The 55,291-nt window shown below is 69.3% G+C and carries 53 protein-coding genes and 1 tRNA gene (1 of these 54 cut by a window edge); 25 read left to right on the top strand and 29 right to left on the bottom strand.

Annotation, left to right across the window (positions count from 1 at the left end; genetic code table 11):
* A protein-coding gene (locus ACK5NO_RS02295) for an ABC transporter ATP-binding protein (protein ID WP_416811051.1) crosses the window boundary here: on the top strand, positions 1 to 492 show its 3' end. It extends 609 nt beyond the left edge of the window; only the last 492 of its 1,101 coding nucleotides appear in the window; its start codon lies off the left edge, out of view; it ends in the stop codon at positions 490 to 492.
* Positions 489 to 1,133 (top strand): HAD family hydrolase, encoded by a 645-nt coding sequence (locus ACK5NO_RS02290; protein ID WP_416811050.1) that lies wholly within the window; start codon positions 489 to 491, stop codon positions 1,131 to 1,133. The genes ACK5NO_RS02295 and ACK5NO_RS02290 overlap by 4 nt, the downstream gene beginning before the upstream one ends.
* Before the next feature lie 156 nt (positions 1,134 to 1,289).
* Here the strand turns inward: ACK5NO_RS02290 and ACK5NO_RS02285 are convergent, their stop codons facing one another.
* Positions 1,290 to 1,724: an OsmC family protein gene (locus tag ACK5NO_RS02285; RefSeq protein WP_416811049.1), complete on the bottom strand. Its 435-nt coding sequence runs from the start codon at positions 1,722 to 1,724 to the stop codon at positions 1,290 to 1,292.
* 163 nt (positions 1,725 to 1,887) lie between these two features.
* Between ACK5NO_RS02285 and metE the strand changes: the two genes are divergently transcribed.
* Positions 1,888 to 4,215 (top strand): 5-methyltetrahydropteroyltriglutamate--homocysteine S-methyltransferase, encoded by a 2,328-nt coding sequence (gene metE, locus ACK5NO_RS02280; protein WP_416811048.1) that lies wholly within the window; start codon positions 1,888 to 1,890, stop codon positions 4,213 to 4,215.
* Between the two features lie 253 nt (positions 4,216 to 4,468).
* Positions 4,469 to 5,959 carry a family 43 glycosylhydrolase gene (locus tag ACK5NO_RS02275; RefSeq protein ID WP_416811047.1) on the top strand — a complete coding sequence of 497 codons (1,491 nt, stop codon included), beginning with the start codon at positions 4,469 to 4,471 and terminating at the stop codon, positions 5,957 to 5,959.
* A gap of 68 nt (positions 5,960 to 6,027) precedes the next feature.
* Here ACK5NO_RS02275 and ACK5NO_RS02270 read toward each other — a convergent pair whose 3' ends face one another.
* The 4 genes from ACK5NO_RS02270 to ACK5NO_RS02255 form a co-directional block, all read right to left on the bottom strand.
* Positions 6,028 to 6,444 carry a prepilin-type N-terminal cleavage/methylation domain-containing protein gene (locus tag ACK5NO_RS02270; RefSeq protein ID WP_416811046.1) on the bottom strand — a complete coding sequence of 139 codons (417 nt, stop codon included), beginning with the start codon at positions 6,442 to 6,444 and terminating at the stop codon, positions 6,028 to 6,030.
* Between the two features lie 152 nt (positions 6,445 to 6,596).
* Complete coding sequence (locus ACK5NO_RS02265) at positions 6,597 to 7,094, bottom strand: GNAT family N-acetyltransferase (RefSeq protein WP_416811045.1); 498 nt, start codon at positions 7,092 to 7,094, stop codon at positions 6,597 to 6,599.
* A 49-nt stretch (positions 7,095 to 7,143) separates the two neighbouring features.
* Complete coding sequence (locus ACK5NO_RS02260) at positions 7,144 to 7,560, bottom strand: DUF6174 domain-containing protein (protein ID WP_416811044.1); 417 nt, start codon at positions 7,558 to 7,560, stop codon at positions 7,144 to 7,146.
* A 141-nt stretch (positions 7,561 to 7,701) separates the two neighbouring features.
* Entirely contained in the window at positions 7,702 to 8,595 is an 894-nt protein-coding gene (locus tag ACK5NO_RS02255; RefSeq protein WP_416811043.1) for a phosphotransferase, read from the bottom strand.
* 164 nt (positions 8,596 to 8,759) lie between these two features.
* Here ACK5NO_RS02255 and ACK5NO_RS02250 point away from each other — a divergent pair, with 164 nt between their 5' ends.
* Positions 8,760 to 9,185 carry a polynucleotide kinase gene (locus ACK5NO_RS02250; protein WP_416811042.1) on the top strand — a complete coding sequence of 142 codons (426 nt, stop codon included), beginning with the start codon at positions 8,760 to 8,762 and terminating at the stop codon, positions 9,183 to 9,185.
* Positions 9,186 to 9,210: 25 nt separating this feature from the next.
* Here the strand turns inward: ACK5NO_RS02250 and ACK5NO_RS02245 are convergent, their stop codons facing one another.
* A complete protein-coding gene (locus ACK5NO_RS02245; protein WP_416811041.1) occupies positions 9,211 to 9,777 on the bottom strand; it encodes a GNAT family N-acetyltransferase in 567 nt (188 codons plus the stop codon).
* Positions 9,778 to 10,680 carry a phosphotransferase gene (locus ACK5NO_RS02240; protein WP_416811208.1) on the bottom strand — a complete coding sequence of 301 codons (903 nt, stop codon included), beginning with the start codon at positions 10,678 to 10,680 and terminating at the stop codon, positions 9,778 to 9,780.
* A gap of 138 nt (positions 10,681 to 10,818) precedes the next feature.
* Here ACK5NO_RS02240 and ACK5NO_RS02235 point away from each other — a divergent pair, with 138 nt between their 5' ends.
* Positions 10,819 to 10,998 (top strand): hypothetical protein, encoded by a 180-nt coding sequence (locus ACK5NO_RS02235; RefSeq protein WP_416811040.1) that lies wholly within the window; start codon positions 10,819 to 10,821, stop codon positions 10,996 to 10,998.
* Positions 10,999 to 11,047: 49 nt separating this feature from the next.
* Positions 11,048 to 11,176 (top strand): hypothetical protein, encoded by a 129-nt coding sequence (locus tag ACK5NO_RS02230; protein ID WP_416811039.1) that lies wholly within the window; start codon positions 11,048 to 11,050, stop codon positions 11,174 to 11,176.
* Positions 11,177 to 11,225: 49 nt separating this feature from the next.
* On the opposite strand, the gene ACK5NO_RS02225 is transcribed toward ACK5NO_RS02230, so the two are convergent.
* Positions 11,226 to 11,663 (bottom strand): MerR family transcriptional regulator, encoded by a 438-nt coding sequence (locus ACK5NO_RS02225; RefSeq protein ID WP_416811038.1) that lies wholly within the window; start codon positions 11,661 to 11,663, stop codon positions 11,226 to 11,228.
* 134 nt (positions 11,664 to 11,797) lie between these two features.
* Between ACK5NO_RS02225 and ACK5NO_RS02220 the strand changes: the two genes are divergently transcribed.
* A complete protein-coding gene (locus tag ACK5NO_RS02220; protein ID WP_416811037.1) occupies positions 11,798 to 12,865 on the top strand; it encodes an aldo/keto reductase in 1,068 nt (355 codons plus the stop codon).
* Positions 12,866 to 12,897: 32 nt separating this feature from the next.
* Here the strand turns inward: ACK5NO_RS02220 and ACK5NO_RS02215 are convergent, their stop codons facing one another.
* The 4 genes from ACK5NO_RS02215 to ACK5NO_RS02200 all read right to left on the bottom strand — a co-directional run bounded on the left by ACK5NO_RS02215 (position 12,898) and on the right by ACK5NO_RS02200 (position 16,881).
* The gene (locus tag ACK5NO_RS02215) at positions 12,898 to 14,145 is read right to left on the bottom strand and encodes a Dyp-type peroxidase (protein ID WP_416811036.1); all 1,248 of its coding nucleotides are present in this window, start codon (positions 14,143 to 14,145) and stop codon (positions 12,898 to 12,900) included.
* A 5-nt stretch (positions 14,146 to 14,150) separates the two neighbouring features.
* On the bottom strand, positions 14,151 to 14,702 hold the full coding sequence (locus ACK5NO_RS02210; RefSeq protein ID WP_416811035.1) for a copper chaperone PCu(A)C: 552 nt from the start codon (positions 14,700 to 14,702) through the stop codon (positions 14,151 to 14,153).
* A 104-nt stretch (positions 14,703 to 14,806) separates the two neighbouring features.
* On the bottom strand, positions 14,807 to 15,406 hold the full coding sequence (locus ACK5NO_RS02205; RefSeq protein ID WP_416811034.1) for a hypothetical protein: 600 nt from the start codon (positions 15,404 to 15,406) through the stop codon (positions 14,807 to 14,809).
* A gap of 284 nt (positions 15,407 to 15,690) precedes the next feature.
* Positions 15,691 to 16,881 carry a MalY/PatB family protein gene (locus ACK5NO_RS02200; protein ID WP_416811033.1) on the bottom strand — a complete coding sequence of 397 codons (1,191 nt, stop codon included), beginning with the start codon at positions 16,879 to 16,881 and terminating at the stop codon, positions 15,691 to 15,693.
* A gap of 107 nt (positions 16,882 to 16,988) precedes the next feature.
* Between ACK5NO_RS02200 and ACK5NO_RS02195 the strand changes: the two genes are divergently transcribed.
* Entirely contained in the window at positions 16,989 to 18,062 is a 1,074-nt protein-coding gene (locus ACK5NO_RS02195) for a hypothetical protein (protein WP_416811032.1), read from the top strand.
* Between the two features lie 10 nt (positions 18,063 to 18,072).
* On the opposite strand, the gene ACK5NO_RS02190 is transcribed toward ACK5NO_RS02195, so the two are convergent.
* Both ACK5NO_RS02190 and ACK5NO_RS02185 read right to left on the bottom strand, forming a co-directional pair.
* The gene (locus ACK5NO_RS02190) at positions 18,073 to 18,915 is read right to left on the bottom strand and encodes an ATP-grasp domain-containing protein (RefSeq protein WP_416811031.1); all 843 of its coding nucleotides are present in this window, start codon (positions 18,913 to 18,915) and stop codon (positions 18,073 to 18,075) included.
* Positions 18,912 to 19,706 carry a phosphotransferase gene (locus ACK5NO_RS02185; RefSeq protein WP_416811030.1) on the bottom strand — a complete coding sequence of 265 codons (795 nt, stop codon included), beginning with the start codon at positions 19,704 to 19,706 and terminating at the stop codon, positions 18,912 to 18,914. The genes ACK5NO_RS02190 and ACK5NO_RS02185 overlap by 4 nt, the downstream gene beginning before the upstream one ends.
* 407 nt (positions 19,707 to 20,113) lie before the next feature.
* On the opposite strand from ACK5NO_RS02185, the gene ACK5NO_RS02180 reads away from it, so the two are divergent.
* The 3 genes from ACK5NO_RS02180 to manD all read left to right on the top strand — a co-directional run bounded on the left by ACK5NO_RS02180 (position 20,114) and on the right by manD (position 23,329).
* A complete protein-coding gene (locus ACK5NO_RS02180; protein ID WP_416811029.1) occupies positions 20,114 to 20,656 on the top strand; it encodes an RNA polymerase sigma factor in 543 nt (180 codons plus the stop codon).
* A complete protein-coding gene (locus tag ACK5NO_RS02175; RefSeq protein WP_416811028.1) occupies positions 20,656 to 21,984 on the top strand; it encodes a hypothetical protein in 1,329 nt (442 codons plus the stop codon). Before ACK5NO_RS02180 ends, ACK5NO_RS02175 begins: the two co-directional genes overlap by 1 nt.
* A gap of 109 nt (positions 21,985 to 22,093) precedes the next feature.
* Positions 22,094 to 23,329, top strand: coding sequence for a D-mannonate dehydratase ManD (gene manD / locus ACK5NO_RS02170; protein ID WP_416811027.1), 1,236 nt, complete (start codon positions 22,094 to 22,096; stop codon positions 23,327 to 23,329).
* Between the two features lie 66 nt (positions 23,330 to 23,395).
* Here the strand turns inward: manD and ACK5NO_RS02165 are convergent, their stop codons facing one another.
* The 4 genes from ACK5NO_RS02165 to ACK5NO_RS02150 are packed head-to-tail and all read right to left on the bottom strand — an operon-like array spanning position 23,396 to position 27,037.
* Positions 23,396 to 24,673, bottom strand: coding sequence for an MFS transporter (locus tag ACK5NO_RS02165; protein WP_416811026.1), 1,278 nt, complete (start codon positions 24,671 to 24,673; stop codon positions 23,396 to 23,398).
* Positions 24,674 to 24,699: 26 nt separating this feature from the next.
* Positions 24,700 to 25,557 carry an LppM family (lipo)protein gene (locus ACK5NO_RS02160; RefSeq protein WP_416811025.1) on the bottom strand — a complete coding sequence of 286 codons (858 nt, stop codon included), beginning with the start codon at positions 25,555 to 25,557 and terminating at the stop codon, positions 24,700 to 24,702.
* Entirely contained in the window at positions 25,557 to 26,381 is an 825-nt protein-coding gene (locus ACK5NO_RS02155) for an LppM family (lipo)protein (RefSeq protein ID WP_416811024.1), read from the bottom strand. Before ACK5NO_RS02155 ends, ACK5NO_RS02160 begins: the two co-directional genes overlap by 1 nt.
* Positions 26,382 to 26,386: 5 nt before the next feature.
* On the bottom strand, positions 26,387 to 27,037 hold the full coding sequence (locus tag ACK5NO_RS02150; protein WP_416811023.1) for a TetR/AcrR family transcriptional regulator: 651 nt from the start codon (positions 27,035 to 27,037) through the stop codon (positions 26,387 to 26,389).
* Positions 27,038 to 27,123: 86 nt separating this feature from the next.
* Here ACK5NO_RS02150 and ACK5NO_RS02145 point away from each other — a divergent pair, with 86 nt between their 5' ends.
* Positions 27,124 to 28,968 (top strand): cytochrome c oxidase assembly protein, encoded by a 1,845-nt coding sequence (locus ACK5NO_RS02145; RefSeq protein WP_416811022.1) that lies wholly within the window; start codon positions 27,124 to 27,126, stop codon positions 28,966 to 28,968.
* Between the two features lie 780 nt (positions 28,969 to 29,748).
* Entirely contained in the window at positions 29,749 to 30,576 is an 828-nt protein-coding gene (locus tag ACK5NO_RS02140) for a DUF4190 domain-containing protein (protein WP_416811021.1), read from the top strand.
* Between the two features lie 35 nt (positions 30,577 to 30,611).
* Here the strand turns inward: ACK5NO_RS02140 and ACK5NO_RS02135 are convergent, their stop codons facing one another.
* The 4 genes from ACK5NO_RS02135 to ACK5NO_RS02120 all read right to left on the bottom strand — a co-directional run bounded on the left by ACK5NO_RS02135 (position 30,612) and on the right by ACK5NO_RS02120 (position 35,881).
* Entirely contained in the window at positions 30,612 to 31,994 is a 1,383-nt protein-coding gene (locus tag ACK5NO_RS02135) for a UTP--glucose-1-phosphate uridylyltransferase (RefSeq protein WP_416811020.1), read from the bottom strand.
* Positions 31,995 to 32,354: 360 nt separating this feature from the next.
* Positions 32,355 to 32,425: transfer RNA gene (locus ACK5NO_RS02130), tRNA-Gly, on the bottom strand.
* Between the two features lie 32 nt (positions 32,426 to 32,457).
* On the bottom strand, positions 32,458 to 34,959 hold the full coding sequence (locus ACK5NO_RS02125) for an alkaline phosphatase family protein (RefSeq protein WP_416811019.1): 2,502 nt from the start codon (positions 34,957 to 34,959) through the stop codon (positions 32,458 to 32,460).
* A gap of 13 nt (positions 34,960 to 34,972) precedes the next feature.
* Positions 34,973 to 35,881, bottom strand: coding sequence for an aldose 1-epimerase (locus tag ACK5NO_RS02120; protein WP_416811018.1), 909 nt, complete (start codon positions 35,879 to 35,881; stop codon positions 34,973 to 34,975).
* Positions 35,882 to 36,019: 138 nt separating this feature from the next.
* Between ACK5NO_RS02120 and ACK5NO_RS02115 the strand changes: the two genes are divergently transcribed.
* The 3 genes from ACK5NO_RS02115 to ACK5NO_RS02105 all read left to right on the top strand — a co-directional run bounded on the left by ACK5NO_RS02115 (position 36,020) and on the right by ACK5NO_RS02105 (position 40,734).
* Positions 36,020 to 38,905: a hypothetical protein gene (locus tag ACK5NO_RS02115; RefSeq protein WP_416811017.1), complete on the top strand. Its 2,886-nt coding sequence runs from the start codon at positions 36,020 to 36,022 to the stop codon at positions 38,903 to 38,905.
* The gene (locus ACK5NO_RS02110; RefSeq protein WP_416811016.1) at positions 38,902 to 40,263 is read left to right on the top strand and encodes an SWIM zinc finger family protein; all 1,362 of its coding nucleotides are present in this window, start codon (positions 38,902 to 38,904) and stop codon (positions 40,261 to 40,263) included. The genes ACK5NO_RS02115 and ACK5NO_RS02110 overlap by 4 nt, the downstream gene beginning before the upstream one ends.
* A 156-nt stretch (positions 40,264 to 40,419) precedes the next feature.
* Positions 40,420 to 40,734, top strand: a complete 315-nt coding sequence (locus ACK5NO_RS02105; protein WP_416811015.1) for a DUF6458 family protein — start codon at positions 40,420 to 40,422, stop codon at positions 40,732 to 40,734.
* Between the two features lie 102 nt (positions 40,735 to 40,836).
* On the opposite strand, the gene ACK5NO_RS02100 is transcribed toward ACK5NO_RS02105, so the two are convergent.
* A complete protein-coding gene (locus tag ACK5NO_RS02100; RefSeq protein WP_416811014.1) occupies positions 40,837 to 42,165 on the bottom strand; it encodes an MFS transporter in 1,329 nt (442 codons plus the stop codon).
* Positions 42,166 to 42,367: 202 nt separating this feature from the next.
* Here ACK5NO_RS02100 and ACK5NO_RS02095 point away from each other — a divergent pair, with 202 nt between their 5' ends.
* Together ACK5NO_RS02095 and ACK5NO_RS02090 are read left to right on the top strand one after the other, a co-directional pair.
* On the top strand, positions 42,368 to 44,395 hold the full coding sequence (locus ACK5NO_RS02095) for a GMC family oxidoreductase (protein WP_416811013.1): 2,028 nt from the start codon (positions 42,368 to 42,370) through the stop codon (positions 44,393 to 44,395).
* Between the two features lie 62 nt (positions 44,396 to 44,457).
* Positions 44,458 to 45,144 carry a DsbA family oxidoreductase gene (locus ACK5NO_RS02090; protein ID WP_416811012.1) on the top strand — a complete coding sequence of 229 codons (687 nt, stop codon included), beginning with the start codon at positions 44,458 to 44,460 and terminating at the stop codon, positions 45,142 to 45,144.
* Positions 45,145 to 45,153: 9 nt separating this feature from the next.
* Here the strand turns inward: ACK5NO_RS02090 and ACK5NO_RS02085 are convergent, their stop codons facing one another.
* The 3 genes from ACK5NO_RS02085 to ACK5NO_RS02075 are packed head-to-tail and all read right to left on the bottom strand — an operon-like array spanning position 45,154 to position 49,028.
* Entirely contained in the window at positions 45,154 to 47,058 is a 1,905-nt protein-coding gene (locus tag ACK5NO_RS02085) for a cation:proton antiporter (protein WP_416811011.1), read from the bottom strand.
* 9 nt (positions 47,059 to 47,067) lie between these two features.
* Complete coding sequence (locus tag ACK5NO_RS02080; protein ID WP_416811010.1) at positions 47,068 to 47,736, bottom strand: response regulator transcription factor; 669 nt, start codon at positions 47,734 to 47,736, stop codon at positions 47,068 to 47,070.
* Entirely contained in the window at positions 47,727 to 49,028 is a 1,302-nt protein-coding gene (locus tag ACK5NO_RS02075; RefSeq protein ID WP_416811009.1) for a sensor histidine kinase, read from the bottom strand. Before ACK5NO_RS02075 ends, ACK5NO_RS02080 begins: the two co-directional genes overlap by 10 nt.
* Positions 49,029 to 49,138: 110 nt before the next feature.
* Between ACK5NO_RS02075 and ACK5NO_RS02070 the strand changes: the two genes are divergently transcribed.
* The 6 genes from ACK5NO_RS02070 (at position 49,139) to ACK5NO_RS02045 (ending at position 54,048) form a co-directional block, all read left to right on the top strand.
* The gene (locus tag ACK5NO_RS02070; protein WP_416811008.1) at positions 49,139 to 49,639 is read left to right on the top strand and encodes an SRPBCC family protein; all 501 of its coding nucleotides are present in this window, start codon (positions 49,139 to 49,141) and stop codon (positions 49,637 to 49,639) included.
* 51 nt (positions 49,640 to 49,690) lie between these two features.
* Positions 49,691 to 50,035 (top strand): ArsR/SmtB family transcription factor, encoded by a 345-nt coding sequence (locus tag ACK5NO_RS02065; protein WP_416811007.1) that lies wholly within the window; start codon positions 49,691 to 49,693, stop codon positions 50,033 to 50,035.
* Positions 50,036 to 50,059: 24 nt separating this feature from the next.
* Positions 50,060 to 51,037 (top strand): SRPBCC family protein, encoded by a 978-nt coding sequence (locus tag ACK5NO_RS02060; RefSeq protein WP_416811006.1) that lies wholly within the window; start codon positions 50,060 to 50,062, stop codon positions 51,035 to 51,037.
* 47 nt (positions 51,038 to 51,084) lie between these two features.
* Positions 51,085 to 51,303 carry a DUF4287 domain-containing protein gene (locus ACK5NO_RS02055; RefSeq protein ID WP_416811207.1) on the top strand — a complete coding sequence of 73 codons (219 nt, stop codon included), beginning with the start codon at positions 51,085 to 51,087 and terminating at the stop codon, positions 51,301 to 51,303.
* 243 nt (positions 51,304 to 51,546) lie between these two features.
* A complete protein-coding gene (locus tag ACK5NO_RS02050) occupies positions 51,547 to 53,136 on the top strand; it encodes an ABC-F family ATP-binding cassette domain-containing protein (RefSeq protein ID WP_416811005.1) in 1,590 nt (529 codons plus the stop codon).
* A gap of 69 nt (positions 53,137 to 53,205) precedes the next feature.
* Positions 53,206 to 54,048 (top strand): MerR family transcriptional regulator, encoded by an 843-nt coding sequence (locus ACK5NO_RS02045; RefSeq protein WP_416811004.1) that lies wholly within the window; start codon positions 53,206 to 53,208, stop codon positions 54,046 to 54,048.
* Positions 54,049 to 54,082: 34 nt separating this feature from the next.
* On the opposite strand, the gene ACK5NO_RS02040 is transcribed toward ACK5NO_RS02045, so the two are convergent.
* Genes ACK5NO_RS02040 through ACK5NO_RS02030 form a run of 3 tightly spaced genes read right to left on the bottom strand, consistent with a single transcriptional unit; the run spans position 54,083 to position 55,262 of the window.
* A complete protein-coding gene (locus ACK5NO_RS02040) occupies positions 54,083 to 54,412 on the bottom strand; it encodes a DMT family transporter (protein WP_416811003.1) in 330 nt (109 codons plus the stop codon).
* Complete coding sequence (locus ACK5NO_RS02035) at positions 54,409 to 54,756, bottom strand: DMT family transporter (RefSeq protein WP_416811002.1); 348 nt, start codon at positions 54,754 to 54,756, stop codon at positions 54,409 to 54,411. The genes ACK5NO_RS02040 and ACK5NO_RS02035 overlap by 4 nt, the downstream gene beginning before the upstream one ends.
* Complete coding sequence (locus ACK5NO_RS02030) at positions 54,753 to 55,262, bottom strand: TetR/AcrR family transcriptional regulator (RefSeq protein ID WP_416811001.1); 510 nt, start codon at positions 55,260 to 55,262, stop codon at positions 54,753 to 54,755. Before ACK5NO_RS02030 ends, ACK5NO_RS02035 begins: the two co-directional genes overlap by 4 nt.
* Between the last annotated feature and the right edge of the window lie 29 nt (positions 55,263 to 55,291).

The following is a 55,291-nucleotide window of genomic DNA, read 5'->3' as shown; positions in this document are numbered from 1 at the left end:
CGCATCGCGGTCATCAACCACGGCCGTATCGAGCAAGTCGGCACGCCCGACGAGCTCTACGCCGCGCCTCAGACCTTGTTCGTGGCGTCGTTCATCGGCGCCCCTCCCATGAACCTCCTCCCGGCCGATGCGCGAGGCGAGTCCTCGTTCTTCGCTGCCGTTGAGGGGGCGGGGCCTGGGGTGACCTACGGGGTGCGGGCCGAGGACCTCGCGCTCGTGTCCGATGGCTCCGTGGGGGCGTGGACCTTGCACGGCGTCGTGGGACTGATCGAGCCCGCCGGTCGCGACCGCGTGGTGCAAATGACCACCGACCACGGCGACACCGTGGCCTTCCGGTGCGAGGTGCGCGGCACCCCCGCGGCGGGCGAGCGCGTGGCGGTGCGCGCCCGCCCCGAGGACGTGCACGTGTACGACTCCGCCACGGGTCTGCGCCAAGGGAACGCGGTGACGGCCCCGATGGTGGCACGCCGGGGCGCAGGGGTGGGCGTATGACGGCCTCCTCGGGTCCAGTGGTGGTGCTCGTCGACTGGAATGGCACCGTGGTGCTCGACACCGTGCGTGCGCGCGAATCCCTCAACGGGGTACTGCGCGCTCGGGGGCTCGTTTCGCTTGACGCTCAGGGCTTCTCGCGGGAGTTCCACCTGCCCATGGCGGACATGTTCGTGCGGCTCGGGGTCGCCGACCCGCTCGTCGCCGAGGCGGAGTGGAACGCACGCATGGCGGCCTCTCCTGCTGCGTTGCGGCCCGGCATGGGGGCCGTGCACGAACTGGCCTCGAGCGGTGGTGCGCGGTTGGGAGTGATCTCTGCCGCATCGGCCGGTGCCGTGGGGGCGGACATTGCCGCCCACGGGCTGGCGGCCGTGTGGGACACCGTCGATACCTCGGTGAGCGACAAACTCGCGGTGCTGCGGGAGCGGCGGGGCGACGAACCGCTCGCGCTCTACGTGGGGGATACCTGTTACGACATGCGGTGCGCGGTCGAGGCGAGCTACATACCCGTTGCCGTCAGCGGCGGGTACACGGCGGTCGACCTGCTGCGTGATGCAGGCGCGGCGCACGTCATCGACTCGTTCGATGAGTTGGTGGGGCTGCTCGCCGCCCTCGCGCCCGCGGCAACCGCGCTGCCGAGCTAGGCGGCTCTGCCCTCGAACTGCGAACCGCTGTGCGGCGGGCGCGCGGCGTGTCGAGCGCCCGCCGGCTCCGCGAGCGGTGTGTCGCTCGCGACAGTGGTGCGCAGTTCGAGGGGTGGGGGTCGGGCAGGAACCGGCGTGCCGGCCCCGATCCTCGCCTTACGCGCTCTCGGTGGTGCGCAGCGTCACCGGCACGCCCGCCGCGACGGTGCGCGACACGGTGCAGGTCTTCTCCTCGGCGGCCTTGAGCGCGGCGTCCACGCGGGCGCGCGCCTTGTCGCCGGCCTCGCCCTCGGGGAAGGCGACGTCGAACAGCACGTCGATGTTGCGCAGGATCGCAGGGGTCGAACCGCCCACCTTGTCAGCGGTGGTGGTGACGTCAAAACGAGTGGGCTCGGCGCGACGCGAGGTCATCATGTCCAGGTCCGTCGCAGAGCAGCCGGCGATCGCGACCATGAGCAACTCGACTGCGCTCAATGCGCCGTCGACGTTGTACCCGAACCGGTACTCGGCGCCTGCGGGGTTGCGGGCGACATAGACGCCTTCTGCCTCGCGCGTGAGGGTGACCTGCTTGGGGGAGATCTCTTCAGCCATGCCAGCCATCATGACATCGCGCCGAACGCATCTCAGCATGCGGACAGCCGTAGCCACAGGGCGAACAGAGCGCTAGACTCGCGAACGCACTCCTCGGCGCTGACAACCCGCGTCGACCAAGCGCAATGGCGAGCCCGCCGCGCAACAACCTCCATGAGGAAACATGACTGATCACCACCAGCCCTCTGTCCCTGCGCCCGCCTTTCCCGGCGGCACCATCCTTGGTTACCCGCGCATCGGCCGAATGCGTGAGCTCAAGCGGGCACTCGAGCAGTTCTGGAAGGGCGCCACGACCGAGGCCGACCTCGAGTCCGTCGCGAGCGACCTGCGTGCCGCCAACCGCGACCGTCTGGCCGCGCTCGGACTGGGCCGCACCAACAGCTCGATCCCGTCGAACTTCTCGTACTACGACCACGTGCTCGACGCAGCCGTGACCTTTGGCGCCATCCCCACCCGCTTCGCTGACCTGCGTGCGGAGGACGGCTCCGTCGACCTCGCCGGCTACTCGACCATCGCCCGCGGCGTGGGCGACAAGGCCCCGCTCGAGATGACCAAGTGGTTCGACTCGAACTACCACTACCTGGTGCCCGAGATTGGCCCCGAGACCGCGTTCGCGCTGTCGAGCACCCGCTGGGTGGACGAGTTCGTCGAGGCCAAGGACGCCGGCTTCGTCACGCGCCCTGTCATCACCGGTCCGCTCACGTTCTTGTACTTGGCCAAGGCCTCCGATGACGCTCCCACGGGCTTCCAGCCCATCGAGCGCCTCGACGACCTGCTGGCCGTGTACATCGAACTGCTCGCCGCCTTCAAGGCCGCGGGTGTCGAGTGGGTCCAGATCGATGAGCCCGTGCTGGTCGCGGACATCGACGCCGACCGTGCGGAGGTGCTCGCCAACGCCACCAAGGTCTACGAGGCCCTGGTCGCGGCGGACAACCGCCCCGCCCTGTTTGTCGCGGCTCCGTACAACAGCCTCGACGACGCACTGCCGGTCCTCAAGGACGCAGGCGTGGACACTATCGGCCTCGACCTGGTGCGCGGCGCGATCCCCACGGACATCGACCTGACGGGCGTGACCGTCGTCGCCGGTGTGGTCGATGGCCACAACATCTGGCGTACCGACCTCGACGCCGCGCTCGCTAAGGCCGATGCGGTCGCCGCCCTGGGCGCCACCGTCACCATCGCGTCGAGCACGAGCCTGTTCCACGTCCCGCACACCCTGCAGGGCGAGGAGCACCTGGGCGAGGAACTCATCAGCTGGCTCGCGTTCGCCGACGAGAAGGTCGGGGAGATCGTGACCCTCGCGAAGGCGCTGAGCGAGGGCGAGCACGCCGTCGCCGGTGCGCTGGGTGACGCCCGTGCCGCGCTCAAGGCCCGCGCCGAGCACCCGGGCACCAACCGCGCCGAGGTCCGCGACGCGCTCGCGGCTGTGGACTCGACGGCCTTCGAGCGCAGCCCGTACTCGGTGCGTGCCGCCGCTCAGGAGAACCGCTTCCACCTGCCCGAGCTCGCGACCACGACCATCGGCTCGTTCCCCCAGACCCCCGAAATCCGCAAGGCGCGTGCCGCGTGGGCCAAGGGCAACCTGTCGGACGCCGACTACGAGCAGGCGATGAAGGACGAGATCGCCCAGGTCGTGAAGCTGCAGGAGGACCTGGGACTCGACGTGCTGGTCCACGGCGAGGCCGAGCGCAACGACATGGTGCAGTACTTCGCGGAGCTGCTCGACGGCTTCGACGTGACCGTCAACGGCTGGGTCCAGTCCTACGGTTCGCGTTGCACCCGCCCCTCGATTCTGTGGGGTGACGTCGCTCGTCCCGAGCCCATGACGGTGCGCTGGGCGCAGTACGCGCAGTCCCTCAGCGACAAGCCCGTCAAGGGCATGCTCACCGGTCCGGTGACCATCCTCGCGTGGTCGTTCGTGCGTGACGACCAGCCGCTCGGCGACACAGCCAACCAGGTGGGCCTTGCCTTGCGCCAGGAGATCGCGGACCTTGAAGCTGCAGGTATTGGCATCATTCAGGTCGACGAGCCCGCCCTGCGCGAGCTGCTGCCGCTCAAGAAGGCCAACCAGCCCGCCTACCTCGAGTGGTCGGTCAACTCGTTCCGCCTTGCGACCGCCGGTGCAAAGGACGACACCCAGGTCCACACGCACCTGTGCTACTCCGAGTTTGGCGAGATCATCGACGCGATCGACGGCCTCAACGCCGACGTCACCTCGATCGAGGCGGCCCGTTCGCGCATGGAGGTGCTGCCTGCCATTCGCAACCACGGCTACGAGCGCCAGATTGGCCCCGGCGTGTGGGACATCCACTCGCCGCGCGTGCCCTCCACCCAGGAGGTCACCGAGCTGCTCCAGCTGGCCAAGGACTCCATCCCCGGCAAGCAGCTGTGGGTCAACCCCGACTGCGGTCTCAAGACCCGTGGCTACGCGGAGACCACCGCGTCGCTGACCAACATGCTCGAGGCAACTCGCGCGGTGCGTTCGGCGTAACCGCCGCGTCGTTCTCAGGTCAGGCCCGGTTCCCCTCGCGGGGAGCCGGGCCTGAGTTGTTGTCGGACGGCCGATGCGCGGGTGGGCTTGGTTCGCTCACCGCTCCGGCTGTGCGCTCCCGACCCGCGGATCGGCCAGCAATCGGTGATGACGGCACGCCAGGTAGCGGCTAGCATGAGGCGAAGCGCTTCGACAATGGCCCAGCCACCCGGCCGATGCACTCGCCCCCTACGAAGAACAGGATCCGTCGACGATGACGCACCCCGCCCAGGACCCCGCCCCCCGCTCGAGCGCCACGACGCCGATCGTCCCGGGATTTCACCCGGATCCGAGCATCTGCCGCGGGCCCGACGCCTTCTACCTGGCGCACTCGACCTTCGAGTACTCGCCGGGCGTGCCGATCTGGCGTAGCGAAGACCTCGTGAGCTGGGAACTCATCGGGCATGCGCTCACTCGCGACTCGCAGTTCCCTGCCGGCACTGTAGGCGCCAACCTGGGCGTGTACGCGCCCACGCTGCGCTTCCACGACGGCCGGTTCTGGATGATCACCACCAACGTGGTGGGCGGCGACGGCGGGCAGATGCTCGTCACGACCGACGATCCGCGCGGTGAGTGGAGCGACCCCGTGTCGATTCCTGCCAGTCCCGGCATCGATCCCGACATCGCGTGGGACGTGGACGGCGGCTGCTACGTCACGTGGTCCGGCACCTACGAAGGCCACGGCGCGATCATGCAGGTCGACGTGGACCCTGCGACGGGAGCGCTGCTGTCCGAGCCTCGCAAGCTCTGGTCCGGCACGGGCATGTCGCACCCCGAGGCGCCGCACCTGATCCGCCAGGGGGACGACTGGTACCTGCTGATCGCCGAAGGCGGCACGGAGCGCGGCCACAGCGTGTCGATCGCTCGCGCCGACAACCCGCGCGGACCGTTCGACGGCTGCCCCGCGAACCCGATCCTGTCGCACCGCTCCACGCCGCACCCCGTGCAGAACACGGGCCACGCGGACCTGGTGGAAACTTCCGAGGGCGAGTGGGCGATGGTGTACCTCGCTGTTCGGCCCCGAGGCACCACTCCCGGCTTTCACGTCAACGGCCGCGAGACCTTCCTCGCTGGGGTGACCTGGGAGGACGGCTGGCCCGTGGTCAACGAAGGTGCCTTCACCGTCCCCGCGCCGGCGACCTCGTTCGAGGATCGCTTCGAGGGTGACCGCCGTGACCTGCGGTGGATCTCCCCGAGTGCGCGGCTCGAGACCTTCACCGCGCCCCACCCGCAGGGCGGCCTCGAGATCAGCCCCTCCCAGACGGAGCCGCTGCCAGCGTTCCTCGCGGCGCGCTGCCTCGACCCGTACTGGACTGCCCAGGCGGACGTCGATCCCCAAGCCGGCACCGCCGAACTCCGTGTCCACTCGGACGGCCGGCACTGGTACGCGGTGCGAGCCAGCGCATCGGCCGTCCAACTGGTCGCACGCATCGGCGACCTGGAAACGGTAGTGACCAGTATCGAGCGCGCGGCAGGTGGCCCGCTCACCCTGCGGGCCGCCGCGGTCGAGGCCACCACGGCCGGTCCCGACGACCTCGCCTTCTGGGTGATCGACGGCGGCGAGGAGACCTCGCTCGGGCGACTGGATGGCCGCTACCTTTCCACCGAGGTCGCCGGCGGATTCACTGGCCGTGTGTGGGGCGTGCGGGCGATCGACGCCCCGGTGCGGGTGCTGCGGATGACGTACGACGCCGCTGGGGCGTGACACCTGACAAGGCCCGGCCCTCGCTCAGGCGAGGACCGGGCCAAGGTCTGTGACAGGAGCGCCGATCCCTAACAGGAAGCCTGCTCGACATACCCGTTCTGGGCGTCGAAACGGACTGCGGGGTTGTTGGCCTTGTCGCCGTGGGGGTGGTTGAGCTCGAGGCACCAGTTCTCGAGCGTGGTGCCGCGATACTCCACCAGGTCGACGCCGGGCGAGACTCCCAGCACCGATTCCCCATTGATCGTGTAGCTGTCATCCGTCTGTGCGACGGTGACGGTGCCAGCACTCTCATCCCAGGCGGCCCTCACGAGGGTGCCCAGGTTCATCGCATCGGACTGCGCGGCAGCGTCGTTGGCCTTGCGCTGGTGATCCAGGTACAAGGGGATGGCGATCGCTGCCAGGATTCCGATGATGACGATGACGACGAGCAGTTCGACCATCGAATAGCCCGCATCGGACCCCCGCCTCGCGGTGGGGACCGTCATGGTGTTCTCTTTTCAGTTCCACACCCGCCCGAAGGCGGGGGCCGCCCTTCAAGATGGCGGTGATGCCATGGGCGACGCTCTATGGTGACGGACCTCACAGGTCCCGCGCAAGGGAGGCAAAGCGGGGCAAATGCCCTGGACGCCCCGGCGGGCTATGCCGAGTGGTGGATGTCGCGCTGCAGGTAGGCGACGTCGATCCAACGGTCGAACTTGCGGCCCACCTCGCGCAACACGCCCACTTCACGGAAGCCCACGGCCTGGTGCAGCCCCATGGATGCGTCGTTGGGCACGGCGACCAGGGATAGTGCCGTGTGAGCGGGGGTCGCCTCCAGCCGGGTCAGCAGTTCGTCGTACAGCGCGCGCCCGAGGCCGCGTCCTGACTGGCCCTGTGCCAGGTAAATCGTGGTCTCGACGGAGTGCAGGTATGCGGCGCGCGGCCGGTAGGGCGCGGCGTACGCGAAGCCCACCACCGCATCGGCCTCCACCGAGACGAGCCACGGCAGGCCCTGCTCCTGAACCTTGAGGATGCGGGCGCCCATGTCCTCGACGCTCACCTCGTCGTACTCGAACGTGATGACGGTTTCGCGCACGTACGGGTTGTACAGGGCCGCGATGGCGTCGGCGTCGGCGGGGGAGGCGTCGCGAATCATGCGCCCATTCTCCCCTCCCCCTCCCCGTCAAATGGATCCATTTTCATCGTTACGGGGTGGTGAAAGCGGTGACGACCATCGTGAGCTCGTCGTCGACCGCATCCTTGTCCATGTCGACCGCATACTGGGAGGGCCTGCCGTCGCGCTCTTGCTTGAGGGACACCGCGTCGGCGCCAGCAGCACGGGCCTGCTCGTAGCGCTCGATCACCTGGGAGAGGGTGTCGAAGTTCTCGGGTCCACCCGACCCCTCGAGCGTGCTCCACTCGTCAAGGCCCTCGACCTCGGCGACTTCGTGATCGCGCACCGTCACGCGCCACTCACCCGCGGTTGGCCCGAACACGGTGATGGACGCCTCATAGGTGTAGTCGGCGGGCTCGTCCCAGTCGCGGGCCGGTTCGGTCGTGCATCCACTCACCGCCAGCACCGCGGCCACCAGCAGCGCCGATGCGCGTTCTGCCCCTCGCACAAGCCTCACCTTGGCACGGGGCCGCCCAGGAATCTAGGGGCAGGTCTTCCCCGCTCCCGTCAAATGGATCCATTTTCATCGTGTTGCGGCCCGCCACTGACAACCAAATGGATCCATTTGACGGGAAAGGGGGTGGGGGGATCAGGCCTCACGCGCCGCCTCTAGCTCGATGAGGCGCTCCCACGCGATGCGCAACAGGAACGGATCGTCGAAGTAGATGTACCCCAGCGCCGCGAACACTTGGTACGCCGCGGCCCGGGAGGCCGTCGCCCCGCTGATGGGGCCATAGCCCGACCAAAACTCGTCAAGTCCGTCGAGCGGCACCAGGTTGGCCGCGTAACCCAGGTCGGCCGCGGGGTCGCCGGCGCCGAGGTTGTGCCACAGCAGGATGCCGGCGAAGGAGCCACGATCCGACATCACCGCTCGCGGCTCGAGGCGCCCGTGCGTCCACGTGGGGGCGAGGTCCACGCGTTCAGCGGCGCCCGCCTCAAAGATTGCGCGCACCATATGTTGGTCGATCACACGGTTCTCGGGGGCCTCCTTCGCCACAGCGAAGGCGAGCAGTTCCTCGAACCACGGGCGCAGTGCTGCTAACCCCGCTCCCGCGCGCGGATTGACAGGCGCCTTGCGGGAAGCCGGGCTGTGCAGGTCCCGAAGGGCGCGACCAAAGGGCGCGAGCGCGTGCTCGTGCAGCGGCACGAACGCTGCCGTCGAGGCGGAGATCCAGCGCACCAACACCCAGTGCCACGGGAAGCCGTGCCCGGGCGTCCCGGTCGCCACGGGCATGCTCGCGGGGAACGTCCACTTGCGCGAGGCCGACGCGTATAGGTCGCTGCAGCGCTCGTACAGCGCGTCGTCGCGGGCGTGGCGGGGGAAGATGGCGCCCCAGTGGTCTCCAATGCGGATCGCGAACTGGTCCTCGAGCGTGTAGCGTCGCCCCAACTCCTCGCCGGCGAGGTGGGGGAACTGCTCGTCGATCAGGCTCCGCGCCATCGCGTCGGGGACATAGAAGGGCTCTTCCGGGGCTGCCACCATGGCGGTCACTCTAGCGGCGAAGGTGAGGCATTTCGTGGGATTTGTGACGCTCGCGTCGCGTCGCGTCGTGGGCGGATCGGGCAAGATGTCCTCGTGGTCACCTCTCACGTTGCCCGGCGGTATCGTCCCTGCAAGCCAGCCCGCACGGGCGGAAAGGTCTGCGCATGAGCGAGCGTGCATCGGCCGTCATTGTTGACCTCGACGGCACCCTCGCCCACATGGGTGACCGTCACCCCTTCGCAACCTCCGGCTACGACCTCGACACGCCCAACAACCCCGTGATCGAGGTGGTGCGCGCGCTGCATCTCGCGGGCCACACCATCGTGATCGTGTCCGGGCGCAAGGAGGTCTCGCGCACCGAGACCGAGTGGTGGCTGGGCACTCACCTTCCCGTGCCGTTCGAGGGCCTGCACCTGCGTCCCGACGACGACGACCGCGCCGACGGGATCGTCAAGCGCGAGATCTACGAGCGGGAGATTGCGCCACGTTTTGAGGTGCTGTGCGTGCTCGACGACCGCAACCACGTGGTCGACATGTGGCGCGACGAGCTGGGCCTCACGTGCCTCCAGGTCGCGCCGGGGGACTTCTGAGCGGTACCGGGCCCGCGCATCGGCCCTAGTCCTGCGCTCGACGCGCCCGCCACTCGCGCGCGAGCAACCCGAACATCGCGTCGTCCGAGACCTCGTCGTCGACCCAGTAGCGCTCGCGACGGATGCCCTCGTGGATGAAGCCGATGCGCTCGAGCACCTTGATTGATTGCACGTTGTGCGGGTGCGTTGACGCCTCGATCCGGTGCACCCCGAGATCGAACACGGCGTAGTCGACGAGCCTCGCGGTCGCCTCCGTCGCGTAATAGTGGCCGCGAGCCCAGGGGTGCAGCGTGTAGCCCACCTCGGCCGTGCGGCCATTCTCGGTGAGGTGGATCGCGACGTCGCCCACGACCCTGTCGTCGCGCTGGCGCACCACTGCCAACTGATACCAGTGGCCGGGCTGGGGGCCGGGCCGGCTGGTCACGTCCTGGATGAGCGCGCGGGCGCGTTCGACCGGGTACGGCGCACGCCAATCCTGGTACTGCGCGGTCGCGGTGTCGGACCGGCGCTCGGCGAGATCCTCCGCGTCGTCGAGCGTCATGGCCCTCAGCATCAGGCGCTCGGTCATCAGCGGCTCGAACGACGTCCCCATCTAGCTGTACGTCCCCGTGAGGTCCGCCACGGCGCCCAGGCCAGCGGCACGGAACCGGTCCTCTTCCATGGACGCCAACGTGAGCGCATAGGCGGCCGCGCGGGCGAGCACGCGCTGACGGCCGGGACTGCCCGCGCCCACGCGCACGGTGCCGTGGGCGGTGCCATAGGCCTCGAGGAGTGCGTCGGCGTGCAGGCCCCCGACGAGGGTCCACGCCTGTCCAAGATCGGTGGCGGGGTCGCCCACGGCCGCGTCGCCCCAGTCGAGGATGCCCGCGAGCCTGCCGTGCAGGGTCAGCACGTTGGCGCCGTGGAGGTCGAGGTGCGCCCACGTGCGCTCGGGCTCGTCCGTGGCGGCGCCGTCCTCGAACAGGGCCCGCAGCGCATCGGCCTGGAGGGGTGTGACGTCGCCCGTGTTCTCCAGAGCGGCCAGGCGCGTGTCGAAGATCTCCGCCACCTCGCGAAGGGTGCCGCTGCGGAACGGGTTCGACGGTGCACCTGCGGGGGCGCGTCGGTGCACCTGCGCGAGCGCGGCACCCAGGTCGCGCGCCCCGGCGTCGGTCAGGGGCTCGTCGAAGGCACGCACGCCCCTGAGCCACGGCACGACCGACCACCGCCACGGGTAGCCGCAGCCCGGCTCGCCCACGCGAATAGGCACGGGAGCGGGGAACGTCCAGTCGCGCCGGATCTGCGGAAGCCAATCGAGTTCGACGTGCGCGATCTGCGCCCCGATCGCCCGTCGCGGCAGCCGCACCGCAAGCTGATCCCCCAGACGGAACATCGCGTTGTCCCAGCCGTCGATGCGCGGGCCGATGCGCTGATCCGCGAGGTCGGGATGCTGCTGCGCGAGCAAGGCCTGGACGAGCGTGGGCTCGAGATCGATCTCGGCCTCGGGAGTGGGCATCGTCGTCACGGTTTCAGAGTAAGCACACCCACCCCCCGGGTTCGCGTAGACCTCGCCCACTTTCGCGACAACGGTGCGCCCTGCGCGCCGCTCAGGCCCATCCGGGCCGGGATGCCGGCGCGCCAGAAGCCTGGTGCCATGCACGTGATCAGGCCCGCGGTGCCTCAGGACGGTCCTGCGATGGGCGACATCCACGTCGCTGCCTGGCGGCACGCCTACGCGGACATCATGGACGCCGACTTCCTGGCGAAGAGAGATCCGATCGCCGTCGGTCAGTGGTGGACGCAGAACCTCGCCGGAGACGGCGCTCCACGCTGAGGCAATCGCGCTACTCGCTCAGCAAGGTGCGTCCCAGGCCTACCTGTGGGTGGCGCGGGAGAACGCGCGTGCGCGGCGGTTCTACGAGCGCGAAGGGTGGGTGGCCGACGGCACGGAACGCACCGAGGAACTCGGTGGCGCGGCTGTGATCGAGACGTTGTACATGCGCGCGCTCTGAGGCAGGCCGCAACCCACGCCCAGTACTCCGGACCTGACCGGCAAAGGGACTAGGCGCGGACGTTGCCCGTGATGTCCTCGGGGATCACGTCTTCGGCGGCAAGCACGCCGCGGTAGTACTCGAGCTTGAAGTTGAGCCGCTCGAGGTGTTCCTGGTCGGACGCCATTCGCGCCACGAGCGCCTCGCGATAGTGAGCAAGCACTGTCACCCGGTCTGCGATGGTGTGGTCGCCCGCCACGGTGAGCGCGACAAACGCCTTCATCTCCCGGATGGGCATGCCCGTCGCGCGCAGCAACTGCAGGAACCGGATCCACCCAAGGTCGGCCTCCGAGTATCGCCGATGCCCGCTCGAGGCCTTCTCCACCGGCGCGAGCAGTCCCTCGCGCTCGTAGTAGCGCAGGGTGTGCTTGGAGCAGCCGGTCTCTCGCGACGCCGCGTCGATGCTCAGTCCAGTCATGCTCTGTCCAGTCATGCTCTGTCCAGTCATGCGGCCACCGTAGGACTTCGAGTGCACTCGAAGTCAAGACCCGATTTTCAGCCCTTGACTTCGTGCGCGCTCGAACTTTTAGCGTCGGTCGAGGGTGCCCCGCCCGGGGCGTCTCGAACCGTCGAGGAGGAGCCATGACCACGACCACCACCGCCCAGTCCGCCCGCCCACTGGGCAGCACCGGCACGCATGTGGTGCCCATCGCGTTGGGCGCCATGCTTATGGGGACCCGCACGCCCGAGCCCGAGGCCAGACTCATCCTCGACCACTACGTGGGTGAGGTCGCACCACGCTTCGCGGCCCCCGACGGCACGCCGGCCCGCGCGATGATCGACACCGCCGACTGCTACTGCTGGTGGGAGGCGCCCGGCGATGAGGGCGGCCACTCCGAGGCGCTCCTGGGACGTTGGATGGCCGATGCGGGTGCACGGCCAAGCGTCCATCTCGCCACCAAGGGCTCGGCACGGGTGGCCGGGTTCGAGCGGGCGTTCACCGCTCGCGGCGAAGCCGACTGGGAGTATGCGCGAGCGAACTTTGTGGGAGCCTCGGCCGCAGTGCTGGAGCGCAGCCTCGAGGCCTCGCTGGCACGGCTCAGCGTCGACTCGATCGACCTGTACTACGTGCACGTCGATGACCGCTCGACCCCCCTTGAGGAGACCCTCGAGTGGCTGGCGGGAGCGGTCGGTGACGGGCGCATCGGCGCTTATGGATACTCCAATGTGCGCACGTGGCGGCTTGCCCGGATCCGTGCGCTGTGCGAGGCCAACGGCTGGCCTCAGCCAGCCGCGCTGCAGCAACAGCACTCCTACCTGCGGGGACGGGCGGGACTGCGCCATGGGTCGATCGTGGGTGACGAGCAGCTGGACTACTTGGATGCGCATCCCGACCTGCAGCTCGTGGCGTACTCGCCTGTGCTCAAGGGGCTGTTCTCGGCGCGGGAGCGCAGGGACCAGTTCTGGGCGATGGAGCCGTACGAGGGCCCGGATGCGTTGGCCCGACTGGCTGCGGTGGACAGGGTCGCGGCGCAGACCGGTGGCACTGGCAATCAGGTGGTGCTGGCGTGGATGCTCGCGCAGGCCTCACCGCAGGTGTTGCCGCTGATCGGCGCGCGCACCTTCGACCAGTACCTCGAGTGCATCGAGGCACTGGACGTTCAGCTCACGCCCGCGCAGGTGGAGGAGCTCGCCGCGGCCGGCGCGTGAGCCCCCTGGTGGGCCCGTGAGCACCCTCGGTGTCACGCGAGAAGTGTGTCCCCGATGAACCCGCCTTCGGCACACCCCGGGGGGATCGCGAACACTGCTGATCCCACCGGGGTGGTCCACGTGTTCAACAGGTCCACCTCGGCGAGCCGCGTCTGAATGGGCAGAAACTGCCGGGTGACGTCGGCCTGGAAGGACGCGAAGATCAGCCCCGACTCCGACACCGAGTCGCCCGAGGGCTCCACGTCGTAGTTGTAGGAGCGACGGAAGATGACCTCGTGGTCCTCGACCGGACGGGCGCGCGCGATGTGGGCCACGGGCGAGATCACCGTCAGTCCGGCGGCGTTGCGGGCGTCGAAGTCCGGCTCGTCGGCCTCGCGATCTCCAGTCAGCGGTGCCCCGTCGCTAAAGCGCCGGCCCACGGAGAAGCCGCGGGCCACCGGGTCGACCTCATCCCAGGTGTCCAAGTCGAGCCGCGTGCGCCGAATCACGAGTGACGTGCCGCCAGCGAGCCACCGGTCCGAGCTCCACACGACCTTGTCGAACTCCGCGGTGCCCGGCTCGGGATTGGTGGTGCCGTCGATCTGCCCAAAGAGGTTGCGCATGGTCGTGCCCGACACCTGGGAGCCGTACGCGCGCCGAAAGCCGTCCTGACGCCACCGCACCTGGGCGAACGCGCGCGAGTCCTTGAGCAGCATGCGCACCGCATGCGCGGTCGTCACGGCGTCGTCCGAGGACACCAACAGCAGCAGGTCGCCGCCGTTCCAACGGTCCTCGAGGGCATCGATCGAGAACGGTGGCAGCGGCGCGAGCCAAGTGGGCACGGCGCTCGCGCCACCGGCCCGGCGCACCAACTCCGGACCAAAGCCGAACGTCACCGTCAGGGCCGCCGGCGATTCGGCCAGCTCTGGCTCGGTGTCGGCCAGGGCGCCGCGACCCTGCGCGAGCCGCGCCGCATTGTCGCTGAGCAGGCGCATCATGCGCCCGAGCGCATCGGCGTCGGTGTCGGCATGCAGGTCGAGCGCGACGTAGCTCGCGTGTGCCGCGATGGGGGTGGCGATGCCCGCCTGGTGCGTCCCGTGGAAGGGCAGGGTGCGCGCGCCGTTGAGGCCGGCCGCGTCGAGTTCGACCTCGCGGGAGGCGGGCAACACGCCCACCCGGTCGGCGGCGAGCGCCACCGCGGCGCCGGCGCCGGCGGCCGCTCCTCCAAAGAGGAGCGACCGTCGGCTCACCCCCGCACGGCCGGATCCGTCCCGGTTGTCGTGAAGCTGGTGGTCAGGCATCGGACTCAGTGGTCGCTGGAGTGTTCGGCGTCCGAGGTGGCCTCGGCGTCGGACGTGGAATCCATGTCCATGTCGCCGTGGTCGCCCTCGTATTCCTCGTTGGCGCCGGAGAACTCCTTGGCGACAGCGGTGAATTCGAACGTGTCGCCGCCTTCGAAGGTGAGGGTGAAGACAAGTTCGTCACCGGCCGCGATGGGCTCCTCGACGCCCATGAGCATGATGTGGTTGCCGCCGGGCTCCATGACGAGGGACTCGCCGGGCTCGATGGTGAAGCCACCGTCCTTCTGCTGCATGGTGGCCATGCCGTCGTCGCCGGTGACGGTCTCGTGCAACTCGATCATCGGCGACACGTCGACGGCGGCCGCCGTCAGCACGATCGGCTCGTCGGTGCCGTTGACCAGCTCGCCGAACGCGGCAGTCATGCCCTCGTCGACGGACTTGACCCACGGGTCGGTGATGGTGATCTCGCCGTCACCTTCCGAGGCGGACGAGCAGCCCGCCAGGGCAGCGGCGGTCAGGAGGGTCAGCGCGCCAAGGCGCGCAGCGGTGCGAAGCATGATGTCTCTTTCTTGTCTGCGTGGGGCGGTGCGCCCCTGTCCGGGGTGTGGCGTCAAACGCGCCAAGACACCGGCGGCACCCGTGCGGGCGGTCCGGTGTGGGGTTAGGCAGACAGCGCGGGAGGACCGCGCAACGAGCGAACGCCGCAGGCGGCGTCCAAGATTGCCGGGAAGGCCGATGCGCGGGTCACCGTGCGCACGGCGGCGACAGTCAGGGGGGTGCTGGCGGGCGCGGCGGGCAGCAGGTGTGCACACAGCCACGCGATGCCGCGCGTGGCTCGGGTCAGGAGCCACTCGGCGTGGTGGAGGGCGGCGGTAGTGACGACTGCGGCGGCCACGTGGGCGGCGGTCATGGCAAGCCCGCCGTGGGCGCCGTGTGTGGACGCTGCCGTCGTGGCGACCTCCAGGTGCCCGCCGTGGTGAGCGTGGCCCGAGGCGCTCATCTGCGCGCCGCCCGAGCCGACCACAAAGAGCGAATGGAACAGCGCTTGACTCACGCCGACCGCGATGGCGAGCCGCCACAGGGACAAGGCACGCCCGGCGAACTGCAGGCACACGGCCACCGAGAGTCCCCACGGCACGAGCACTCCTGCGAGTGCGGGAAGGTCCCCGCCTCCCAGGATGTGCGAGCCGAGCGCCACAAACGTGGACACGCTCGCGCCCAGCAGGGCACGCGTGATGCGCTCGGCATGGCTCAGGGACACGAGCGCATCTTCTCATGTGCGACCCGGACCTAGGTCCCGGGTGGCGTGTACTCCTCCCCGCCCCGGGGTTCGCGTAGATGTCGCCCACATTCGCGAACTCGGCGCGCGCTGCGCGTAGGTGAGGGTGCAGGAGTGGCAACCCGAGCGCGGCGCACCGCCCACGCCCCCGTGGGCGCCACCTACGCGCAGCGCGCACCAGAGGCCCAGAAGTGGGCGAGGTCTACGCGAACAGGGGGGGAGGGGGCGGGTGGGGGAAGGAAGGAGGGGGGAAGGGGAGGGCGCGCCTAGCCCACGTGGGTGGACGCCCCCATGCGCCTCACGGCCTCCGTGATGATGTCTGGATGCGTGGCGATGTTCAGGCGCACGTGTCCCTCGCCTCCGGTGCCAAACGTCGGCCCGGGGTTCAACGCCACCCGCGCGTGCTCAAGGAAGTGAGCCGATGGGTCGGCCCCGAGGTCGAGCCCTCGGCAGTCGATCCACGTCAGGTACGTCGCCTGCGGCAGGTGGTAGACGGCGCCGGCCAGATGTTCGGCGACGAGCGTCCCCATCAGGTGGCGATTGCGCTCGAGGCCGGTCAGGAGCGCTTCGAGCCACGGGCCACCGTGCAGGTAGGCCGCCGTCTGCGCCAGCGTGCCAAAGTGCGTGGGGCCGTGGTGAGGCGAGGCGGCGTACTGGCGCAGCTCCGAACGCACAGCGCTGCCGCCAACGACGAGCGCGGCCGGAATGCCCGCGAGGTTCCAGGCCTTGGAAGCGGCGTGCAACGCGAAGCCATGTTCGCCGCCGTCAACGGTCAGGTACGGCACAAACTCGTGGTCGGCGTAGACCAGGGGAGCGTGGATCTCGTCGACCACCACGCGCACGCCGTGCTGGTCGGCCAGGGCCGCCACCCGGGTGAGCTCGTCACGGGTGTGCGCGGTGCCCGTGGGGTTGTGGGGGCTGCACAGCAGGTACGCGGCGGACCGGCCGCCTGCGGTGGCCGAGGCGAACGCCTCCTCGAGCGCGGCGAAGTCGAGCCGCAGGTCCTCGCCCAGCGGCGCCTCGATCACCTCGCGGCCTGCGGCGCGCAGGTAGGAGTAGAACGGCGGGTACACCGGCGAGTTCACGACCACCTGGTCACCGGGCGAGGTGAGCATGCAGATCACGTCCGTGTAGCCCGTGATGACATCGGCGACCGTGGTGATGTGGTCGGCTTCGATGGACCAGCCCCAGCGCTCGGCCGCAAAAGCAGCGAAGGCGTCCGTGTAGCCCGTCCCCGCGGCGTACCCCATGTCGCCGTCGGTGATGGCGCGCTCGAGCTCCTCACGGATGGGCGCGGCGAGGTTGACGTCCATCTCCGCGACCCACAGCGGAAGCACATCCGGCTCGTACCGCCGCCACTTGGCGCTCGTGCGCGAGCGTAGCTGCGCGAGCGTGAGCTCGGACAGGGGATCAGCGAGGGCAGGGGCGGGTACGGTGGCGGCAGCCGGGACGGTCATCCCCACACTGTGGCAATGACGTCCCGGTCACGCAAGTGTGAGCCAGTCCTGGGTGGGCGCGGCGCGGTCCCTTGGGTGGGCCGCACGCCTGGCTTATCCTCCTGGCCATGAGGACGATGCGTGGCGACGAGGGGCGCTTTCCTGTAGGTGCGCTCATCACGATTGCGGTGGTCGCTGCGGCCGGCTTCGGCGCCTATTGGCTGCTGGGCGAGATGGGCTTTCTTGGGGCAACTCAGGCGCAGGTGACCACCTCTGCGAGCCCGGGTGCCCACGAGGACGACGATGACCCCCGCCCCGAGTGGCTCCAGGACACGGAGTATGCGTTGCCAGCGGCAGTCGAGCCCGAGGACGAGCGCATGCCCGTGGCACGGACCCTTGAGCCGTGGGTGTGGGATCAGGTCGACGAGGACTGGGACCTCAGCGTGATTCGGGTGGGCGAGGGCGATCAGTACACGTGGTTCTCGGACGTCCAAGAGCTGTATCTGATCTCCCCCACGGAGGACTACTTCAAGGTCTCCGAGTTCGACACAACGGTCAACAGGGATGTGGTCCACTGGGACCCCGAGCTGACGGTGGCCTGGATCAGGCGGGCCGACGGAAGCCAGTGGGAGCAGGTGATTGAGTTCGATCTGCGCACTCAGGAGAACACCTATGACTTCGCCGGGACCGCTCTGAGCACCGCGAATCGCGTGGACCGCGGCATCGCGAACCTCAATTACCTGGGGGTTCAGCCCGACGGCCAGGAGACCTGGGTCACCTATGACGGGACGGGCGCGACCACGGGGGTGGCGTGGCGTGACGGCACGCAGTGGCGCGCGAGCCTGGTGCGCGACGACATCCGCAAGGCCGTCCTGCAGGCGTACTCCCAGGATCGAGGCTTGCCCGCGTGGTTCGATGTGGACACCGGGCGTGCCGTCTACCACGGCGTTTACACCGCAGCGGCGGGGGGTGTGGACGGCTCCACGGAGAGCGCTACGCCAACCGCCGACCACCTATGGCTGGTCCACGACATGGTGGCCGACACCGTCACGAAGGCCACGGTCGCGGTGCCCTCGGACGACTGCGGACCGTTGGGTGGCGGGCATGCCGGCCTGTTCGACGGCGACAGGATCGTCGCGATGTGTGACGGTGAAGAGTGGCTGCTCGACCCGTACGCGGGCGGCGAGCCGCAGCGACGTTAGGCGGCCATTTTCAGCCCAGCAGTGCGCGGAACGCCTGCGCTGCGCGCTCGGGAGCGCCCGCGTCCATGCCCAGGAAGAGGCTCGGCTCGGTGAGTTCCAGTTCGAGCACCACAGGTCCGTCCGGCGTGGGCAGCAGGTCCACGCGCGCGTAGGCGAGGCCCGGCAAGGTCGCGACGATGGCGTCGGCGAGTGCGCGCTCGGCCTCGGTCGGCTGGCACGGCGTGATCTTCTCGTCGGCGTACAGGCCGGTGGACCACGACATGCCCCGCGACAGGATTGCGGCCTTGCGGGCGGCGTGCGAGAAGGTGCCGCCGAGGTACATCAGTGCGGTCTCTCCCTGCGTATCCACCTGGGAGAGGTAGGGCTGGATCATGGCGGTCAGGCCCCGCTCGTGCAGGCTCGCCAGGTGGGCCGATGCTCCGGCTGGGTCACCGTCGAACAGCGCAGCCCCGTTGGAGCCGGCACCGACGGAGGGCTTGACGACCACGTGGCCAGCGAGCGCATCGGCCGGGACGCTCTCGCCGGGTGCGATAAAGGTCGTGGGGACGGTCGCGAAGCCCTGGCGCGCGAGGTCGTCGAGGTAGCGCTTGTCGGTGTTCCAGCGAACGGTGTCGATGGGGTTGACCAGCCGCGTGACCTGGCCCACGCGCTCGCCCCAGGCGAGGAACTCGTCGAGCCGGTCGGTGTAGTTCCAGGTGCTGCGCAGGACCGCGACGTCGTAGGAGGCCCAGTCGATCTCGGGGTTGTCCCAGCCCACCAGTTCGGCCTCGGGAAGGTGCGGCAGCAGCAACTCCTCGTCGGCATCGGGGACGGGCAGTTCGACGGTCGTGACGATGGCGATGCGGGCAGTCATGAATTGAGGGTATCGAGCACGTCGGGTCGCTCGAGCCACCGGGCGTGGGCGCGGTACATGACGCCGTTGCGCTGCAGGTCTGGTGACTCCTGAGTGGCGCACCAGTCGGCCATCGCGTCGAGACGTCGGGGCACCCACGCGAGGACTTCGTGTGGGCGGTATGCGCGCGCGGCGTCGTCGATGACGAGGCTCCCGTAGCCCTCTAGCAGCACGGCGAGGCGACGGGCGCGCTCGGGGGCGGGCGCATCGGTCCTATCGGGGCCTTCCCCGTCGGCCACCGCATCGTCCCTATGCGGCGTCAGCGGCACGTAGCGGTAGGCGGTGTACGCGAGGTCCCACAGGCGCGGTCCGGGTGTGCACAGGTCAAAGTCGATGGCGCCGGCCCAGGCGTGACCCCGGTAGACGTGGTTGTAGGGCGCAAAGTCGACGTGGCACACCGTCTCCACGGGAGCGAGGGGTGCTTGCCACCACACGTCGTCGTCGCGGTGCTCGAAGGTCGCGGCGGCGTCGTGCCACTCGCGCAACCTCGCGCCGACGGTACGGAGGTTGGTGTCGGTGGTCATGAACGGTTCGAGCACGTGGTGAACGTCGCCGGGGAGGTAGTCGAGCACCTCGCGGCCCGCGTCGTCGAAGCCGTGCACCTGGGGAATCCACGTGATCCCCTGCGCGCGCACATGGGTCAAGAGCCGATGCACGGTAGGGCTGTGGGGGGCGGCGGCACGATGCACGCGGGAGCCGATGCGGACGACGGCATTCATGTTGCCACCGGGCAGGACCATCTCGGGTTCCATGGGCTGAGAGTAAGGCAGGTGATGCGACGAGGCCCTCCGCACGGGGGGAGGAGAGGGGCGGGGGCCCCGTCGCAAACCTGAGCCGACGCTGCGCTACCCCGAAGGGGCGTCGCGTCGAACAAGGGTGCGGCGCAGGCGACCTAGTCCCCGGATGGCCGCCTGCGCCACGTTTCTTGACGGTGACCACGCTGTCACCTGACGACATGAATGACTCTACGAGCCGCCTGGGGACGCCCGACGGGACGTAGGTCCCGCCGCTTTCCATCAAATGGATCCATTTGCACGCGAGGGGACAGGCAACTTCCCGTCAAATGGATCCATTTGACTCGTGGGGGGAGAGTGGGACCCAACTTCTTGGGGCGTCGGTGCGCTTTAGGGTTGTTGAGACGTCAGATTCGAGGGGGATCATGGCTAAATGGGAGCCGCTGCTCGCCGAGCTCATCGAGACTCGGCGGCGCGATTTGGTGGCGTATGCGCGGATGTTGACGGGGTCCTTGCCTGATGCGGAGGACCTGGTTCAGGACGCGTTGGTGGAGGCCTTCGGTGGGCGTGCGCGTTTCACCCACGTGGCCCAAGCGGAGGCGTATACCCGCAAGGTCATCGCGTCGCGGTTTATCGACGGCACGCGACGCAAAGCCACTGAACGCAAAGCGCTGGGCCGCTTGAGGCGGCCGGAGGTCGACACCGCTGCGGGGCCGGACTTGTTGGCAGAGCATCGCACCGACGTGACGCGGGCGTTGCAAACCTTGCCGGCGCGCGAACGCGCGTGCGTGGTGCTGCGCTATTTGCAGCATTTGACGATCGAGGAGACCGCGGAGCAGTTGGGCCTGAGTGCGGGCTCGGTCAAGCGCTACGTCCACGACGGGGTGGCGCGACTCAACACGGAGCTGGGCACGACGGCGGACCAGAGCGAGATGGACGTGATCGCGGTCGAGATGAGGAGGGTGTGATGGACGACTTGGGTGACCGCCTGCGCGGCGAGTACGAGACGTTGAGGTCTGACGTGTCCGAGCGCGACGTTGAGGTCTATGCGGCCGTGCGGTCGGGGGCAAGGCGCCGCCGTCAGGTGCGCGGGATGCTGACGGCCTCGGTCGCGGTGCTGGGAGTGGCCGCGGTGGGTGCTGGGGCGTGGGGCATCACCTCGGTGATGAAGGAGCAGCCCGAGCCGGCGGGGCCGGGGCTGACGCACTCGCCTACTGACGGGCCCACTGGCGAACCGGTGACGAGTACATCACCCGAGCCCGCCGTCACCGAGGACCCGCGCGCCGATGACAGCGCCGATGGGATCGCGGAGGACGCGCTGCCGGCGATGGCTGCGCAGCGGGAGTCGGCCGCCACGAACGACTGGACCAGTGATCCCTACCCCCAAGCACACGTGATGGAGGACTGGGTGTGGGACTTTGTGGGGGAGGGGTGGTCTCTCGACATCGCCTCCGAGCAGTGGTACCCCTACGACGATGCGTGGGTGCAGCCCGCGGCAGTGTTGTACCTGATCAGTCCCGAGGACGTGCATTTTGAGCTCTTCGAGTTGCCCGAGCGGGCGTGGGACGACGCGCGGGTGACGAGTTGGCGGGAGGACCAGGACACCGCCATGATCTGGTGGTCCGAGAAGAATGACGGCAGCCGCTATGGCAAGGGTGGCGCGGTTAACCTGCGCACGGGTGCGCTGGACGACCTGGTGATGAGCGTCAATGGCGAGACGGCGCACCACATGCGGTTCGTGACAGCTAATGCTGCTGGCGACGAACTGTGGCGCGCTGAGTCTTCCGCGGGGTTCAAGTACTACCGCTGGAGCGACGGCGCCGACGAGGACGGCTGGGTGGCGAGCGCGCTCGTCGATCAGGTACCCGATGCCGACGACCTTGGGAGCGAGACTGGAGTCGACGAGTTCACGGTAGCCGAAGGGGGAGATCGGGTGTTCCTGCGACCGACCGCTGAGGTGACCCGGACGCAGACGGACCTGACGGTGGTGACGTACGACCTGGCGGCAGACAAGATCACCTCGTTCCCGTTCACAGGGCTACCGCCGGGAGCGAGGTTCCAGTTCGCGCGGATTGCTGACTCCGAGACCCTCTACGGATGGCTGATGTTCCCGGACACCACTGCCGACAATGAGCACACGTACGACGCCGTAGAACTCGAGTTCACGCTCGATGGAACGGGGAGCTACTCGACCGCGACGGAGGCTCCTGAGTCTGGCGGTAGCGAGGTCGGCGGGCCCGTGGGCTATGGCCTGGCCTCGCCGCTGGGGGCCGGGAGTGAGGCCTGCGGCTGCTGACAGGTAGCACAGCGCCGATGCGCCTGCCCGTGGGGGTGGCGTGTGACCTTGGTCGCACGCCACCCTCGCGGGCTGTGGCGTTGTCTGGCCCGCGGCCTAGGGTTCGACCATGACCATCATTAAGAGCGCCGAGGTCATCGTCACCTCGCCCGGCCGCAACTTCGTCACCCTGCAGATCACGACGGAGGACGGCACCACGGGCCTGGGCGACGCGACGCTCAACGGCCGCGAGCTCGCTGTGGCGGTCTACCTCGCGGACCACGTGATTCCCCTACTCAAGGGCCGCGATGCGATGAACATCGAGGACACCTGGCAATACCTGTATCGCGGCGCCTACTGGCGCCGTGGACCGGTGACGATGGCGGCGATTGCCGCGGTCGACATGGCCCTGTGGGACATCAAGGCCAAGGTCGCCGAACTGCCGATGTACCAATTGCTGGGCGGCCAATCCCGCACCGGGGCGCTGGCCTACGGCCACGCGAGCGGGCGAGACACCGAGGAACTGCACGACTCGATCCGGGCCAACCTTGAGGCCGGGTTCAAGGCGATTCGCGTACAGTCGGGCATCCCCGGAGCGGACAGCGTCTATGGCGTTCACAGCAACGCCCCCACGGCCGATGCGCCGGCCACCCCCGCGGGGGCACGCGCCAGTCGCGTACTCCCCGAGGTCGAGACCTGGGACACCAGGGCGTATCTGCGCCACGTCCCGACGGAGATCGAGTCCGTGCGACATGAGTTTGGTGCGGAGTTGCCGCTCCTGCACGATGCCCACCACCGCCTCACCCCTCGTGAGGCCGCGCAGCTAGGCCGCTCGCTCGAGCCGTTCGACCTGTTCTGGCTCGAGGACGTGACCCCCATCGAGGACCCGACGGCGCTGAGGTACGTGCGCGAGCACACCACCACGCCGCTCGCGATCGGCGAGGTGCTCAACTCGGTGCACGACTATCAGACGCTCGTCACCGAGCGGCTCGTGGATTACGTGCGATCGGCCGTCACCCACACCGGCGGCATCACGCACCTCAAGAAGCTCGCGGACTTCGCCTCGATCTACGGCGTGCGGACCGGCTTCCACGGACCCACCGACGTGTCCCCCGTGGGGCAGGCTGCGCACCTGCACCTTGACCTCGCGCTGCACAACTTCGGCATTCAGGAGTACATGATTCACTCCGAGGCCACCGCCGAGGTCTTCGAGACTTCATTCAGGTTCGAGGACGGTCTGCTGCACCCTGGCGAGCGCATTGGCCTTGGCGTCGAGATCGACCGCGAGGCCGCCCGCCGCCACGCCTACGAGCCGGGATATCTGCCCGTCGCGCGCCTGCACGACGGCTCTGTGCATGACTGGTGACGTGCATGACTGGTGACCTGCACGACTGGTGACGTTGCCGCGCGGGCGACCCGCGCATCGGCCCTGCTAAACGTTGGGACCGATGGGCGGCTGCTCGACCCACTCGTCGGGGTCGCGTTGCGACGGCGGATGAACGTCGTCGCTGTCGCGTACCTCGGGGCGCTCGGTGCCCTTGCGAATCACCGGTGCGGCCACGAGCGCCATGCCGAACATCGCGATGGCGGAGCCGGCCGCCAAGTAGAGGCCTGCGTGCGCGCCCACGTGGTCGACGAGGTAGCCAGCGGCCCAAGCGCCAATGGCCACACCAATGCCCATGCCGATACGCAGCCACGACATGCCCTCAGTGATCTGGTCACGCCTGACCATGCGCTGCACGATGGTGTCCGCGTTGGTGAGGGTAGGTGCAATCGCGAGACCAGCCAGGAAGCCGATCACGGCAAAGGCCCACACGCTGGGCGCGAAGGCCACGGCGGTCATGCCGACGGCGAGCGCGACGGTACCGAGGACGGTGCGCTTCCACAGCGCTGTGCGCCAATGACGGGTGCCGTACAGCAGGCCGCCCACGAACGAGCCGGCAGCGACGATGCCCAGGAGAACGCCTGACCAACTCTTGAAGCCTTGCTCCTCGGAGAAGCCCACGACGGAGATATCGAACGCACCAAACATCAGGCCAAGGCCGAACGCGATGAACGTCGCGGCCACCACGGCCGCAGGGACCTTGAGCCCCAGGCTCGAACCGCCAGTGTGCGCGCGCGTGGGCGGCTCCGTCGCGGTCTGCGCGAGCAGGATCGCCAGACCCACCACCATGCCGACCGCCGAGACGACGAGTCCCATGGGAGCCCACACCGTCGTCGCGAGGATGGTGGCCAGAGCCGGGCCCGAGATGAACAGCACCTCGTCGAGCGCACCCTCAAGCGCGAACGCGGTGTGAATGTCCTTGTCGGTGTGCAGGATGTTGGACCAGCGTGCACGCGTGAGCGAGCCCAGCGGTCCCTGGATCGACGCGAGCATCACGGCGATCCACAGCACCCACTCCGCCTGACCGGACGTCGCCGCCCAGACTCCAAGCGCGACGCCGATCACGTGGACCACCGCCAGCGGGATCATCGCGGCACGCTGCCCGATCCGGTCCACCAGACGCGAGGTCGGCACGGTCTGCAGCGCCCAGCACACGATGCCAATCGCGGCGACGCGGCCTGCCATCTCGTAGCTGTTGTATTCGATCTGGATCATCAAGATGAACGAGATGTTGAACATCGCGATGGGTAGACGCGACAGCAGGCCGGCGGCGGCGAACGCCTTGGTACCGGGGTGACTCAGGATGGAGCGGTAGGGGGAAAGCACCCCTCATGTTCTCACTGCTGGCGGGCTCAGGAGGGCCGATGCGGCGGCTGGCTGCCGTCGCCGTGCGGCGGCTCGGGGTTCTCACCGAGCACGCCGGGGCCGCTGGGCGTGGTGCCGGTGACCGGCGGGGGAAGGTGTGTCGTGGTGCGCTTGCGTCGATCCTGGAGGACGAGCGCAGCGGCGCCACCGATGATCAGCATCAGGGCCAGCGTGACGCCGCCCCACCTGAGCCACGGACCCCAATCGATCTGGTCGCTCGCGCTCGCGACGATGGTGATCTGGTCGCTTGCCAGGAGGTCCGCGAGTGACAGGGTCACCGAGTGGCCGTCGATCTCACCCGCGCTGGCCTGGGTCACGGGGCCGGGGAACGAGTAGGTCACCTCGACGTCGACGGCGTTGGCGGCGAGGTCGAGGTTGCTTGATGTCAGGCCGGAGGAGGTGAGGTCCAGCTCGTCGGGCATGGTCATGGTGACCACGTACTGGCCGTCGACCACGTCGACGCTTGCCTGGGCGCCGAGCCCGGCCGCCTCTTGACTCAGCGTGGTGAGCTCGTCGAGCGGCATGTCGGTGACGGTGAGTTCGACTCCGGTGAGGTCCTCGTCGGCGTACTCTGCGACCTCGATCTTGCCGGGGTAGCGCTCTTGCAGGTCGGACAACGCGGCGGATTCATCGAGGTCGCCGAGGAGGCCTTCCAGGTCCAGGTCTAGCCCTTGACCCGCGAGCAGGCTCCCGAGCGCATCCATGTCGGCCGCGACGATCGCGTGCTGCGAGAACGTCTGGTCGGAGTGGAACGCGGTGTCCGACGTGACACGCACGCACCCGGCGAGCAGCACGGTCGCGAGGGCGGCGAGGGCTGCCGCTCGTCGCGTCGCGTGCGCCGTCATCACGGCTTGGGCTGTTCGCCCTCGTCGGTGGTGGCGTCGGCTTCAACCTCGGCCTCGACGACCGGCTCGTCTTCCACGACCGGCTGGTCTTCTGCGACCGGTGCGTCCTGCACGACCGGCTCAGCCGGCGCATCGGCCTCGTTGTCGGGGTGCGTCAGTTCTGCGGCAGCAGCCTCGGCGTCCGCCGCGGCTTCCGTACGGGGGCCCTTGCGGCGCGTCGACGTGATGAGCACGCCCGCGACGCCGATGCCGACGCCGACGATGGCGAGCAGGACCAGCAACAGCACCAGCGGGAAGCCGCCGCCCGCGCTTGCGCCACCGCGTGCCTCGATGGTCTCGGGTGCGTCGAGCAAGTTCCACGTGACCGTGTTGCCCTCGAGGGTGCCGTTGTGTTCGGTCACCTCGCCCGGGAACGTCACCGACATGGTGGCGACCGCGCCCTCGGGAGCCTCGTCGAGTCCCAGTTCTTCGCCTGCATTTACGGGTGCGCCGGTCACAATGAACTTGTCGCCCTCGCGCGTGATGGTCATGGTCTCGTCGGAGACCTCGGTCAGCTCCACCGACTCGAACGTGGTGCGAGTGCCCACGTATTCGCCGTCGTCGTACGGTTCGGCGGTCGCGCCCTCGATGTCTTCGGTCGCGAGCAGCTCGTCCAGGCCGTCGGTGCCGAGCGTCTCGGCGGAGTCCTTGGTCAACGCGACGATGTACTCACCGGAGACGGTGTCGTCCTCGCTCAGCGTGAGGTTCATCTCGATCTTCACGCACCCCGTGAGGGCGAGCAGGGAGACGGCGGCGATCGCGAGCAGGCGCGGAGCGGTTCTCATGCTCCCTACTCTTGCACAGCAGCCGGGCCGTTGGCCCGATGCGTGAAGACGTGGAACTCGTCGGGGTTGAGGGCGACTCCGGGCAGCGGGCTAGCGTCGTCGCGGGCCCGCAGGCCGTCGAGCACAATCACCAACTGGCGCTTGATCATGTCGCGCTCGGCGCCGGTGGGCCGGCCCACGAGTCCGGCCAGTGCGAGCGCCGTCGAGGTGATGTCCTCGCCGGCCACTCCCTGTCGGAGCGCGCCTTCTCGTTGCGCGCGCTCCACGACGTCCTGAAACTGCGGGGTCAGTGCACCCGCGGGCATGTAGCTCGGATCGATGTCGTACATGCGGCGCATGACGGCCCTGAGCGCAGGGAAGTCGGCCAAGGCGAACGTGACTGACTCGAGCATGTCCGCCAAGGCGACCCACGCATCGGCCCCTTCTGGCGCCTGGCCCATGGCCTCGCCCATGCGTGCGACGGCCGCGTCGTACAGCGCGCGAAACAGGTCTGCATGGGTGGGGAAGTGACGGTAGGCGGTGCCGACCCCGAGCCCGGTGTGGAGCGCGAGCTCGCGCACAGACAGGTCCGGGTCGCGGTCCGCCAACAGGTCGAAGGCTGCGGTAATGAGGCGCTCACGGTTCTCCACCGCGTCCCTGCGCTTCTTGCGAGGCATGTCCGGATTCTACGGTGCCCCGCCCTCGCGGCGGCGTGCCTGGAAAGTGGGCGGGGACCCTGGGTGCGCGCGCGTACCCTTGAGCCATGCCAGTCGAGTCCCTGGTCGCCCTCACTGGCGGCATCCGCGACGTGGCGCTGGCCTTCACCGTAGGCGGTCTGCTCGCCATCGCCGCGATGCTGCCCACTGCCCACCGGGCCGTCGACCGCGCCGCGGCAGTCGCGCGCTGGTCGTCCATCGCGTGGGCCGTGTCCGCCGTCGCCTATGTGTTCGTCTCCTACGCCTACATTCGCAACGACTCCGTCGAGCCCGAGCGGTTTGTCGAAGAGGTGTGGGCCTTCGTGACCACCATCGACCTGGGTATTGCCTACGCGCAGATGGCGCTCGCGGCGCTGGTCACGTCGGTACTGGCCGCGATGGTGCGCACTCCCGTGGCCGCGGCGTGGTCCCTTGGCCCGGTGGTGTGGGCCCTGGGCTGGCAGGCGCAGACGGGCCACGCGGCGGGGGCTGCCGACCACCACCTCGCCACCTCGGCGATGTTCCTGCACCTTGCCGCCTCCGCAGTCTGGCTTGGCGCCATTGGTGTACTGATGCTCATGAGGGGGCCGCTCGGGGCCGATGCGCGTCTCGCCGTCCAGCGCGGGTCCCGGATCGCACTGTGGGCCGCCGTCGCGATCATCGTGTCCGGTGTCGCGAACGCGTGGGTGCGGCTGGGCAGCGTGGCGGACCTGTGGACCACCACCTACGGGTGGCTGTTGGTGCTCAAGATTGCGCTCATGTCCGTGGCAGTCGCGCTCGCGGCCTGGCACCGCCGCACCACGCTGCCGAGCCTGAGCGACGCCCATGTGCGCGAGCGGTTCTGGCGCGTGATGATGGTCGACGTCGCCGCGCTGGTCGCGGTCGTGCTGGTCGCCGTGGTGCTGTCGGGCACCGCCCCGCCCGTGCCCATCGAGGCGCTTGAGGACCCCACCCCGGCCTACTCCCTCACCGGCTATCCCCTGCCGCCCGCGCCGTCGGCCTGGCACTGGGTGTCGCTGTGGCGGTTGGAAATTCTCACGGCCTTCGCGGTCATCACCGCGGGCGTGATGTACGCCCTGTGGGTCGCACGGCTGCGCCGCCGCGGCGACACCTGGCCCTGGTATCGCACCGCCTGGTTCATGCTGGGCATCGCGGCCATGCTGTGGATCACGCAGGGCGCCCCGACCATCTACGGCATGGTCACGTTCAGTGCCCACATGGTCGAACACATGCTCTTGGTGATGGTCGCGCCCATCCCGCTCGCGCTAGGCGCGCCCGTGACGCTCGCGCTGCGCGCGCTGCCTGCCCGCACGGATGGCTCGCGTGGGCCGCGCGAGTACCTGCGCGGAGTCATCGACTCACGGCTGCTCAGGCTGCTGTCGAACCCCATTTTCGCGGCCGTGAACTTCGCCGGCTCGCTGGTGATCTTCTACTACTCGCCCCTGTTCGAGTTTGCGTTGCGCAACCACGTGGGTCACCTGTGGATGATCGTGCACTTCACGCTCGCGGGGTACTTCTTTGCCAACGCGCTTGTGGGTATCGATCCTGGTCCGAACCGGCCGTCCTACCCCATGCGCATCGTGATGTTGTTCGCGACCATGGCCTTCCATGCGTTCTTTGGCGTCACGATCATGGCCTCGCAGGTGCTGCTTGCGCCCACCTGGTTTGGGCTCATGGGGCGCGACTGGGGACCCGACGCGATCACGGACCAGCAATATGGCGGCTCCATCGCGTGGGGCATCGGCGAGCTTCCCGTGGTCCTGCTGGCCATTGGCGTGATCGTGTCGTGGCGTCGCGACGATGAGAAGGAAGGCCGGCGCAAGGACCGCCAGGCCGCGCGCGACGATGACGCGGAACTCAAGGCGTACAACGCGATGCTCGCGCAGGTGGCCGAGCGCGACCGCGAGCAGTGATCCCCAGCGCTTTCCACAGCCCTGCGTTATCCACAGATTTTGTCCACAGGGGTGTGAAGTTCGGGTAAACATGGAGCAAAAGCGGTGGACAAAGCTGTGGGGAAACGGTGGATGAAAAAAAGTTCCCGATTGGGCTTGCGCGGCCTGCCGGACCCGAGTACGACTAGTGCCATCGGAACTTCAGTTCCACCGCCCAGCGCAGGTCGTCAGATCGGCAAAGGGGCCGGCGGGCCAGCTGCGCGACTCGGGTCATACGAGCCGACATGCCTGGTAGATCGGCGTGGTGGGGTGTGAAGAACCGGACGCTTCGGACAACGTCGGTCCACGTTGTCGGGGGCTCTCACGGGAGCCCTGCGACAGACTGTGGGTGACGGCACAGGGGCTTGACGGCCCGGGGCGTCGACCAGGAGGACATCTCTTTCGAGGGGTGTAGCCGCATCGTCAATCGCGGCCGTCGTGGTCAGGGGAGTTATCCCCAGATCGCGAGAACTTCTCGGTCATGGCAAGGCCCCCCGCACTCGAATTGCGGGGGGCCTTAGCCTTGCCCGGCCCTCGGTGGGGCCGTTATCCACACGCTAGACGGGTGCGACAGCGCGGCCCGCGACCGACACGCGTGGACACCCGTGCTCCCTCCCGGTTGATACCCGTCTCGACGCGTGTCGGTCGTTGCTTGCGCGCCTGATACCCGTGTCGCCCGAATCCCGGGGCCACGTTCGCCCCGTCCCACGCCACCCGGGGTACCGTGAAACCCGGAGGGGGCGACACTCACCAGGAGGAACGATGAGCGACGTGACGCAGACCGGCAGCAGCGCGCCGACCCGTGCCGCTGAACCCGCGCCATGGGACGCGATCCTCGCGGAGCCCACCAGCGCATCGGCCATCGCGCCGGGCTACTCTCGCGACCGGGCAAGCGGCGCCTCTCCGGCGGCATCGACCACCACCGAGACGGACCCGCCCGCGCACCCCTCTGAGCCGTCGCCGTCCCTTCCCCCGACGCCCAAGAGCCCCGACGTCGTGATCGACGACCCGGAGCCCACCTCCGAACCCGACGGAGAGGGCGCTGAACCCGGCGAGCCGACGGCCACGGAGCCCGAGCCCCATCCCGACCGCGAGTGGATGGGGATCGCCGCCTACGCTTCGGCGCTGCTACTGCTCAGCCCCGTCGCCATCGTGCTGGGCCACCTGGGCATCTCTGCGGCGCGCAAGGGCCGTGCCCGACACCGCTCGTTCGCGGTGGCGGGAGCGGTGCTGGGCTGGATCGGACTCGTCGCGACGGGCGTGGGGCTGTACTTCTTGCTCACCGATCGGGTGACGGCCGACGACATCGACATTCAAGCGCAGCAGGACGTCAGCGCCGTGGGCGCCGCGGCCGCGACCTACGCCGTGGAGACGGGCCAGCTGCCCGAGGTCTCACGCAATGGCGACTCCTACACGGTCGCCGGCGAGACCCTCGATGCACACCTCACTGGGCTTGCCGACCTGTACATGTCCGGCACGACCGCATCGGATTGGTGCTTCACCGTGGGCTACAAGGGCGGCAACGAGCCGTCCTTCTCGTACTCCGCGATGGAAGGCATGTTCGCGGGCCCGTGCCCGGGCGTCGAGTAGACGCCCGCGGCAACGCGCCAGCGTACGGTTGCTGACTACCCCTCGAGGGTGACGCCATCCGCGATGGTGCCGGGCGCATCGGCGTCGTCAAGGGACGCATCCCCGGTGACGACCACATCGGCCCCAAAGGTCCAGTCGCCTGCAACGGTGAGAGACGAGGCGGCGCGCAGCGACGGCGCGCCCGCGGGGAAGCGCGCGTCGAAGTCGCCCACGGTCTTGTAGAAACGCGAGTCCAGGTCGATCAGGGGGGCGGCGTCGACTGCCAGGCGCAGTGCGCCGTCCTCCTCGAGCCGGTAGGCGTCCGACCGCAGCAGCAGCAGGTCGTTGGTGGTCTTGACGGGCAGGAACCGGTCGCGGCCCACGACGATGGCCGTCGCACCCTCGAACACCTCGATGGCAGCGCCCATAGCGGTCTCGATCTGGAACACCTTGGGGGACGACGAGTCCGTGGGGTCCACCGTCTTCTCGTTGCGGATCAGCGGCAGGCCCAGCACCGCGCCGCGCTCGGTCAGCGCCGCGTGGAGCTTCTCGAGGTCCCACCACAGGTTGTTGGTGTGGAAGTACGGGTGGCGGTGCTCGTCGGTGAAGTAGTCCATCTGATCGGGCGGCGTCTGGGCGGTGTCGCGCAGAATCAGCTGGCCGTCCGAGCGGCGGATCGCGAGGTGGCCGCCCTTGCGGTCGGCGGCGGTGCGGCGGCACAGTTCCGCGGCGTACGGCGCGCCCGAGGCAGCGAACCAACCGGCGATGCGCGCGCTCGGCACGGCCCCCAGGTTGTCCGAGTTCGAAGCGCTCGCGTACTTGAAGCCCGCCTCAAGGAGCCGCTCAAGAACGCCCGAGGACAGCAGCGCCGTATAAATGTCGCCGTGGCCCGGAGGGCACCATTCGAGAGTGGGGTCGGCGGGCCAGTCCACCGGCGTCATGTCGTCGATGCGGATCTTGGGCTCGCGGTTCTGCAGGAAGTCCAGCGGCAGCCCGTCGACCTCGATGTCCGGGTGCTGGGCGAGCGCCGCGAGCGAGTCCTCCTGCGTGCGGAACGAGTTCATCAACACCAGCGGCAGGCGCGCACCCGTGGCCTCGCGGGCCTGGCGCACCTGGCCTGCGATGAGGTCAAGGAAGCTCTTGCCGTCACGCACGGGCAGCAGCGACTTGGCGCGGTCCATGCCCATAGACGTGCCGAGCCCGCCATTGAGCTTGATGATGACGGTCTTGGACAGGGCGTCCGCGGCCGCGTCGTCATTGACGTCCACGTCCTCGAGGCGGTCGGGATCGAGCAACGGCTCGATGGTCTCCTCGGGGATCAGGCCGGTCGCGCCGGCCTCGAGGGCCTCGTAGTAGTGACTGAACACGGCGATCGCGGCGTCGCTGACGCCTCCGTCGCGCATCTTCTGCTGTGCCTGGGCAAGTCCTTCAGCGCTCATGCCTTCGAGCGTAGAGGGGTCAGGGCCAATGCGGGTGCCGGGTGGCCGCGCGGCCACCAGAATTCACGTGGCTGACATCTGCGCTGCGGCACCGCACCCCGCTCCCGGTGTTCGCGTAGACGTCGCCCATATTCGCGCGGCCGCTGCGCGCTGCGCGTAGATGAGGCCCGCGCGGCCGCCGCGACCTACGCGCAGGACGCACGCGCGCCTCGAAAGTGGGCCAGGTCTACGCGAACCTGGAGGGGGCGGCGCGAGACAGGGTGAACGGGGATGAGGCGGGGCGAGGCAGAGCGAACCGCGACAGGGCGAACCGAGAGGGGGCGGCGCGAGGCAGCGAAGGCGGCCGAGATGTCACAAGAGAGCGGGTGACGGGAATCGAACCCGCGCTATCAGCTTGGGAAGCTGAAGTTCTGCCATTGAACTACACCCGCGTGCGCCGCCAGAGGCGACACCAGCCACCATACTAGCCGGGCTCGCCGGGTGGACCCGCGAGCGCTGACCGGTGCCCCAACTCCTCGAGCCACCGCACGAGCTGGCGGTGCACCGCGTCCGCGCCGTAGAGCCGGCCGCTGGAATCGACCAAGTCCCGGCCCATATGCCACGCCGCGGGGTACACGAGCAGCGGCCGGGTTTGCCAACCGCCCACGCCGCCGTGGCATCCGACGAGTTCTTCGAAGGCCGCGACCTCGTCGAGCTGCGCGTCGTACACCGAGTTCACGTAGATGTCGGGGGCGTCCAAGAAGGCCGATGCGCGGGCAAAGTCCGCGGCCGTGTGGGCCGGGTAGGGGGCGAGCGGATCCTCGCCGGTCACCACTGAGGTGTGGAGGTCGCGAGTGCCGCGCTCGCCGATGGCGACCGGACCGTCTGCGGTGCGCACCACCACGAAGCCGATGCCCAGATGGCCGGCTAACGTCGCGACCAGTTCGGGGTGGCGCTCGTCGATTTCGGTCAGGTCGAGGCCGTGGTCGGCGTCGGTGAACCAGATGCCTCCCAGGTTGCCGGATCCCACGACGGCGATCTCGGGGGTGCCGGCCACCCCTCGAGGCGGAGAATCTCGCGACTCAGCCCGCGCATCGGCTCCAGCGATGGCGCGCTGCGCGGCCCTGGCCGTCCGCGAACCCGTCCCGGCCAGTTCACTCACGAGTAGTTCGGCGGGCGCGCCCGCGCCCTCGCGGTCCACTGCGACCGCCACCGATGTAGCCCCCGTGCTCGACCGCACGAGTTCTTCGAGAGACACCCCCGCGCGCTGGAGGAACGTCGCCCCCTGGCTCTGGCCATGGTCGGACACGAGCACGATGTCGTAGGGCCGCGCCGCAAGCCCGGACTCCGCGAAACGCTCGAGCGTCGACAGCACCCCGTCGAGCCCATACAGCGACGCGAGCGACTCTGGCCGGGTCACGCCCGCGTGGTGGGCGATCTCGTCGTAGTCCACAAAGTCTACGTAGATGGACCTCGCGCCGCGCGCCATGGAGCCCACCACGAGCGACACGTTGAGGTCGCGCAGCATCACGTTGGTGACGCCTCGCAGCAGCACGTAGGCGCCTCCGCGATGCACCCTGGGTTGCACGTCGCGCCGTTCCTGTCTCCAGGCCTGCACCCGCTCCTTGACCATCTCGCCGAGGGTCAGCACGAGCGCGCGCGAGAATCCGGCAGGGTGCGCGAAGAACGTGGCGTAGGCCTCCGTGCCGCCCAGCGCGGCATTGGCTGAGCCCGCCGCGCTCATCGTGAGGTGGCTCGTGGGGGCGTCGCCAGTGAACAGGTTGGAGATCGACACCCCGTCGTCGGCGAGCAGCCCGCGGCCGTCGGAGACCATCGCCTCGATGAGCGTGGCATCGGCCGGCCGGTTGGCCACGAGCAGGCGCCCCAGCGAGCGGTCCCACCAGCGAAACGCCGGGATGTTCTCGTTAGAGCCGTGCAGGATGCCCGCCTGGGACACGGGGGTGGTCGACGGGACGCGCGCGGTCCACTCGGTCCACGTGTGACTGCCGGAGCGGATCCAGCGCGAGATGGTCGGCAAGTTGCCTGCGCGCAACTGCGATTCGAGCAACGGCGCTGGCACACCGTCGAGCTGGACAAAGACGACGCCGCGCACCTGGGCGTCCTCTAGCGCGGGCGCCGATGCCGCCATGCGCGCCGCATGCACCAGCAGGTAGTCCTCGGTGCCCACGGAGAAGCCCCACGCGACCAGGGTCGAACCGATGGCGAACACCCACGTTGCCACCACCGCCCACCACAGTGACGACACCACAATGCCAGGCGTGACCCACAGAGCGAGTCCCAGGGTGGTCACCTGGGCCAGCAGCGCCGTGGACAATGCGCCTACCCACCCGAACCGTCCGGCCACGTGCAGCAGCAACGGCTGCAACGCCCAGGACACCACGCCGACGGCGACCGCGGCGAGGGGCACCGCGAACCAGTGGTCGGCGCCCACGCCTGGGGTGATCCACACGGTCAGCCCCAGCATCGCGACCTGGGCGAGCACCTCTGCCGCCCGGCGCCACCCGCTGCGCGTGGTGGTCTGCACCGCCCGGCCGATGCGCCTGCCCTGTTCCGACTGGAAGTACCGTCGCGTGGGGCGCACCCAGGCAAGGGCCACGAGCGTCGCTTCGATCGCCACCGGTCCTAAGCCCACACGCAGTGCGTCGCTACCGGCCCCGAGGGCGTCGTACCAGGTGGCGAGGACGGTCAACGCGGCCAGCACCGTAAGGATGACGCGCGCGGTGTTGGCTCCGCGCACGAGCAGCACGCCGAGCGCAACGTGCGCCGCACCCACGGTGACAAAGAGTGCGGACACGACCACTGCATTGGCGCTCCATGGCGCGCGGGAGCTGAGCCCCGAGCCCTCGATGGCCAAGACGAAGCCGAGCGCGAGGGAGGCGGCGCCCGTGAGGAGCGTCAGCCCGATGAGCGCGAGGACGCTGGGGGGGCGGCGTGCGCCTGCGGCCTCGTGACGCGACGCCGACACCCCCGCCCTCCCGTTAGGCCGTGCGGGCCGTCAGGGTGAACGATGCGGAGCGCGTCTCGCCCGGCTGTACCAGGAACATCCCGGCGCCGGACACGTGGTCCTCGGCGAGGTTGAAGCCGTCGTTGGCGTGCGAGACGGGTTCGAGCGCGAAGTACGGCTGCCCCTCGGGGATGTAGAGCACCGTGTGGCTGAGGTTCGCGTCGGCGGTGACGTCGACGGCGAGGGCGCCGGGCCAGTCAATGGTGGCCAGGCGCTCGCCCCGCCTGCCCGTGAGGCAGTCGTCGACGAACGCCTCACCGAGGGGACGCGCCGAACGGAAGTCCGCGGCGGGGCGGATCTCGGCCGCCTCGGAGGCCGCCATGGCGTCGACCAGCGCGTAGGCCTTGTCCGCCTCGACCTGGAGCAGCGCATCGGCCGATCCGGCGACCGAACGCACAAAGTACGGGTGGTGCCCGTACCCGGCGGGGAAGGTCTCGTGGTCGGTGTTGGTCAGCGCGTAGGTCCACCGGAAGGCGGTGCCGTCGAGCTCATACGTGAAGCGGGCCGTGAAGGTCCACGGCCAGTTCACGCCGTAGAAGTCGCGCGAGACTAACTCGAGCACCGCGCGAGTGTCGGTGTGCTCGACCACGGTCCAGGGGAAGTCCCAGCCGGTGCCGTGGATCGCGGTGCCGTCGGGGAAGTTCACGCGCAACTGGTACTCGCGGCCCGCGAAGCGCAGCAGGCCGCCGCGAATGCGGTTGGACCAGGGCACCAGCGGGTAGGACGCCGTCGCTCCGGGGCCGTCAGGGTCCTCGGGGGTGGGGCGTAGGACGTCCTCCCAGGCACCTGCCACGCGCGCCTGGCCAAAGCCGACCGATCCGCCCAAAGAAGGCAGCAGCCCCACGCGCCAGTGGTCGTTCTCGATGATCACGGTGTCCGCCATGGGGTCATTGTGCCGCCCCTTGCGGTCAAATGGATCCATTTGACTCGCGAGGGTGGGGCCGTCACGCGACGTGCGCCACATCACCCTTGTCGCAGCGCGCCCCCGTCGCTACCGTGACCCCAGGTACGAGGGGGTGTGGTGAGCGAGATTGTGCAGTGGGCGGCACGACGAGTGTTCGGCGCGCGCGAAGCGGCCGACCGGCGGGCACTCAGGGAGACCGCCAGCGCACTGTTTGGCTCGCCCGTAGACCTCGACGATCCCGAGGCCGTCGCACTGGCGGTGGAGGCCCTGCCCGAGTCTCGGCGGGCTCCGCTCGCGCCGGTCCTGTACGAGTTCGCCCGCCCATGGCGCAAGGACGTCAAAGGCGCCGTGACGGGTGACATCCAAGGTGAGCACGTGCGCCAGATCGCACTCTTCGGCGCGGCGACCGTCACAGCGGCAGACCGGGAGCTGCTGTGGCTGCGACCGGCGCGCATCGGCGCTCCCGTGCACCCTGAGGCGGTACGGCTGTTGGCCTCTCGTCCGGCTCGCGTGAGGGCCGCCTGGCTCAAGGAGTGCGCGCGCTACCAAGAGGGAACCGCGGGTTGGTGGGCGATCAGGGCGTGCGAGCAAGCGGGCTTCACCGACGGCATGCCGTCGCGCGACGCGGCCTACTGGCGGGCGGCGTGGGAGGCGACAGCCTCGCGCTGGTCGCGTGCGGATGAGGTCTCGCTCGCAGGGGAGCAACTGGCGGCTGATGCGCAGCTGCGCGCCGGGATGGCGACCTCGCTCGCCATCCCCACCGTCGCGGACCACTTCGCCGGCTTCGCGGGAGACCAACTGGCCGCCGTCGTGTTGCCGCACGTGGAGGCCGGTCTGCTTGACCGGCTCGCCTTGCTGAAGGCCGCGCTCACGGGTCTGGCGGCCGACCCTCGTCCCGGCACGGCGGGCGCGCTGCGCCGCCTGGTCGTGGCCCTCGACCCCACACCCGACGAACTCGCTCCGCACGCGAGTTCCCTGGTCTCCGTCCTTGAGAACGGACGCGCCGCCGAGCACGCTCAGGTGTGCGCGTGGCTTCTGGCCATCGCCCATGGGGGTGTCGACCTCGACGTTGACAGGATCGCGATGGCCGGCGCCGCGGCCATCGAGGGCGGCACTAAGGCCAGCGGCCGAGCGGTCCTGCGCTTGCTCGACACGCTCGCGCCCGCCGTCCGGGCCCCAGAGGTCGCGCGGGCCTTGCTCGCTCACGCGCATGCCGATCTTCAGGCCGAGGGGGTACGTCGCGCGGTCGCTTGCGAGGGCGCCGATGCGCTTGCCGAGTACCGCACGCTCGTGGCGCCTGGGGTGCGGGTGGGGCTTGAGGAAGCGCTGCGGGTCATGGGGCGGCTCGGCGAGGACCACGGCCACGGCGGCCACGGCGGCCACGGCGGCCACGACGGTGAGCCGGAGGCAGAGGAAGGCGGCACGCCCGAGGCGCCAGCACTGGTGGCCCCCACGCCCGTCGAGCCCGCGCTGACCCCCGAGCAGTTCGCGGAGGTGCTGTCGCACGTCTGTGCCGTGCCCGGCGGACGCGGCGCCTCGCCAGAGGATCTTGAGCGGCTGCTCGATGGCCTTTGTCGGTACCGCGCCCAGGACCTGGATTCGACGTTGCTGTCGCCGGCGCGCGCCGCCGTCAGGCGCCGCTGCGTGCGCGCGCACGCCGCCGACGGTGCGGTCGTCACCGTCGCCGCTGGGCCTGAAGACGCCGCAGTCCTGGCGTGGCTCGAGGGCGAGGCTCCTGTGACCACGGAGCATCTGTACCCCGCGACGGGGGCGTGGCTCGATGCGCTGGTGGTCCCGACCGTGGCGGTAGACGACACCCGCTACGCACATCGCCGCTCAGATCCGGGCGGGCGCGGAGCACTCGAGGCGCGGTGGTGGGAAGCGGCCGCTGCCAGTGCTGTCGCGCCTCGACCGAGCCTCGCCCTGCCCACCCGCAGCGATGGACTCATCGCTGCGCCCGAGTTCGTTGAGCGGTTGGCCACGCTCGTGACGAGCGGCTCTCGCGCCGGTCGCTTCGAAGCCGCCCACGCGCTCGCGCGGCTCGATGTGGACGGCATCGACGGCACGCTCGCGCACCAGCTCACGGCGCTGGACCACGACATTGCTCGCGCGGCCCTCGCACTCGTGGGCGACGGCCCGGGACCACAGGAGGCGGCGCTCGCTGCGCAGGTTGCCGCCGAGCACGACCGTGTGACGGACGTCGAACTGCAGTCCGAGCGGACGCAGTGGGGTGTCCTCATGAGTGCGCCGCTGCCCCTGGTCGAGCCTGCACGCAAGCGCTCCACGCTGCACGTGACGGATCCGGTCTCGAGGCCGCTGGCTGCGGTGACCTCGAGGGCGCTTCACGGGAGCTTTCAGGCGCACGTGCGCGAACTCACGGGCACAGGCGACTGGGACGGCGGGCGCAACGCCTGGGCACTGACGCTCGTCCCGCGTCATCGCGACCTGGTGATGGCAGAGCTGGCCGTCGCCGTCATCGAGGATCCCGATTCGTCGCGCCGCGACCGCGACGAGGTGTGCGCGGTGCTCGCGCTCGGGCAAGGCGGCTCGCCCCTGGGGGCGGGTGCCCGCATGCTCGTGGTGGCCGTCGCCCTGAGCGCGTTGCCCGAGCCGCGCGCGGCGCTCGTCGACGTCGGGGCGCTCGCGCTGCCTGCCGTCGACCCCCACGCCACAGGCACCCTGCTCGCGAGGATGGCGAACGAGGGCGCGCCGGGGCTCGCCCGCGCAGCCACCCTCTTTGCCCAGATGGCCCGCACTGACGCGGCGTCGCACGTAGCGGCGCTGTGCGAGGCAACGGTGGCGGGCATCGACGGCTCCCACCGCGACCTGGGTGCGCTGCTCGAGGCCTGGGAAGTCGCCCTCGATCGCGGTGGCGCACCCGCCCTGGCGAGTCTTGCGGACCCCAAGAGTCGTGCGGCCCTGGAGGGCGCATCGGCCGGTTCCAGCAAGCGAGCCAAAGCAGCCAAGCGGCTGCTGGCCCATGCGAAAGCACTCACGCCATGACCACCGAGCACGCCATCGCGTACGCCACCCGCTCGACCCTCGACGCGCGCGGGCTTGGGCTCGCGACGAGCGGCGGGCGCGAGGCGCATCCCCACTTCTTCGAGGGATTCCTTGAGCAGCCGGAGCAGGTGGCCCGAGCCTTGCTCGCGATCGCAGAGGTGTCCCGCACGCGGTACTTCGATCCCGGCGTGCGGGCCCGCATGAAAGACCCCGTCGTCACCTCTAACCTCACGGTGCTGCGCTTCGAGAGCTTCTCGAGCTGCAACGGCGTCTATGCGCGGCTCGACATTGACGCGGCGGGCTTCGACGCCCAGCACCTCGACTGGGGCACCACCAATGTGGACCTCAACGAGCCGGTGCGCGCGGCACTCGCAGGGGTGGGCTCGGGCGAGCCTCTTCGCCTGACCGTCGGAGCGGAATCCTTGGGGGTGGAAACCCTCACGGGTGCCGCCGTCGAGGAGCGCGTGCCGCTGCCAGAGCGGTGGCTGCGTGGCTTTTCCGAAGCACAGATCGCACAGGCCGACATGGCGCCAGTGGCGCGTCTCGAGGGGGCCGCCGCCCGCGCCGCCATTCGCGACCTGCCGCGCCTGCGCACCGGCCGTCGCACGCCCTGGGTGAGCTTTGGCACAGGGCCCGTACGGGTCACGTCGGTTTCGACGGGGCAGGTCGCCGCGCTCGTCGAGCCCCGTCGCCTCGAGACGCTGGGCCGTGTCGCACGCTGGGCGCGCTCGCTCACGGTGTATGCCCCGCCGATGCGATCGCGGGTCGCGCTCGCGGGCGCGGGTGCCGCGCCTGCCGCGCTGCAGCCGTCCGCCTGGGTAGTCGAGCTGGAGGGCGCGCGCTACACGCTCGTGATCTCGCCCGAGCAATGGCGAGGCTTCTCAGGCGAGGGGCACGTGCTCACGTCGCTGGCCGGGGTCGACGAGGCCCATGTGGCACGCGTCGAGCGCCTGCTCGAAGGCCAGGCGGCGCTCGATCCGGCGGCGCTCGCGACGACGACCGGGCTCGACGAGGCCACGGCGGGTGCGGCGCTCGCGGTGCTGGGCGCCGCTGGCCGGGTGGGCTTCGACCTCACCGCAGGCGCCTACTTCCACCGCGACCTGCCCTATGACCGATCCGCTTTGGCTCAGGCCCAGCCGCGCTTGCGCGACGCGTGGGAGCTGGTCACGGCAGGCGCGGTCACGGCAGGCACGGGACAGGGCGAATGGGTGGTCAACTCCGCTGGCACGCGCTACCCCGTGACTCTCGCGCCGGAGGGCGACCGCTGCCTGTGCCCCTGGTTCGCCAAGCATCGGGGCGAGCGGGGGCCGTGCAAGCACGTGCTCGCCGCGACCCTCACGGCGACCGCACAGCGGTAGCCGGCCCGTGCATCGGCCCTGCTAGACGGCCGATGCGCGAATCACCCGGGAATATGCGTGCACCCGGGCGGGTTGGGAGGGGAGCAGGCGTCGCCTGGGGACAGTCCCCGGCGCATCGCGCAGATGGCGGCGCCGCCCTACGGGAGGAGACCAGTCATGGCCATCGGTACCGGCATCTTCATGATCGCGTTGGGCGCGATCCTCGCCTTCGCGCTCAACGAGAGCGTCGAGGCAGTCGACCTATACCTCGTCGGGTGGATCCTGATGGGCGCGGGTGTGCTCGCGATCATCATTTCGCTCGTCATGAACGCGCAGAACCGCAAGCGCACCACCGTCACGGAGCAGCGCACCGATGCGCCCGCCGTGCAGCAGACTCAGGCGCCCGCACAGGCGCCCGCTCAGGCGCCCGCTCAGCAGGGCGGCTACGTCTCCGAGCGTCGTGAAGAGACCGGCGGCCCGTCCACCGTCTAGCAGGTCGCGCGGCTCTCAGCCGCGTGGGAAGTGGTGCGAGGAGCCGCGCCCCTGGTCCCTGGGGGCGCGGCTCCAGTGCGTTGAGGCGGGACTCACGGCCAACTACGGCTGGCTCGAGACGTCTTCGACGTGCTGGGCGCGCAAGGTGAGAAGCGCATCGTCCCTGTTGTTGATCTTGCTGGGATAGGTGAACTGCAAGCGAGGGCGGCTGCGGTGGTACGTGACCTCGAGGTTCCAATAGCGCAGCGACCAGCCGAACGCGACGAGCGCGATGGCGAGCGACGCGATGCCGCCCACGCCCACGGCCCAGCGCGCGCTGACGTTCTCGCCGATCCATCCGATGAGTGGGCTACCAATGGGTGTGGTGCCCATGAGCATCATCGAGTACAGCGCCATCACGCGGCCGCGCATCTGAGCGGCGGTCGTGGTCTGGACGTAGGCGTTGGCGCTGGTGAGCATGGTCAGGGCGAAGAAGCCCACGAGCATGCCCGTCGCGGTGTAGGTCGCGAAGGTGGGCATCGCCGCCATCGCGCAGCTGGTCACGCCAAAGGCTCCAGCGGCAGCCAGCACCGTGCGCATGCGGGGGCGCCGACGGCGGGCGGCCACGAGTGCGCCGGTGAGTGAGCCGATGGCGAGCACGGAGCCGACGATTCCGTAGTCCGCGGGTCCGCGGCCAAATTCGACGCGCGCCATGAGCGCTGAGGTCATCTGGAAGTTCAGTCCCAGCATGGCGACGATCGAGACGGTCACGGTGATGACGATGATGTCCGCACGCTCGCGCAGGTAGTGGAAGCCCTCCCGGACGGCTCCCTTGCCACGCGGGGCTCGGGGGACCACCTGCAACTCGCTCATGCGCATCGCGACCAGGGCGATCATGGTGGCGACAAAGGTCAGTCCGTTGATGACGAACACCCAGCCGGGGCCGACCGCGGCGACCGCGAAACCCGCGACGGCAGGACCCAGCAGGCGGGCGGCGTTGAACGATGCGGAGTTCAGGCTCACCGCGTTGGCGAGTGAGTCCTCGGGCACGAGCGAGGACACGAAGGTCTGGCGGACCGGCTGGTCGAAGGCGCTCACGACGCCCAGCGCGAAAGCGAAGGCGTACATGTGCCACAACTCGATGTGGCCCAGCATGATGAGCGCGCCAAGGGCGATGCCCAGCACCGCGGCGGCGCCCTGGGTGGCCATGAGCAGGCGCCGTGGCCTGAACCGGTCGGCGGCCACTCCCGCGATGGGCCCCAGGAGCAGGAACGGCAGGAACTGCAGTGCGGTGACGATGCCCACGGCGGTGCCGGACTCGTCGGTGAGGTCGGTCAGCACTACCCAGTCTTGGGCGATGCGGTGCATCCAGGTGCCGACGTTGGAGACCAGTGCTCCGGCGAACCATAGGCGGTAGTTGAAGTAGCCCAGCGACGCAAAGGTGCGATTCATGCAGTCCGGCCAGTACGAGGTGTGGGCATGCCCTCTAACCTACGCCGTCAAATGGATCCATTTGACGGCGCAGAGCCCCTCCCCACCCGAGCAAATGGATCCATTTGACCGCTTCGCGTCCCTCCCCACCCGAGCAAATGGATCCATTTGGCGAGAGAGGGGGTGAAACATTGGTGTCACGTCACCGCCCTACGCTGGGCGCATGACGGGGGTAGATCATGACGCGCTGGCAGGGTGGGCCGATGCGGTCTTGCCCGAGGCGCACCGGCGCGCCGCGCGCCAGGACGGCACTGTGGTGCGCGTGGCGCGCATTCTTGCCACCGAGCACCCTGACTGGGCCCAGCGGTTCGCGGACCTCAACCGCCGCGCCAAGCGGGTCAGCACTGCGGCGCTGCACCACGACCCCGACGCCCAGTGGCTCGCGCGACTGATCACCCAGGTACACGTGTCGTACCCGGCGACGTGGCCGGACATCGGCTGGCGCGAGTCCCCGCAAGCCGTTCCCGAAGGCACGGACCTTCCCTCCGAGGTGCTCGCGTGCGTGGTGCCCTACGACCACCTGGGCGCGCGCTACGACGTCATTGTCGTTGGCTCGGGGGCCGGCGGGGGCGTGGCCGCCCAGGAGTACGCGGAGGCGGGACGCTCGGTGCTCGTGGTCGAGCGCGGCGACGCGCCCCTGACCGACACCCTCGCACGCGACCACCTACGCAGCGCCCACGCGGACTCGGGACTTGAGGCCATGTCCGGGCCCCCGCTGACCGGCAACCCCAGGATGGGCGGTGCCGGCGAGCAGTGGGCGCCGTCGCACCCGCGCTGGGGCAACAACGCGATGACCCTGGGCGGGGGCACGCGAGTGTCCGGCGGGCAGGCATGGCGATTCGCCCCCGAGGACTTCCGGATGGCGAGCACGTACGGGGTGCCCGAGGGTTCAGCGCTCGCGGACTGGCCCGTCACCTATGACGAGATGGAGCGCTACTACGCTCACGCGGAGTTCGAGTGGGGCGTGAGCGGGGCGCCGGGGCCGCCGCCCGTAGAGGGCCGCCGTTCTGGGCCGTTCCCGCTGCCGCCGTTGTCGCGCACCGCTGCCTCCCAGCGTCTGCGCGAAGGCGCGGAGCACCTGGGATGGGGGACGCTCCCCGTGCCGATGCTCGTCAACTCCGAGCCGTATCGCGGACGTGCCGCATGCATCCGATGCGCCCAGTGCGTGGGCTTTTCCTGTCCCGTGGGCGCGAAGGCCGGCTCGCAGAACACCACCCTGTGGCGGGCGGCGCGCACCGGCAGGCTGACCATCGTCATGGGCGCGCAGGCGGTGCGACTCACGGCCTCGGCTCAGGGTCGGGTCACTGGCGTGGTGCTGCGCGGCGGCGTCGACGACGCACCGTGGGAGCTCACGGTCCAGGCCGACGAGATCGCGCTCGGGGCGGGCGCCATCGAGAGCGCTCGCCTGCTCCTCGCCAGCCCCACGGACCACGAGCCCCACGGGATCGGCAACAATCACGACCAGGTGGGACGCCACCTGCAGGCGCACGTCTACGCGGGCGCCGTCGGGGTGTTCGCTGACGAGGTCGAGGAAGGCATGGGACCCGGTCCGGCCGTCGCGACCAACGACTTCCGGCACGGCAACCCCGGCCTGGTGGGCGGCGGTGTGCTCGCGAACGACTTTGTGCCGACCCCCGCATCGGCGCTGAGCATTCTGCAAGATGCGCGCCTGCTGCCCTTCGCGGGCGAAGAACTGCTGACCGGATTGGCGCACCTTCTGCCGCGCTTGCAGCGCGTGGTGGGGCCCGTGCACGAGATGAGTACGGCCGATGCGCGGGTCACCTTGGACCCTCGCGTCACCGATGCTCGGGGCATGGCCGCGGCCCGGCTGAGCGGCGACGTGCACCCCGAGGATCTGCGCGTGCAGAGCTTCTTGACGAGCCGAGCCGAGGAATGGCTGCGGGCGTCGGGGGCGCTGACGGTGGTGCCGTACGCACAGCGCACGCGTGGCCAAGGTCCGAGCGTGGGTCCGCACCAGGCGGGCACGTGCCGCATGGGGGTGAGCCCCGAGTCGAGCGTGCTCGACCCGGTGGGCCGGGTGTGGGGTCACGAGAACCTGCGTGTGGTCGACGGCGCTGCGCTCGTCACCAACGGGGGCGTGGACCCGGTGCTCACGATCATCGCCAACGCCTACCGGATCATGGACGCGGCGGTGGGTGCGGACGGCGCCGACGACGGCTTTGGCGCCTGATCTGGAATGACCCCGGCATGGCGCGCGTTGGGGTCACCGTGACTGACACCACCATGAACCCCATGACTGACGCCCTCCAGCCCGAGACTTCCCCCGAGCGCCTGCGTATCGACGTGTGGGCCGACATCGTGTGCCCCTGGTGCTACGTAGGCGAGGCTCGCCTGCACCGCGCGGCGCTCGACTCGGGGCTGCCCATCGAGGTGGTGGTGCACGCGTTCGAACTCGATCCGCACCAGGAGCGCCCCGAGCGGGTGCTCGACATGCTCAGCCGCAAGTACGGCGTGTCCGAGCAGGATGCCCAGTCCATGGACGAGCGGGTCGCGGCGCTCGCCCGTGCCGAGGGCCTGCCCTACGTGTCTGACCGGGTCACCGCCAACACCTTCGACGCGCATCGGCTCATCGCCGCAGCCGCCGAGGCGGGGCGTGGGCTTGAGGTGCGAGCGGCGATCCAGCGCGGCCACTTCTGTGGCGAACTCGACCTGTCGAGCCACGATGACCTCGTCGCCGCTGCCGTGTCGGCGGGACTCGACCGCGACCTCGCGGCGCGGGTGCTGGACGGCGAGGACTACGCGGCCGCGGTGCTGTGGGACCAGGAGCAGGCGCGTGAACTGGGGGCCACAGGCGTGCCGTTCACCGTCGTGGGCGGCCGGATCGCCATCCCTGGCTGCGTCGAGGCCAACCAGTACCGCCAGATCATCGAGCAGGTCGCCGCTCAGCGGGCCGCCGACGAGGAGTCAGTGCGGGCCTGATCGCCTCAATTACTTCGCGTTCTCGCCTTTGGGAACGCTGGGGGCCGATGCGGCGGGAGCCTCGCGCTCGAGCGCTCGCGCCCGCTTGGACTGGTCGGGCGCGAAGTACAGCACCGTGGAGCCCGCCAGGGGGATGAAGGGCTGCTCCTCGGAGTAGAGCCTGAAGGACCCCGTGGGGCCCACCTCGCCCACGAGCACCCACTCGACGTTGCGCTCGCGCTGGCGTTCCTGCCACTGGTCCCACCCAAAGTCGGCGGTGAGCTTCGTGGTGTGGACCGACCAGCCGTGCTGGGTGCGCTCGTTGAGTTGGAAGTAGTCCCACGCGCCGTCGAATGCGAAGGAGGCTCGGCGTTCAAAGGGCAGGCGACGCTCCTGGTGGGGGGACTCGCCGTGCGTGGCGATCATGAAGGTGCGGTGGTATCCCACCTCGGCGCCCTGGGCGCGCGAGACCAGAGCGTTGTAGTAGTCGTTGTCCGTGGCGCACAACACGTAGGACAGGCGGTTGGTGTCGATGTGCTCCTCGGCGTGCTCGGACAGCACCTCGCCAAAGTACGTGGGCACGCCGGCCATGCGCAGCGGCTGAAGGCGCTGGTAGGAGCCGTCCGCCACGACCACGGCCACCTGGTGGTCCGTGAGCGTGGTCGCGAGCGATTGTGCCCACGGCGAGGCCCCAACGATGAGCAGCCCGTTGGCCTCTCCCGAGGCGAGCCCCAGGCGTCGTGCGAGCCAACCGATGGAGAAGCCGTGGGCGAGGACGGTCGTGATGATGACCAGGAAGACCGTGGGCAGGAACACCGCGCCGTCTTCGTAGCCTCCCCGCTCGATGAGTTCGGGGCCAAAGACACCGGCTGTGGCGGCGGCCACGATGCCGCGTGGCGCAATCCACCCCATGAGCACGCGGTCTTGCCAGCGGATGGGGCTGCCGATCGTGACGAGTGCGATCGTGAGCGGGCGCACCACGAACATGAGCGCGAGCACAAAGCCGATGATGCGCCAGTCGATGAGGCCCAACTGATCGAGCTCAAGTTGCGCGGGAATGATGATGAACAGCGCGGACAGGATGACCACGGACAGGCCCTCCTTGAAGTCCAGCAACCGCTCGCGGTCCGCGAGGTTCATGTTTCCCAGCACGATGCCCATGAGCGTCACGGCGAGCAGACCGGACTCGTTGACCACGTGATCGGCGACGGTCGACACGACGAGGACCAGCACGAGCAGCAGGGGCGAGCGAAGGTGCGCGGGGACCCAGCCGCGACGGAACATGAGACCCATGCCGTAGCCGGCGGCGCCGCCTAGGACGATCGCGATCAGCACCGCACCCGCGAGGGTCACGACGACCGAGGCAAGCCCCAGGGCACGGGCGATTTCTTCGAGGTCGGGGTCGGCGTTGGCGTCGGCGATGAGGAAGTACTGAAGCGTCAGCAATGCCAGGAGCACGCCGATGGGGTCGTTGATGATGCCTTCCCACTTGAGCAGGGAGGCGGATTGCTTGTTCAGGCGGGCCTGGCGCAACAGCGGGATGATGACGGTAGGGCCGGTCACCACCAGGAGCGCGCCCAGCACCCAAGCCACGGGCCATTCGAGGCCGCCGATGAAGTAGGCGGCGAGCGCTCCCAGCGTCATCGCGACCGGCGGGCCAAGGATCGTGAGTCTGCGGATGCCGACCTTGACGTCCTTGATCTCGTGGAAGCGCAGGTCCATCGCGCCCTCGAACAGCACCACGGCGACGCCCAGGCCGATCAGGGCGCTCACTTCCTCGGAGTTGGCCGGCACCTCGATGATTCCCGACAGGGGCCCCAGCAGGAGTCCGGTCGCGATCAGGACGACGATCGCGGGGATCTTGAGGCGCGTGGCAAGCAACTGCGCGGCAAGGCCTGCGGCGAGGATGACGACCAAGGTGCCTGCAAAGGTCATGGTCCGAGACTAGACCTGCGTGCTCCTGCCGTGCGGGCGCTCACCCAGAAACTCGAGGACGGCGAGCACGCGCCGGTGATCGTCGCTGGCAGGGATGAGACCCAGCTTGGAGAAGATGGCGGAGATGTGCTTTTCGACGGCGCCGGCCGAGAGCACCAAGGCGTCTTGGATGCCCCCGTTGGAGCGGCCCTCGGCCATGAGGGTGAGGACTTCCCGCTCCCGAGCCGTGAGAGCCTCGAGCGGATCGCAGCGTCGTTGGACGAGCCGGGCGGCGAGGTCGGGGTCGAGTGCAGTGCCGCCGGCCGCAACAGTCTGAAGCGCGCGTTCGAAGGCCTCAAGGTCGGTGACGCGGTCCTTGAGCAGGTATCCCACGCCGCCGGCTCCATCCGCGAGCAGGTCTTCCGCATAGGCGCGCTCAGTGTGTTGTGACAGCAGCAGGCAGGGCAGGCCAGGGAACTCCTGGCGGAGTGCGAGCGCCGCGCGCAGGCCGTCGTCGGTGCGGGTGGGAGGCATGCGAATGTCAGACACGACGAGGTCCGGTCGTGGGCCGCGGCGCACGGCGTCGACGAGCTCGGTGGCGGTCGATACCGACGCGAGAACCTGGTGGCCGAGCTCGTCGAGCAGGCGCACCAGGCCCTCGCGCAAGAGTGCAGAGTCGTCTGCGATCACTACGTGCACGGGACCTCCGCGGTCACGACGGTGCCTCCCGTCGGGTTGTCGGCGATGGTCAGCCTGCCACCGACGCCCTCGATGCGCTCGCTGAGGCCCTGGAGGCCGTGACCCTTGGCCGCGCTCGCCCCTCCCTTGCCGTCGTCGGTGACAGTGAGCGTCAACCGTCCCGCACTCGTGGTGACGGTCACGGTAGCGGCCGATGCGCCGGCATGCTTGGCGATGTTCGCGAGCGCCTCGGACGCGGTGAAGTAGGCGGCGGTCTCTGCGGCGATACCGAGCGGTTCCGTGAGGCGGGCGGTGACCGTGGTGGGCACGGTGGAGCGCTCCGCCAGTGACTCCAGGGCGGCGGTCAGGCCGCGCTCAGTGAGCAGTGGAGGCGCAAATCCCCGTGTGAGGCTGCGCAGTTCGGCGAGGGCCTCGGCGCTTTGTTCGCGGATCGACGCGAGCGCCGCGCGGGCGCCCTCGGGGTCGGACTCGAGTCGCCGCTCGGCAGCCTGCGCGTCCATCTGGAGGCGAATCAGGCGCTGCTGGGGACCGTCGTGGAGGTCGCGTTCGATCCGTCGCAGGGACGTCGATTCTGCCGATGCTGCGGCACGTCCGGCGTCCTTGAGTCGGTTGACCTCTGCGCTCAGGCGTGCGGCCTCGGTGGATCCCAGGAGTGCCTTGCCTGCCGTCAGGTGCAGCGAGGCCAGCGCGTGAATGACCCAAGGCAGCGAGGCGAGGAAGATCACGCCAATGATGAACTGTCCGGCGGGAGAGTTGAGCCACTCCAGGATGAGCACGTCCGTCGGGGGGTTCTCGGGAAGTGCCCAGTGCCAGGCGTACACCGTGATGCCTGCGGCGGCGGTCACGGTCCACGCGAGGGCGATGCTCCACGTGGCGACCGTCAAGGGGAACGTGGCGACCGCGTGCAGGAGGTCTCGCCACCGTTGCGGGTCACGGAAGGTGGCGAGCATGTGGCGGATGGCCCCCGCATCGGCCGGGTGAGACGCATAGAGGCCATGGACCTCGCCGTCGCCCAGGGCGCTCAGGCGGGTGCGCTCGAGTTGTGCGAAGCCGCGCGCGGTGCCCAGGGTGGCGGCACCGAGGGGCAGGCCCACCCACACTACGAGCGTGCCCAGCGACAGAGCGGCGAGGGTCACGAGCGTGACGAACGCGGCGAGCGCGATGGGCAGTGAGAGCAGCAGATAGCCCAGTTCGCGCCCGAGCCGAGTCAGGGTGCGGGCGAGGTAGGGGCGGTCATCGCGTACAGGCGCGGTGGCGGTGGGGGCGGAGGTGTTCATGGTGGTAGTGGTCATGATTCCATCGAACCGGCGGCGGCGAGAAGGGACACTGGTGCGCTCCGCCATGGTGGGGTGGGGTTTTCCCCCGTCCTGCACACCGGGCGCTGCTGGGGCACACTGGCCGCATGGGGGATGCACCGATGGATCCTGCCGAATACGGCCGTGTCATCGACGTCGACGGCGTCGCAGTGCTGCGGTTTGAAAGGCGCCTGCCGTACGCGCCGCACGAGGTGTGGCGCGCGCTCGTCGAGCCTGATGCGACAGCGGCGTGGGCGTTTCGCATGGAACTCGAGCCGCGACCGGGCGGCACGGTGCGCTTCGATGCGCCGGACACCCCCATCGTGGGCGACGTGATTGCCTGCGATGAGCCGCGGGTGCTCGAGTACGCGTGGGGTGGCCACGAGGGCCACTGGCACGTGTGCTTCATGCTCGACGCTGACGGCGACGGTACGTGGCTCACCTTTGACCACCTCGCGCCGCACCCTCATTCGCCCGACTTCGCGGCCGGATGGCACTGGCACCTGGACCGGCTCGGGGAGCTCCTTGAGGGCGGGACGCCTGCGGCGGTGTACTCCGACGAGCACTTTGAGGAACTGCAGCGGCTGTACTCGCGCGGCGAGGGCTGACGGTGGGAGATCTGTTGACACCCGCATCGGCCCGGCGTAATGTACAACCAAATGGTTGTACGACACTCCACGGAGCTCACCGACGACGAGGTGGACCGGATCTTCCGGGCACTCGCCGACGCCACGCGCCGCGACATCGTCAGACGTACCCTCGAAGCAGAGGCGTCCGTCTCCGACCTTGCCGGCGCCTACCACATGTCCTTCGCGGCGGTGCAAAAGCACGTCGCGGTGTTGGAGGGAGCGGGTCTCGTGACCAAGCATCCCCACGGCCGTGAGCGCATTGTTCGCGGCAACCCTGAGGCGATCCGGCGCGCGCAGGCGCTGCTGGACCGCTACGAGCAAATCTGGCGTGCGCGCATCGACCGGCTTGACGCGCTGCTCGCCGCTGACGAGTAGCACCCCTCACGAAAGGTCCCCATCATGCCAATCACCTCTGTGTCGAAGGACCCCGAGTCCCTCACGATGACCGTGGTCGCCGAGTTCGACGCCACCCGCGAACGCCTGTGGGAGGCGTACACCGATCCGCGCCAGATCGAGAAGTTCTGGGGCCCCGTCGAGTGGCCAGCGACCTTTACCCGCCACGACGTGTTCCCCGGCGGCCGGTCGCACTATTACATGACGGGGCCCGACGGCCAGCAGTCCGGGGGAGTGTGGGAGTTCCTGGCCGTGGACCCCGGGCACTCCTTCGAGGTCCGCGACGCCTTTGCCGACGGCGAAGGCAACGAGAACACGGACATGCCCAGCATGCGCATGACCTTCGTGTTCGAAGAGCGCGAGGGCGGCTCGCGAATGACCACCACCACGTGGTTCGGATCGGCCGAGCAACTCGAGCAGCTCCTCGCGATGGGCATGGAAGAGGGCATGGCCTCCGCCATGAGCCAGATCGATGACGTGCTCGCGGACCTTGCCTCGTTCGCGGCGGGCAAGGGGGCGGACTTGCAGGTCCTGTCCGACACCCAGATCCGCGTCTCGCGCGTGATCCGCGGATCCGTCGAGCAGGTGTGGCGCGCCCACCACGAGCCCGAGCTGCTCAAGCGGTGGCTGCTGGGTCCCGACGGCTGGACCATGACCGTGGCGGAGCCTGCGGTGTCCGTGGGCGACACGTTCCGACAGGAGTGGGCGCCCAACGAAGGCGTCGAGGGCGAGCCGTTCGGCTTCACCGGCGAGTTGCTCGAGGTCGACGCGCCGTTCCGCGAGGTCACGACCGAGCAGATGATCGGCATCGAGGGAGAGCCGAGCATCAACGAGCTCACGCTGACCCCCCACACCGATGGCGCCCTGCTGACGCTCGTCATCACCTACCCGAGTTCCGAGGTACGCGACATGGTCGTCAGCACCGGCATGGTCGATGGCATGGAGGCCTCGTACGCCCGGCTTGAGCGCGAGGTGCTCGCGTGAGCGCGCCCACCACGGCCGCCGGCAACCCTCGGGTGCCGGCGCCCGTGATCGAGCCCGGCGCCAAGCTCGCTGGCCCCAAGTCGTACTTCCCCAACATCGAGGCCAAGTACGGCAAGCCCATGCAGGAGTGGCTCGACCTGGTCGCCGACGAACTCGCGGCCGGCAAGGCGCACATGGAAGTCGTGGGCGTACTCAAAGAGGCGCACGGCATGGGCCACGGCCACGCCAACGCGGTGGTCCACTACACGAAGTCCCACCTGCAATAGCCCGCCCTGCCTGGCCCCAATCTCCCGCCTGGCCCCTCCCCGTCCCGCCCACTCCCTGGAGGCAAGTGAGGTCCACGGATCGCCGCCCATCCGCCCTTCGAGGCAAGTGATGCTCACAGAAGTGGGCGTATGCTGGCCTCGTTGCACTCCCGGCCGTGAGGACACTCCGTTGAAGATCTAGGTTCGCCAGACGCTCAGTCTGGCCACGCGCATCTGTAGCCACCAGACGATTTGCGAGAACCTATGCCTGCCCTGTCCTTTTCCCACCTCACTTTTTGCTGGCCCGACGGCACCCCTGTGTTCGGCGACATTACGGGCGCCATCGACTCAGGCCTGTCCGCCCTCGTGGGGGCCAACGGCGTGGGCAAGTCCACGCTGTTGAAGCTCCTCGCGGGTGAACTCGCCCCCGACTCCGGCGCCATCACCCGTCCGCCCCGCCTCGCGTACGTACCTCAGGACGTCGCGCTTGACCCGTCTGCCAGGGCCGATGCGGCCATGGGGCTCGCGCTCATTCGCGCCGCCATCCGCGCGGTCGAGTCGGGCGACGTCGATCAGCGTCACTTCGACGTGATCGGCGATGATTGGGACGCTCAGGAGCGGGCTGCCGCGACCCTTGCGTCGCTGGGTTTGCCTCCCGACACCCTCGACCGCACGGTGGGTGAGTTATCGGGAGGTGAGATGACCAGGCTCGCGCTCGCGGCCGCCTTGCATGCCCGTCCCGACGTGCTGCTGCTCGACGAACCCACCAACAACCTCGACGGCCAGGCCGCACAGCAGGTCCTCGACGCCCTCGTGGCCCGCTCCGGCGCGACGCTCGTGGTCTCTCACGACCGCAGGGTGCTCGAGCGCGTGTCCGCGATTGGCGAACTGAGGCGCGGATCGCTGCGCTGGTTCGGCGGCGCGATCGACGCCTACGAGGACGCCCTCGCGGGAGAACGAGCCGCCGCGGAGCAAGCCGTGCGCACCGCGAAGTCCGATGTCGCGCGCCAGCATCGCGAGCTGCGTACCTACGTTGAGGGTGCCGCGCGGCGCTCCAAGGTAGGTGCGGCCAAAGCAGAGAGCATGCCCAAGATCCTCGCCAATGCCCGCAAGCGTCAGGCCCAGGTCACGCTGGGTCGCGTGAGGGGGATGCACGAGGACCGTCTGGCCGATGCGCGAGAGAGCCTCCAGCGCGCCGAGGACGCGGCCGACCGGGACCGCGAGATCCGCGTGCTGCTGCCCGACACCGACGTGCCGGGCCGGCGGGACGTGCTCGCGCTCGACCGATGCGTCTTGGCGACCGGCACAGAGGTGACGGCGAGTATCCAAGGCCCCGAGCGCATCGTCCTGGCGGGGCGTAATGGTGCGGGCAAGACGACACTGCTGCGCACCGTGCTGGGCGACCTTGCACCCCAGTCTGGGACGGTGGACTTGCGGGTGCCGACGGGATACCTACCGCAACGGCTCGACGTGCTCGACCCTCGCCTCACGGTGGTCGACAACGTGCGGGCCCGCGCCGCCGACGTGAGCCCGCACGAGGTGCGCGAGGCGCTCGCACGGTTCCTCTTCCGCGGTGCCGCAGGGGACGCGCTCGCGGCGCAGTTGTCGGGCGGCGAACGACTGCGGGCGGCGCTCGCGGCGGTGCTCCTGGCGCGGCCGGCCCCGCAGTTGCTGCTGCTCGACGAGCCGACCAACAATCTCGATTTCGCCTCTCGCGCGCATCTGATCGAGGCGCTCGAGGACTATCGAGGCGCGCTGATTGTCGTCAGTCATGACGCGGCCTTTGTCGAGGAGCTAAGGGTCCAGCGGGTGTGGGAGATGGGCCCGGACGGCCTGGTGGATCGCGCCCTGTGACGGATGGTGCGCCACCCAGCAACACGACCGCTTGACACTCCCCCGGGGGCAGAGACCAGCATCGGCTGTATGAGTGAAAGCCTGTACGGCATTGGCGAGTTCGCGGCCCTCACGCGGCTGTCGATCAAGGCCCTGCGTCACTACGACGAACACGGGATCCTCGCGCCCGCGTTCGTCGACCCGGTGACGGGGTACAGGCGGTATACGTCAGATCAGATCGGGCGCGCGACGCTTATTGGCGACCTGCGGAGGGTGGACGTGCCGCTCGTCACCATTGCGAGCATCCTTGACGCGTCACCGTCCGAGGCCGTCGAGATCTATCAAGAGTGGTGGTCGCGCGAGGAACGCCGCCACACCAGCCGTCGCGGCATCGGCCGCTACGTGACAGCGCGCCTGCGCAGAGAGGGGCAGCCGCCCATGGACATTCAGACCCGCACCGTGCCCGAGCGCAAGCTCGCGGTCATCGCCGCCGAGCTCTTCCAACCCGAGCTCGATTCCTTCATCATGCGAGCGTTCCACGACCTCTTCCAGTGGGCCGAGCGCCATCCTGGGTTGCGCGACCAGACCACCACCCCCGACAGTCCGACCTACGTGATCTTCCATGGACCCGTCACCCCTGATCAGAGTGCGCGGGTGGAGGTCTGCATCGTCATCGACGGGCCCGCCGAGCCCGAAGGCGACATCACGCTGAGGCTCGAAGCGGCACACGAGGAGGCCTACGTCGAGGTCACGCGCGCCGGCCTGCAGTTCCCGGACATCCTTGCCGCCTACGACGCCGTGGCCATGTGGGTGACCCAGCACGGCACGGTGCTTGAGGGCATGCCGTCGCGGGAGGTGTATTTCGCCGATGTGCTCGCCGCCGGGATGGACGACGTGGTGGCCTCGGTGGCGTATCCCTTCGCGCGGGGGTGAGGGCCGCGGCCCGGTCACCGTTTGGGCAGCAGCTCTAGTGGGCGGCGCCAAGCTCAACCAGCAGGACTCCGCCCATGATGAGAATGAGCCCGAGGCTCATGACCCATGTCAGTGGTTCTTCGAAGAAGATGCGGCTCAGGATGGCAGTGAGAGCGACGCCGGCCGCAGTCCAGATGCCGTAGGCGACGCCGAGCGCGACACCTTCGGCGAGGACGACGGAGAGCATGGTGAAGGCGAACGTATAGCCGCCTGCGACGGCGAACCACCAGAGCTTGCGTCCGGAGGTTGCCATGCGTAGCGAGAGGGTCGCAGTGACCTCGGTGACGATCGCGGCGACCAGGCAGGTGAGGGCAAGGGAGGTCACAGCGTGGCCTGCGCGTTCTTGCGGGCGGCCTGAGAGCCGAGTTCGACAAGGAGCACGCCGACCATGATCACGGCGATGCCGATGCCCATCAGCAGGGTGAGGGGTTCGTCAAAGATGATGAGGGACATGATCGCGGTGAGTGCGACGCCGCTCGCGCCCCAGATGCCGTATGCGACGCCCAGGTTCATGCCGTGGCGCAGCGACATGGACAGTGCGGAAAACGAGCCGAGGTAGCCAGCGGCCACGGGGACGTACAGCCACGTGGCGTCGAGGGCACCCTTCAGGCACAGGGAGGCGGTCACTTCCAACCCGATGGCGAGCGCGAGGTACAGCCAGTGGGTCATGAGCGCGAGTCCTCGGGGAGCAAAGACCGGGCGACATCGACGACGGCGGCGCGTTGCGAGTCGTCGAGCGGGAGCATGTCAAGGCAGCGGTCGAACCAAGCGCCGTCCGCGATCAGCCGTGCCGCGACAATGTGCGGGTGGTCTGATTGACCGAACCAGGAGTCCATGCGCTCGGTCCACTGAAGAGTGAGCTTGTCGCGCAGGCGGAGGTCCGCCATGAGGGCGAGGTCGGCGGGGTCCAAGTCGCCCATGAGCGCGTACTCGATGTAGGCATGCAGCCGGCCGATCGGGTCGGCATTGGCCCCCGCGCGCTCGGTGAGGTCGGCTTCCCATTTTTCGAGCAGATGGTCCAGCACCGCAACGCTCAAGCGTTCTTTGGTGGGGAAGTGGTGAACCACTCCCGGCTTGGTCAGCCCGGATGCGCGGGCCACGGCGTCGAGCGTCAGCGCTTCGCCTGCGCGAAGGACATTGAGCGCGGCATCGAGGATTTCTGGTTTGGTCGCCACTGAAGAAACCTACCATACGGATGGTAGGT

This window comes from Demequina sp. (assembly GCF_047975725.1).
Taxonomy (GTDB): Bacteria; Actinomycetota; Actinomycetes; order Actinomycetales; family Demequinaceae; genus Demequina.
Note: the sequence above shows the minus strand (reverse complement) of the source record. Positions and strands in the feature narration are given on the sequence as shown.

Coding starts and splice junctions, on each gene's coding strand:
- ACK5NO_RS02290 (WP_416811050.1), top strand. CDS start 489: ATGACGGCCTCCTCGGGTCCAGTGGTGGTGCTCGTCGACTGGAATGGC.
- ACK5NO_RS02285 (WP_416811049.1), bottom strand. CDS start 1,724: ATGGCTGAAGAGATCTCCCCCAAGCAGGTCACCCTCACGCGCGAGGCA.
- metE (WP_416811048.1), top strand. CDS start 1,888: ATGACTGATCACCACCAGCCCTCTGTCCCTGCGCCCGCCTTTCCCGGC.
- ACK5NO_RS02275 (WP_416811047.1), top strand. CDS start 4,469: ATGACGCACCCCGCCCAGGACCCCGCCCCCCGCTCGAGCGCCACGACG.
- ACK5NO_RS02270 (WP_416811046.1), bottom strand. CDS start 6,444: ATGACGGTCCCCACCGCGAGGCGGGGGTCCGATGCGGGCTATTCGATG.
- ACK5NO_RS02265 (WP_416811045.1), bottom strand. CDS start 7,094: ATGATTCGCGACGCCTCCCCCGCCGACGCCGACGCCATCGCGGCCCTG.
- ACK5NO_RS02255 (WP_416811043.1), bottom strand. CDS start 8,595: ATGGTGGCAGCCCCGGAAGAGCCCTTCTATGTCCCCGACGCGATGGCG.
- ACK5NO_RS02250 (WP_416811042.1), top strand. CDS start 8,760: ATGAGCGAGCGTGCATCGGCCGTCATTGTTGACCTCGACGGCACCCTC.
- ACK5NO_RS02245 (WP_416811041.1), bottom strand. CDS start 9,777: ATGGGGACGTCGTTCGAGCCGCTGATGACCGAGCGCCTGATGCTGAGG.
- ACK5NO_RS02240 (WP_416811208.1), bottom strand. CDS start 10,680: ATGCCCACTCCCGAGGCCGAGATCGATCTCGAGCCCACGCTCGTCCAG.
- ACK5NO_RS02235 (WP_416811040.1), top strand. CDS start 10,819: ATGCACGTGATCAGGCCCGCGGTGCCTCAGGACGGTCCTGCGATGGGC.
- ACK5NO_RS02225 (WP_416811038.1), bottom strand. CDS start 11,663: ATGACTGGACAGAGCATGACTGGACAGAGCATGACTGGACTGAGCATC.
- ACK5NO_RS02220 (WP_416811037.1), top strand. CDS start 11,798: ATGACCACGACCACCACCGCCCAGTCCGCCCGCCCACTGGGCAGCACC.
- ACK5NO_RS02215 (WP_416811036.1), bottom strand. CDS start 14,145: ATGCCTGACCACCAGCTTCACGACAACCGGGACGGATCCGGCCGTGCG.
- ACK5NO_RS02210 (WP_416811035.1), bottom strand. CDS start 14,702: ATGCTTCGCACCGCTGCGCGCCTTGGCGCGCTGACCCTCCTGACCGCC.
- ACK5NO_RS02200 (WP_416811033.1), bottom strand. CDS start 16,881: ATGACCGTCCCGGCTGCCGCCACCGTACCCGCCCCTGCCCTCGCTGAT.
- ACK5NO_RS02195 (WP_416811032.1), top strand. CDS start 16,989: ATGAGGACGATGCGTGGCGACGAGGGGCGCTTTCCTGTAGGTGCGCTC.
- ACK5NO_RS02190 (WP_416811031.1), bottom strand. CDS start 18,915: ATGACTGCCCGCATCGCCATCGTCACGACCGTCGAACTGCCCGTCCCC.
- ACK5NO_RS02185 (WP_416811030.1), bottom strand. CDS start 19,706: ATGGAACCCGAGATGGTCCTGCCCGGTGGCAACATGAATGCCGTCGTC.
- ACK5NO_RS02180 (WP_416811029.1), top strand. CDS start 20,114: ATGGCTAAATGGGAGCCGCTGCTCGCCGAGCTCATCGAGACTCGGCGG.
- ACK5NO_RS02175 (WP_416811028.1), top strand. CDS start 20,656: ATGGACGACTTGGGTGACCGCCTGCGCGGCGAGTACGAGACGTTGAGG.
- manD (WP_416811027.1), top strand. CDS start 22,094: ATGACCATCATTAAGAGCGCCGAGGTCATCGTCACCTCGCCCGGCCGC.
- ACK5NO_RS02160 (WP_416811025.1), bottom strand. CDS start 25,557: ATGACGGCGCACGCGACGCGACGAGCGGCAGCCCTCGCCGCCCTCGCG.
- ACK5NO_RS02155 (WP_416811024.1), bottom strand. CDS start 26,381: ATGAGAACCGCTCCGCGCCTGCTCGCGATCGCCGCCGTCTCCCTGCTC.
- ACK5NO_RS02150 (WP_416811023.1), bottom strand. CDS start 27,037: ATGCCTCGCAAGAAGCGCAGGGACGCGGTGGAGAACCGTGAGCGCCTC.
- ACK5NO_RS02145 (WP_416811022.1), top strand. CDS start 27,124: ATGCCAGTCGAGTCCCTGGTCGCCCTCACTGGCGGCATCCGCGACGTG.
- ACK5NO_RS02140 (WP_416811021.1), top strand. CDS start 29,749: ATGAGCGACGTGACGCAGACCGGCAGCAGCGCGCCGACCCGTGCCGCT.
- ACK5NO_RS02135 (WP_416811020.1), bottom strand. CDS start 31,994: ATGAGCGCTGAAGGACTTGCCCAGGCACAGCAGAAGATGCGCGACGGA.
- ACK5NO_RS02120 (WP_416811018.1), bottom strand. CDS start 35,881: ATGGCGGACACCGTGATCATCGAGAACGACCACTGGCGCGTGGGGCTG.
- ACK5NO_RS02110 (WP_416811016.1), top strand. CDS start 38,902: ATGACCACCGAGCACGCCATCGCGTACGCCACCCGCTCGACCCTCGAC.
- ACK5NO_RS02105 (WP_416811015.1), top strand. CDS start 40,420: ATGGCCATCGGTACCGGCATCTTCATGATCGCGTTGGGCGCGATCCTC.
- ACK5NO_RS02100 (WP_416811014.1), bottom strand. CDS start 42,165: ATGAATCGCACCTTTGCGTCGCTGGGCTACTTCAACTACCGCCTATGG.
- ACK5NO_RS02095 (WP_416811013.1), top strand. CDS start 42,368: ATGACGGGGGTAGATCATGACGCGCTGGCAGGGTGGGCCGATGCGGTC.
- ACK5NO_RS02090 (WP_416811012.1), top strand. CDS start 44,458: ATGACTGACGCCCTCCAGCCCGAGACTTCCCCCGAGCGCCTGCGTATC.
- ACK5NO_RS02085 (WP_416811011.1), bottom strand. CDS start 47,058: ATGACCTTTGCAGGCACCTTGGTCGTCATCCTCGCCGCAGGCCTTGCC.
- ACK5NO_RS02075 (WP_416811009.1), bottom strand. CDS start 49,028: ATGACCACTACCACCATGAACACCTCCGCCCCCACCGCCACCGCGCCT.
- ACK5NO_RS02070 (WP_416811008.1), top strand. CDS start 49,139: ATGGGGGATGCACCGATGGATCCTGCCGAATACGGCCGTGTCATCGAC.
- ACK5NO_RS02065 (WP_416811007.1), top strand. CDS start 49,691: ATGGTTGTACGACACTCCACGGAGCTCACCGACGACGAGGTGGACCGG.
- ACK5NO_RS02060 (WP_416811006.1), top strand. CDS start 50,060: ATGCCAATCACCTCTGTGTCGAAGGACCCCGAGTCCCTCACGATGACC.
- ACK5NO_RS02050 (WP_416811005.1), top strand. CDS start 51,547: ATGCCTGCCCTGTCCTTTTCCCACCTCACTTTTTGCTGGCCCGACGGC.
- ACK5NO_RS02045 (WP_416811004.1), top strand. CDS start 53,206: ATGAGTGAAAGCCTGTACGGCATTGGCGAGTTCGCGGCCCTCACGCGG.
- ACK5NO_RS02035 (WP_416811002.1), bottom strand. CDS start 54,756: ATGACCCACTGGCTGTACCTCGCGCTCGCCATCGGGTTGGAAGTGACC.